This window comes from Cupriavidus sp. P-10 (assembly GCF_003402535.2).
Taxonomy (GTDB): domain Bacteria; phylum Pseudomonadota; class Gammaproteobacteria; order Burkholderiales; family Burkholderiaceae; genus Cupriavidus.
Genome location: NZ_AP025171.1, coordinates 457,129 through 512,331 on the forward strand (window position 1 = coordinate 457,129; position 55,203 = coordinate 512,331).

General features: G+C 68.8%; 55 protein-coding genes (2 of these 55 cut by a window edge). 36 read left to right on the forward strand and 19 right to left on the reverse strand.

The annotated features are described in order from the left end of the window. The 8 genes from bcsB to CTP10_RS19230 all read right to left on the reverse strand — a co-directional run. Window positions 1–270: the start of a cellulose biosynthesis cyclic di-GMP-binding regulatory protein BcsB gene (bcsB, locus tag CTP10_RS19195; protein WP_116318713.1), read on the reverse strand. 2,064 nt of this gene lie to the left of the window's left edge; only the first 270 of its 2,334 coding nucleotides appear in the window; it begins with the start codon at window positions 268–270; its stop codon lies beyond the left edge, outside the window. Between the two features lie 323 nt (window positions 271–593). Then, window positions 594–1,256: a carboxypeptidase-like regulatory domain-containing protein gene (locus tag CTP10_RS19200; protein ID WP_116318712.1), complete on the reverse strand. Its 663-nt coding sequence runs from the start codon at window positions 1,254–1,256 to the stop codon at window positions 594–596. 10 nt (window positions 1,257–1,266) lie between these two features. After that, a complete protein-coding gene (surE, locus tag CTP10_RS19205; protein ID WP_116318711.1) occupies window positions 1,267–2,253 on the reverse strand; it encodes a 5'/3'-nucleotidase SurE in 987 nt (328 codons plus the stop codon). A gap of 80 nt (window positions 2,254–2,333) precedes the next feature. After that, window positions 2,334–3,359 (reverse strand): 4-hydroxy-2-oxovalerate aldolase, encoded by a 1,026-nt coding sequence (gene dmpG, locus CTP10_RS19210; protein ID WP_116318710.1) that lies wholly within the window; start codon window positions 3,357–3,359, stop codon window positions 2,334–2,336. 11 nt (window positions 3,360–3,370) lie between these two features. After that, window positions 3,371–4,303: an acetaldehyde dehydrogenase (acetylating) gene (locus CTP10_RS19215; RefSeq protein ID WP_116318709.1), complete on the reverse strand. Its 933-nt coding sequence runs from the start codon at window positions 4,301–4,303 to the stop codon at window positions 3,371–3,373. Between the two features lie 59 nt (window positions 4,304–4,362). Then, window positions 4,363–5,145: a 2-oxopent-4-enoate hydratase gene (gene dmpE / locus CTP10_RS19220; RefSeq protein WP_116318942.1), complete on the reverse strand. Its 783-nt coding sequence runs from the start codon at window positions 5,143–5,145 to the stop codon at window positions 4,363–4,365. A 72-nt stretch (window positions 5,146–5,217) separates the two neighbouring features. Beyond that, complete coding sequence (locus CTP10_RS19225) at window positions 5,218–6,789, reverse strand: DUF1302 domain-containing protein (RefSeq protein WP_116318708.1); 1,572 nt, start codon at window positions 6,787–6,789, stop codon at window positions 5,218–5,220. A gap of 122 nt (window positions 6,790–6,911) precedes the next feature. Further along, window positions 6,912–7,703: an SDR family oxidoreductase gene (locus CTP10_RS19230; protein ID WP_116318707.1), complete on the reverse strand. Its 792-nt coding sequence runs from the start codon at window positions 7,701–7,703 to the stop codon at window positions 6,912–6,914. A 165-nt stretch (window positions 7,704–7,868) separates the two neighbouring features. Between CTP10_RS19230 and CTP10_RS19235 the strand changes: the two genes are divergently transcribed. The 5 genes from CTP10_RS19235 (at window position 7,869) to CTP10_RS19255 (ending at window position 10,946) form a co-directional block, all read left to right on the forward strand. Next, window positions 7,869–8,741, forward strand: a complete 873-nt coding sequence (locus CTP10_RS19235; protein WP_116318706.1) for an alpha/beta fold hydrolase — start codon at window positions 7,869–7,871, stop codon at window positions 8,739–8,741. Between the two features lie 41 nt (window positions 8,742–8,782). Next, on the forward strand, window positions 8,783–9,568 hold the full coding sequence (locus tag CTP10_RS19240; RefSeq protein ID WP_116318705.1) for an SDR family NAD(P)-dependent oxidoreductase: 786 nt from the start codon (window positions 8,783–8,785) through the stop codon (window positions 9,566–9,568). Window positions 9,569–9,585: 17 nt separating this feature from the next. After that, the gene (locus CTP10_RS19245; protein WP_116318704.1) at window positions 9,586–9,963 is read left to right on the forward strand and encodes a nuclear transport factor 2 family protein; all 378 of its coding nucleotides are present in this window, start codon (window positions 9,586–9,588) and stop codon (window positions 9,961–9,963) included. Between the two features lie 50 nt (window positions 9,964–10,013). Next, the gene (locus CTP10_RS19250; RefSeq protein WP_116318703.1) at window positions 10,014–10,643 is read left to right on the forward strand and encodes a TetR family transcriptional regulator; all 630 of its coding nucleotides are present in this window, start codon (window positions 10,014–10,016) and stop codon (window positions 10,641–10,643) included. A gap of 81 nt (window positions 10,644–10,724) precedes the next feature. Continuing rightward, window positions 10,725–10,946 carry a hypothetical protein gene (locus CTP10_RS19255; protein WP_116318702.1) on the forward strand — a complete coding sequence of 74 codons (222 nt, stop codon included), beginning with the start codon at window positions 10,725–10,727 and terminating at the stop codon, window positions 10,944–10,946. Window positions 10,947–10,976: 30 nt separating this feature from the next. On the opposite strand, the gene CTP10_RS19260 is transcribed toward CTP10_RS19255, so the two are convergent. The 4 genes from CTP10_RS19260 to cysD form a co-directional block, all read right to left on the reverse strand. Further along, complete coding sequence (locus tag CTP10_RS19260) at window positions 10,977–11,447, reverse strand: SRPBCC domain-containing protein (protein ID WP_116318701.1); 471 nt, start codon at window positions 11,445–11,447, stop codon at window positions 10,977–10,979. 708 nt (window positions 11,448–12,155) lie between these two features. Then, the gene (locus tag CTP10_RS19265) at window positions 12,156–13,295 is read right to left on the reverse strand and encodes a helix-turn-helix transcriptional regulator (RefSeq protein ID WP_116318700.1); all 1,140 of its coding nucleotides are present in this window, start codon (window positions 13,293–13,295) and stop codon (window positions 12,156–12,158) included. Between the two features lie 177 nt (window positions 13,296–13,472). Next, complete coding sequence (gene cysN, locus CTP10_RS19270) at window positions 13,473–15,428, reverse strand: sulfate adenylyltransferase subunit CysN (RefSeq protein ID WP_233528073.1); 1,956 nt, start codon at window positions 15,426–15,428, stop codon at window positions 13,473–13,475. After that, complete coding sequence (cysD, locus tag CTP10_RS19275) at window positions 15,428–16,324, reverse strand: sulfate adenylyltransferase subunit CysD (protein WP_116318699.1); 897 nt, start codon at window positions 16,322–16,324, stop codon at window positions 15,428–15,430. Before cysD ends, cysN begins: the two co-directional genes overlap by 1 nt. Before the next feature lie 211 nt (window positions 16,325–16,535). Between cysD and CTP10_RS19280 the strand changes: the two genes are divergently transcribed. From CTP10_RS19280 to CTP10_RS19295, 4 genes are read left to right on the forward strand one after another with little or no spacing between them, the layout of a single operon-like run. After that, entirely contained in the window at window positions 16,536–17,645 is a 1,110-nt protein-coding gene (locus CTP10_RS19280; RefSeq protein WP_116318698.1) for a DUF1214 domain-containing protein, read from the forward strand. Next, the gene (locus tag CTP10_RS19285; RefSeq protein WP_116318697.1) at window positions 17,642–18,820 is read left to right on the forward strand and encodes a sulfotransferase family protein; all 1,179 of its coding nucleotides are present in this window, start codon (window positions 17,642–17,644) and stop codon (window positions 18,818–18,820) included. The genes CTP10_RS19280 and CTP10_RS19285 overlap by 4 nt, the downstream gene beginning before the upstream one ends. 31 nt (window positions 18,821–18,851) lie before the next feature. After that, window positions 18,852–19,643 carry an SDR family oxidoreductase gene (locus tag CTP10_RS19290; protein WP_116318696.1) on the forward strand — a complete coding sequence of 264 codons (792 nt, stop codon included), beginning with the start codon at window positions 18,852–18,854 and terminating at the stop codon, window positions 19,641–19,643. A gap of 33 nt (window positions 19,644–19,676) precedes the next feature. Continuing rightward, window positions 19,677–20,663, forward strand: coding sequence for an acetyltransferase (locus CTP10_RS19295; RefSeq protein WP_116318695.1), 987 nt, complete (start codon window positions 19,677–19,679; stop codon window positions 20,661–20,663). Here CTP10_RS19295 and CTP10_RS19300 read toward each other — a convergent pair. The 3 genes from CTP10_RS19300 to CTP10_RS19310 are packed head-to-tail and all read right to left on the reverse strand — an operon-like array spanning window position 20,638 to window position 23,531. Further along, the gene (locus CTP10_RS19300) at window positions 20,638–21,738 is read right to left on the reverse strand and encodes a 3,4-dihydroxy-2-butanone-4-phosphate synthase (RefSeq protein WP_116318694.1); all 1,101 of its coding nucleotides are present in this window, start codon (window positions 21,736–21,738) and stop codon (window positions 20,638–20,640) included. The two genes, CTP10_RS19295 and CTP10_RS19300, sit on opposite strands and share 26 nt — an antisense overlap. After that, window positions 21,735–22,688 carry an alpha/beta hydrolase gene (locus CTP10_RS19305; RefSeq protein ID WP_116318693.1) on the reverse strand — a complete coding sequence of 318 codons (954 nt, stop codon included), beginning with the start codon at window positions 22,686–22,688 and terminating at the stop codon, window positions 21,735–21,737. Before CTP10_RS19305 ends, CTP10_RS19300 begins: the two co-directional genes overlap by 4 nt. Before the next feature lie 33 nt (window positions 22,689–22,721). After that, window positions 22,722–23,531 carry an SDR family NAD(P)-dependent oxidoreductase gene (locus tag CTP10_RS19310; RefSeq protein WP_116318940.1) on the reverse strand — a complete coding sequence of 270 codons (810 nt, stop codon included), beginning with the start codon at window positions 23,529–23,531 and terminating at the stop codon, window positions 22,722–22,724. Between the two features lie 418 nt (window positions 23,532–23,949). Here CTP10_RS19310 and CTP10_RS19315 point away from each other — a divergent pair, with 418 nt between their 5' ends. Then, window positions 23,950–25,137, forward strand: a complete 1,188-nt coding sequence (locus CTP10_RS19315; protein WP_116318692.1) for a helix-turn-helix transcriptional regulator — start codon at window positions 23,950–23,952, stop codon at window positions 25,135–25,137. Window positions 25,138–25,145: 8 nt separating this feature from the next. Here CTP10_RS19315 and CTP10_RS19320 read toward each other — a convergent pair whose 3' ends face one another. After that, window positions 25,146–25,490 (reverse strand): VOC family protein, encoded by a 345-nt coding sequence (locus CTP10_RS19320; protein ID WP_116318691.1) that lies wholly within the window; start codon window positions 25,488–25,490, stop codon window positions 25,146–25,148. A gap of 216 nt (window positions 25,491–25,706) precedes the next feature. On the opposite strand from CTP10_RS19320, the gene CTP10_RS19325 reads away from it, so the two are divergent. The 9 genes from CTP10_RS19325 (at window position 25,707) to CTP10_RS19365 (ending at window position 36,187) form a co-directional block, all read left to right on the forward strand. Beyond that, window positions 25,707–26,858, forward strand: a complete 1,152-nt coding sequence (locus CTP10_RS19325; protein ID WP_116318690.1) for an LLM class flavin-dependent oxidoreductase — start codon at window positions 25,707–25,709, stop codon at window positions 26,856–26,858. Window positions 26,859–27,046: 188 nt separating this feature from the next. Beyond that, window positions 27,047–28,240 carry a flavin-dependent monooxygenase gene (locus CTP10_RS19330; RefSeq protein ID WP_116318689.1) on the forward strand — a complete coding sequence of 398 codons (1,194 nt, stop codon included), beginning with the start codon at window positions 27,047–27,049 and terminating at the stop codon, window positions 28,238–28,240. A gap of 27 nt (window positions 28,241–28,267) precedes the next feature. Next, the gene (locus CTP10_RS19335; RefSeq protein WP_116318688.1) at window positions 28,268–30,022 is read left to right on the forward strand and encodes an FAD-dependent oxidoreductase; all 1,755 of its coding nucleotides are present in this window, start codon (window positions 28,268–28,270) and stop codon (window positions 30,020–30,022) included. After that, the gene (locus CTP10_RS19340) at window positions 30,019–30,555 is read left to right on the forward strand and encodes a flavin reductase family protein (protein WP_116318687.1); all 537 of its coding nucleotides are present in this window, start codon (window positions 30,019–30,021) and stop codon (window positions 30,553–30,555) included. Before CTP10_RS19335 ends, CTP10_RS19340 begins: the two co-directional genes overlap by 4 nt. 15 nt (window positions 30,556–30,570) lie before the next feature. Beyond that, window positions 30,571–32,271, forward strand: a complete 1,701-nt coding sequence (locus tag CTP10_RS19345; RefSeq protein ID WP_116318686.1) for an FAD-binding protein — start codon at window positions 30,571–30,573, stop codon at window positions 32,269–32,271. Beyond that, window positions 32,255–33,019 (forward strand): SDR family oxidoreductase, encoded by a 765-nt coding sequence (locus tag CTP10_RS19350; RefSeq protein WP_116318685.1) that lies wholly within the window; start codon window positions 32,255–32,257, stop codon window positions 33,017–33,019. The genes CTP10_RS19345 and CTP10_RS19350 overlap by 17 nt, the downstream gene beginning before the upstream one ends. A 27-nt stretch (window positions 33,020–33,046) precedes the next feature. Then, window positions 33,047–34,090 carry a ferredoxin--NADP reductase gene (locus tag CTP10_RS19355; RefSeq protein ID WP_116318684.1) on the forward strand — a complete coding sequence of 348 codons (1,044 nt, stop codon included), beginning with the start codon at window positions 33,047–33,049 and terminating at the stop codon, window positions 34,088–34,090. 1 nt (window position 34,091) lies between these two features. Next, window positions 34,092–35,723: a FadD3 family acyl-CoA ligase gene (locus CTP10_RS19360; RefSeq protein ID WP_116318683.1), complete on the forward strand. Its 1,632-nt coding sequence runs from the start codon at window positions 34,092–34,094 to the stop codon at window positions 35,721–35,723. A 17-nt stretch (window positions 35,724–35,740) separates the two neighbouring features. After that, window positions 35,741–36,187, forward strand: coding sequence for a nuclear transport factor 2 family protein (locus CTP10_RS19365; RefSeq protein ID WP_116318682.1), 447 nt, complete (start codon window positions 35,741–35,743; stop codon window positions 36,185–36,187). A 74-nt stretch (window positions 36,188–36,261) separates the two neighbouring features. On the opposite strand, the gene CTP10_RS19370 is transcribed toward CTP10_RS19365, so the two are convergent. Then, window positions 36,262–37,128: an SDR family NAD(P)-dependent oxidoreductase gene (locus CTP10_RS19370; RefSeq protein WP_116318681.1), complete on the reverse strand. Its 867-nt coding sequence runs from the start codon at window positions 37,126–37,128 to the stop codon at window positions 36,262–36,264. Window positions 37,129–37,359: 231 nt separating this feature from the next. Between CTP10_RS19370 and CTP10_RS19375 the strand changes: the two genes are divergently transcribed. From CTP10_RS19375 to CTP10_RS19385, 3 genes are read left to right on the forward strand one after another with little or no spacing between them, the layout of a single operon-like run. Continuing rightward, the gene (locus CTP10_RS19375; RefSeq protein WP_116318680.1) at window positions 37,360–37,782 is read left to right on the forward strand and encodes a nuclear transport factor 2 family protein; all 423 of its coding nucleotides are present in this window, start codon (window positions 37,360–37,362) and stop codon (window positions 37,780–37,782) included. After that, window positions 37,779–38,633 carry an SDR family NAD(P)-dependent oxidoreductase gene (locus CTP10_RS19380; RefSeq protein WP_116318679.1) on the forward strand — a complete coding sequence of 285 codons (855 nt, stop codon included), beginning with the start codon at window positions 37,779–37,781 and terminating at the stop codon, window positions 38,631–38,633. The genes CTP10_RS19375 and CTP10_RS19380 overlap by 4 nt, the downstream gene beginning before the upstream one ends. Window positions 38,634–38,668: 35 nt before the next feature. Beyond that, window positions 38,669–39,427, forward strand: coding sequence for a glucose 1-dehydrogenase (locus CTP10_RS19385; RefSeq protein WP_116318678.1), 759 nt, complete (start codon window positions 38,669–38,671; stop codon window positions 39,425–39,427). A 45-nt stretch (window positions 39,428–39,472) separates the two neighbouring features. Here the strand turns inward: CTP10_RS19385 and CTP10_RS19390 are convergent, their stop codons facing one another. Both CTP10_RS19390 and CTP10_RS19395 read right to left on the reverse strand, forming a co-directional pair. Beyond that, complete coding sequence (locus CTP10_RS19390) at window positions 39,473–40,372, reverse strand: NAD-dependent epimerase/dehydratase family protein (RefSeq protein WP_116318677.1); 900 nt, start codon at window positions 40,370–40,372, stop codon at window positions 39,473–39,475. Window positions 40,373–40,427: 55 nt separating this feature from the next. Then, complete coding sequence (locus tag CTP10_RS19395) at window positions 40,428–41,258, reverse strand: SDR family NAD(P)-dependent oxidoreductase (protein ID WP_116318676.1); 831 nt, start codon at window positions 41,256–41,258, stop codon at window positions 40,428–40,430. A 211-nt stretch (window positions 41,259–41,469) separates the two neighbouring features. Between CTP10_RS19395 and CTP10_RS19400 the strand changes: the two genes are divergently transcribed. The 14 genes from CTP10_RS19400 to CTP10_RS19465 all read left to right on the forward strand — a co-directional run. After that, window positions 41,470–42,657 carry a helix-turn-helix transcriptional regulator gene (locus tag CTP10_RS19400; RefSeq protein ID WP_116318675.1) on the forward strand — a complete coding sequence of 396 codons (1,188 nt, stop codon included), beginning with the start codon at window positions 41,470–41,472 and terminating at the stop codon, window positions 42,655–42,657. A gap of 218 nt (window positions 42,658–42,875) precedes the next feature. Next, on the forward strand, window positions 42,876–43,592 hold the full coding sequence (locus CTP10_RS19405; protein WP_116318674.1) for an EthD domain-containing protein: 717 nt from the start codon (window positions 42,876–42,878) through the stop codon (window positions 43,590–43,592). A gap of 106 nt (window positions 43,593–43,698) precedes the next feature. Beyond that, window positions 43,699–44,595, forward strand: a complete 897-nt coding sequence (locus tag CTP10_RS19410) for a VOC family protein (RefSeq protein ID WP_116318673.1) — start codon at window positions 43,699–43,701, stop codon at window positions 44,593–44,595. Between the two features lie 5 nt (window positions 44,596–44,600). Next, entirely contained in the window at window positions 44,601–45,491 is an 891-nt protein-coding gene (locus CTP10_RS19415; RefSeq protein ID WP_116318672.1) for a CoA transferase subunit A, read from the forward strand. 35 nt (window positions 45,492–45,526) lie between these two features. Then, a complete protein-coding gene (locus CTP10_RS19420; protein WP_116318671.1) occupies window positions 45,527–46,327 on the forward strand; it encodes a CoA-transferase subunit beta in 801 nt (266 codons plus the stop codon). 18 nt (window positions 46,328–46,345) lie between these two features. After that, window positions 46,346–47,236 (forward strand): enoyl-CoA hydratase, encoded by an 891-nt coding sequence (locus CTP10_RS19425; RefSeq protein WP_116318670.1) that lies wholly within the window; start codon window positions 46,346–46,348, stop codon window positions 47,234–47,236. Continuing rightward, window positions 47,233–48,339 carry a nitronate monooxygenase gene (locus CTP10_RS19430; RefSeq protein ID WP_442875236.1) on the forward strand — a complete coding sequence of 369 codons (1,107 nt, stop codon included), beginning with the start codon at window positions 47,233–47,235 and terminating at the stop codon, window positions 48,337–48,339. The genes CTP10_RS19425 and CTP10_RS19430 overlap by 4 nt, the downstream gene beginning before the upstream one ends. 19 nt (window positions 48,340–48,358) lie before the next feature. Continuing rightward, on the forward strand, window positions 48,359–49,150 hold the full coding sequence (locus CTP10_RS19435) for an enoyl-CoA hydratase family protein (RefSeq protein WP_116318669.1): 792 nt from the start codon (window positions 48,359–48,361) through the stop codon (window positions 49,148–49,150). Further along, window positions 49,140–50,306 (forward strand): acyl-CoA dehydrogenase family protein, encoded by a 1,167-nt coding sequence (locus CTP10_RS19440; RefSeq protein WP_116318668.1) that lies wholly within the window; start codon window positions 49,140–49,142, stop codon window positions 50,304–50,306. The genes CTP10_RS19435 and CTP10_RS19440 overlap by 11 nt, the downstream gene beginning before the upstream one ends. A gap of 20 nt (window positions 50,307–50,326) precedes the next feature. Next, window positions 50,327–51,394 (forward strand): acyl-CoA dehydrogenase family protein, encoded by a 1,068-nt coding sequence (locus CTP10_RS19445; protein ID WP_116318667.1) that lies wholly within the window; start codon window positions 50,327–50,329, stop codon window positions 51,392–51,394. A 20-nt stretch (window positions 51,395–51,414) separates the two neighbouring features. After that, on the forward strand, window positions 51,415–52,566 hold the full coding sequence (locus CTP10_RS19450; RefSeq protein WP_116318938.1) for an acetyl-CoA C-acetyltransferase: 1,152 nt from the start codon (window positions 51,415–51,417) through the stop codon (window positions 52,564–52,566). 10 nt (window positions 52,567–52,576) lie between these two features. Further along, window positions 52,577–53,452 (forward strand): SDR family oxidoreductase, encoded by an 876-nt coding sequence (locus CTP10_RS19455; RefSeq protein ID WP_116318666.1) that lies wholly within the window; start codon window positions 52,577–52,579, stop codon window positions 53,450–53,452. 11 nt (window positions 53,453–53,463) lie between these two features. Then, on the forward strand, window positions 53,464–54,621 hold the full coding sequence (locus CTP10_RS19460; RefSeq protein ID WP_116318665.1) for an acyl-CoA dehydrogenase family protein: 1,158 nt from the start codon (window positions 53,464–53,466) through the stop codon (window positions 54,619–54,621). Further along, a protein-coding gene (locus CTP10_RS19465) for an acyl-CoA dehydrogenase family protein (protein WP_116318664.1) crosses the window boundary here: on the forward strand, window positions 54,618–55,203 show its 5' portion. The gene runs 626 nt beyond the window's last position; the window shows 586 of its 1,212 coding nt (coding positions 1–586); its start codon is at window positions 54,618–54,620; its stop codon lies off the right edge, out of view. Before CTP10_RS19460 ends, CTP10_RS19465 begins: the two co-directional genes overlap by 4 nt.

The window sequence follows — 55,203 nt, forward strand, 5'->3', positions numbered from 1 at the left end:
GTCCACGCCGCGCAGCGCGATCGGGCCGTAGGCGCCCATCTGGCGCAGGGTGAGGACGTGGGTGGCGGTATTGGCTGCGGCGGGCTGTGTCGCGCTGGCGTTCGGGGGCGGGGCTGCCGCCTCGGTGGCGGGCGGGATGGCAGCCTGCCGCGCGGCAGGCGCCTGGGCGCCCGCCGGCCACGACAGGCACGACAGGCACGACAGGACGAGGAGGCTGGCGGCGGCGCGAAGCTGGGGCCGGTGGAAGCGGGGCGGGACGGAGCGGGTCATGGGCAGGATGGCGGTTCCTTTGCATGCTTCCAGGGCGGACGGCGCACGCGGTGCGGAAACTTAATCCCGCCGCGATGGCACGGCGCAATGTTGCGGCAGGCTTACGGCTTACGGCTTGTGGCTGGCTGATGGTCGCGCAAGTGTAGCTGCAAAAGCACTGCGGGCTCCACATCGCGCCAGTGCTCTAAAAAATATTCAACAGCGAACAAAAAAAGCGGAAATGCCACCCTCTTGCCAAAGGGGGCATTTCCGCTCCGGTTTTGTAGGAGAAGCACTGGCACGGACCCACGGCAAGTCGTCCGCGCTCCACCCCGGCGTGCCGCTTATCCGCAGGTGTCGTCTGCCCGGCAAACGCCGTGCACCACCATCTCTCCCATCAGGTCCAGTGTCGGCTGGTCGGCAATCGCCTCGCGCATGGCGTCCAGCACGGCATCGTGCGGGTCGCCGGGATTGCCGGCCGCGAGCGGCGTGTCATGCCAGCGGCGGGGCACGGCGGCGGGATCGATGTCGACACCGGCGCCCTCGGCCAGCGCGTCCAGCACCGCCTGCTCGGCCGCCGCGATGGCGTCGGCGCTCAGGCGAGCCGCGTGCTCCGGGCCGAAGCTGTCGAAGATGCGCGCCGGCGGCCCGTCCAGCAGCTTCCACAGTGCCAGTTCGGTCAGCGGGGTGCAGTTGACGGTTTGCCCTGCCAGCACCAGGCCGTGGAGCTGCTGCCGGTTGGCCTCGCCCTGTGCCAGCCCGCCGTCGCACCGCACCATGGCCGCGCCGTCCGGCACGCCGGCCAGGCGGAAGGCGCCGCTGGCGTCGGTGGTGGCCTGGCGCACCTGGCCTTGCGTGTCGCGCAGCTGCACCGATGCGCCCGCCAGCGCCGCGCCTACCGCGGCCGTGCCGCCGATGTCGCGCGATTCGTCATCCCCGCATGCCGCCAAGGCCGCCACCGCGCACGCGAGCACGAGGTGGCGCCAGTTTCCAGGTTGCTTGCCCATGGCGTCGTCCTCAGGGCGCCAGCGCGGCCAGGTCGCGGTGCGAGCGGTTGAACAGGCCGCGCGCCAGCGGCGTCGGGCGGAAATCCACGTCGAGCGGCGAGATGGTGATGAACCTGGCCAGGAAGGCCGGCGTCTCCGCCGTGCGCGCAAGCGCCTTCGGCTCGGTTTCCGCCGCTCCCACGTCGATAGAGACCGTGTTGTCGGCATTGCGCTTGTACGCGGTGGTGAACGAGTCGACCGAGCCCGGCACCGTGAGCCGCACCCCGGCAGGGGCCTGCCCGCCGGAAGCGATCGGGTAGTTGATGCTGAGCGGGTGCGCCACCGGCAGCAGCGGCTGGCCAGCCGCGCGCGCGGCTTCCAGGCTGGCGAGCACGCGGACCAGGAAGGCGCCGGCCTTGGGGAACGCGGCCAGCGTCGCGGGAAAGCCGCTGCGCGCTTCGGCAAAGTCGACGCCGACGCTCAGCGCGATGCCCGGCACGCCGCGCCGCGCCGCGAACAGGACGTTCATCACGGTGCCCGAATGCGGGATCGAGTCCGACAGGTTCTCGCCGAAGTTGGCGCCGGAGACGACGAGGTCGGGCGTGAAGCCGCTTTCCGGGCCGACGATCTTCAGGCCCATCGCGGTGGCGTCGACGGGCGAGCCGCTGCCGATGTAGTCGGCGTTGGTGGCATTGAGCGCGCCGCCGGCCACGTAGCTGGCCTTGACGCGGTGCACGCAGTACGTGTCGGCGCCGCCGGCCAGCGGTTCCACCACCAGCCGCGTGCGCCCGTCGGGCACGGCATAGGCGGCACCGGAGCCGCTCTGGTTGCTGGCCGGGCCAACCGTGATGACGCGGTGCCCCGCATCCTGCAAGGCCTTGCGCACGGCGGTGATGCCGGGCGCGGAGCAGCCATCGTCATTGGTCAGCAGCACATTGAGCGCATGGGCGGGCCCGGCTACCGCGGCCAGGGCCGCGGCGGCGAGACTCAGCCGCAAGGGGGCGGGAAGTCGAAGCATGGAACCAGTCTCCTCATTCTGATGGTATGGAAAGCGCTGCATGGCCGCGGCGCCAGGTAAAAAGCCAATGCACCGGCGTCCTATGCCGTGAGCAATCCCCGCGCGCGCGCCAGCGTGATCGCCGTGTCCTCGATCATGTCTTCCTGTCCGCCCACCAGCCGCTGCCGTCCCAGCTCGACCAGGATCTCGCGCGCGGGGATGCGGTACTTGGCCTCGGCGCGCTTGGCGAACAGCAGGAAGGACGAATACACGCCGGCATACCCCAGCGTGAGCGCGTCGCGATCGATGCGGATGGGGTGGTCCATGATGGGCACGACCAGGTCTTCGGCCACGTCGGCAATGCGGAACACATCGACGCCGGTCTCGATGCCCATGCGCTCGCACACCGCCACCAGCACCTCCATCGGCGTGTTGCCGGCGCCGGCACCCAGTCCCGCGGCGGCGGCATCGATGCGCGTGGCGCCGGCGGCCATCGCGGCGAGAGAGTTGGCCACGCCCATGGCGAGGTTGTGGTGGCCGTGGAAACCCAGCTCGGTTTCGGGCCGCAGCGCCTGCCGCACGGCGGTCAGCTTCTCGGTGACGTCATGCGGCAGCATGTGGCCGGCCGAATCGGTGATGTACAGGCAGTTGGCGCCATAGCTTTCCATCAGCAGCGCCTGCTGCACCAGCGTCTGCACCGGCGCCATGTGCGCCATCATCAGGAAGCCCACGGTATCCATGCCGAGCCGGCGCGCCATGCCGATATGCTGCTCCGACACGTCGGCCTCGGTGCAATGGGTGGCGACGCGGATGGTCTGCACGCCGATGTCGTGCGCCATGCGCAGGTGGTCGACGGTGCCGATGCCGGGCAGCAGCAGCGCGGACACGCGCGCGTGCTTCAGTTCGCCCAGCACCGCGCGCAGGTACTCCTCGTCGCTGTGGGCGGGAAAGCCGTAGTTGACCGAGGCGCCGCCCAGGCCATCGCCGTGGGTCACTTCGATCAGCGGCACGCCGGCGGCGTCCAGGCCGCGAGCAATGCCCTTCATCTGTTCCAGCGAGATCTGGTGGCGCTTCGGATGCATGCCGTCGCGCAGGGTCATGTCGTGCAGGGTGATGCGTTGGCCCATGGCGTGGCTCCTCAGGCGGTGGTGGTGGCGGGGGTGGCGGGGCTGGCCGGTTTGGCGGCGGCGGAGGACAGCATCGCGGCGGCAATGCACTCGGCGGTGCGGGCGGCGGAGGCGGTCATGATGTCGAGGTTGCCGGCATACCTGGGCAGGTAGTCGCCCAGGCCCTCGACCTCCAGGAAGACCGACACGCGCTTGCCGTCGAACACCGGGCCGTTCTTCAGCGTGTAGCCAGGCACGTACTTGCGCACCTCGGCGATCATGTCGTGCACCGAGGCGGTAATCGCCGCGACGTCCGGGGCCTCGTCGGTCAGGCAGTGGATGGTGTCGCGCATGATCAGCGGCGGCTCGGCCGGGTTGATCACGATGATGGCCTTGCCCTGGCGCGCGCCGCCCACGGCTTCGATCGCGCCCGCCGTGGTGCGCGTGAATTCATCGATATTGCGGCGCGTGCCCGGCCCGACCGAGCGCGACGACACCGTCGCGACGATCTCGCCATACGCTACCGGCTGCACGCGCGACACCGCATACACCATCGGGATGGTGGCCTGCCCGCCGCAAGTGACCATGTTCACGTTCATCTCGTTGCTGCCGATGTGGGCCTCCAGGTTGACCGGCGGCACGCAGAACGGCCCGATCGCCGCCGGCGTCAGGTCGATCACGCGCACGCCGCGCGCGGTCAGCTTTGCCGAGTGTTCGGCGTGGACGTAGGCGGACGTGGCATCGAAGGCGATGCGGATATCGTCGGCCTCCAGGTGCGGCAGCAGGCCGTCGATGCCGTCGCTGGTGGTCTTCAGGCCGAGCTCGCGCGCGCGGGCCAGGCCCTCGGACGCGGGCTCCACGCCGACCATCCAGACCGGTTCCAGGATGTCGCTGCGGCGCAGCTTGTAGAGCAGGTCGGTGCCGATATTGCCGGGCCCGATCAGGGCGCATCGGATCTTGTTCATGGTGTCTCGCGTGGCAAGTGGAAAGAATCAGGAAGTCAGCAAGGAAGTCAGCAAGGAAGTCAGCAGAACGCGGCGCTGCAGCCGCCGATGCCGGTGATGTGCATGGACAGCCGGTCGCCGGCCTGGACCGGGATCAGCGCCGCAAGCGAGCCCGACAGGATGGCCTCGCCGGCCAGCAGCGGGATGCCGAAGCTGCCCAGCGTGTTCGCCAGCCACGCCACCGCGTCGGCGGGATGGCCGAGCGCGGCGCTGCCCAGCCCCGTGGCCACGCATTCGCCGTTCTTCTCCAGCGTCATCGCGCACGCGGCAAGATCAAGCGCGTGCGGGCTGACACGCTCGTCGCCGAGCACGTAGACGCCGCAGGAAGCGTTGTCGGCGACTGTGTCCTCGATGCGGATGCGCCAGTCGCGGATGCGCGAGTCGACGATCTCGAAGCACGCCGCCACCGATTCGGTCGCGTCGAGCACATCGTCGCGGGTCACGCCCGGACCACGCAGGTCGCGTCGCAGGAAGAAGGCGATTTCGCCCTCGGCGCGAGGCTGGATCAACGTGCTCGCCGGAACAGGCGTGCCCGCCGCGTAGTGCATGCTCTGCAGCAGGATGCCGAAGTCAGGCTGGTGCACGTCCAGCATCTGCTGCACGGGCTTGCTGGTCACGCCGATCTTCTTGCCGGTGATGCGGTCGCCCGCGGCGAGCCGGTGCGCGATAAAGCCCTGCTGGATGCGATAGGCATCGCTGACGTCGAGCTTGAGCCCGCGGCCGCTGAGCGGCGGCACCGGCGAGCGCGTGACGAGCGCGTGGTGAAGTTCTTGGCTGAGCGTGGCGATCTGGTCGTCGTGCATGGCGGGAATCGGGTTGCGCCGCCGCGGCGCCTGCCGCGGCAGCATGGGACAAAGCGGGCGTCAGAACGAGCGTCAGAACGAATACTTGGCGTTGAAGGCCACGTAGTCGCGGTCTGCCAGCGGGCGGTTGGTAATGCTCGGTCCGCCGATAAACGCCGCGTAAGTCAGGTTGAGCTCCAGGTTGTTCAGGTACTTGAAGGTCACCCCCACACTGGCGCGCCGGTCGCCATAGCCCATCAGCGTGCCGAAGGCGCCGGCCACGGCCGAGCGGCCGCTGAACTGGTGCGCGTAGGTGAGTGGCACGGTCAGGTCCCAGCCATCGAACACGTTGTTATAGGTCAGCGACCAGCCGAGCTGGAACGCCGCCGAGTTGCGCGTGTTGGTCAGCTGGCTGAAGCCCATCACCGGATCGACGCTCAGCACATGCAGGTAGGCGACTTCACCGAGCAGCGACTGCGAGTTGGCGAGGAAGGTCGGCCCCACCGAATAGATCGCGGAAAGCTGCCCCTGCAGTGCCTTGCCGCGCGAGGCGGTGGGCGAGCCGGCCACGTCCACCAGCATCGGTATGCCGTCCTTGTAGCTGACCTCGCCGGCGATGTTGGCGCCGAGCACCTGGGTGGAGAAGCTGGCGCCGGTCAGGTTGATGCCGCCGAAGAACTTCTCCTGGTATTGCAGCGTGGGGAACATCGAGGTCACCACGCTCGGGTTCTTGTCGTGGTAGCGCAGCTGGTAGAGCCCGATCTCGGTGCCTTCGAACACGCGCCAGCGCGCGCCCACGCCCCACTGTCCCCAGTCGGACGGGCGGACGTCCGGCCCGCGCGGGATGCGGAAGCCGGGCCCGATGATGAATTCCGCGCCCGGACCGACCAGGTCGCTGGTGCTGAAGTAGCTGCCCGGCGCCGACAGCTGGTTCGGCTTGAAGGTGAACTGGTAATAGCCCATCAGGCTGAACGATGGCGTGACCTGCAGCTGCAGCGATGCCTGGGGTACCGGCAGCAGGATGTCCTTGACCTCGGCGCCCGGCACGAAGGCCTTGGTGGCATCCGCGGGCCCCTGCGCGCCCGCGATATTGGCGAAGAACAGGCTCTCGCCCCATGCCACCACCTGGTTGCCCAGCTTGAAGCTCAGCTGGGTGCCGCCGATCGGCGTGGTGCCATAGACATAGGCATCGAGCAGCTGGGCGCGATGCTCGTGGTAGTCCTGCGCCGATTCGGTGAACTGGTTGAACGGCCCGCTGTGGTTGACCGTGAACGGCGCATTGTTCGAGTTGGTGCCGCTGTAGGCCCAGTCGTAGAACACGCTGCCGCGCAACAGCGCGCCGAAGGCGCCGTGGCGCAGGTGGGCTTCGCCCAGCAGCGACACGCGGTTGGCGATCATGTCGCCGGGCTTGAAGTTGCGGTCGCCGTCGTCGCCGTTGATATTGGCCGGGCTCAGCAGCGTGTCGCTGCGGTGGCCAGTGCGCACCGCCGCGCCGTAGGACGCGGTGACGCTGTAGTCGAGCGTGGTGTCGCGGCCGAAGTCGATGGTGTCGCCGGCTTGTGCGGCAGGCGCCAGCATCGTAGCCAGCGCCGCCAGCATGGCCGCTGCGGCGATCGGCCGCAGCCGGCTGCGGCGCTTCGCTGGGCCGCGTGGTGGTTGGTGCATGGTGGTCTCCCCTTGGTTTCGGTGGTGGTTCATGGCCTGGCACTTCGAATGGCGCGCATCTGGCCGCAAGCGTAGAGAGGGGGAGACCTGCACAAATCGGCAGAACGGACTAGGCGGTTTCCCTACATGGCGTGGTTGAGCGATGCCGCGTCGAGAAAGGCCGGGCGCTCGCCACCGCCATCGATCACGAGGTTGGCACCGGACACGTACGACGCCTGCGGCGAGGCCAGGAACAGGCACGCGCTGGCAATGTCGTCCGGTTGCGCGAGGCGGCCCAGCGGCACCGTTGCCGCCATCGCGCGCAGTGCCCCGGGATCGCCATAGTGCTGGTCGCGCGAGGTGTCGGTCAGCACCACGCCCGGGCTGACCGCGGCAACGCGCACGCGCGGCGCCCATTCCACCGCGAGGGTGCGCACCGCGTTGAGGATGCCGGCCTTGGCGGCGCCATAGGCCGCGGTGCCGGGCGATGGCCGCAGCGCGCTGACGCTGCCGACGAACAACTGCGTGCCGCCGCCGGGCTGCTGCTGCATCCGGGCATTGACCCGTTGCGCCAGTTGCAGCGGCGCCACCAGGTTGAGCCGGATCACCGATTCCAGCAGCCGTGGCGAGGCATCGGCGACCAGCGCGTACGGCGCGCCGCCGGCGTTGTGGATCACGACGTCGAGCGCGGGGCTGGCCTGTGCAATCTCCGCCAGCATGGCATCGGCCTGTCCGAGGTCGCGGATATCCGCGGCGATGAAGCGGGCGCTGCGCCCGCTTGCGCATGGCAGCTCGCCGTCATTTGCGGGCGCGGTGCGCCCGCACACGAAGACCTGCGCGCCGGCGCGCAGGAAAGCCTCGCTGATGGCGCGGCCGATGCCGCGCATGCCGCCGGTCACCAGCACGGCCTGGCCGGTGTAGTCGAATCCTGTCATTGGGGTCCCCTGATGCGTGGAGGGCCCATCGTAGGAGAAGTGGCCGGATCGCTCGTAGTCCGAATGAACGATGCCCGGCAGGCCGGTGCTGCGCAAACTCGCTGGAAAATATCGCTCGCAACTTCGCTGGAAACCTTGCTGGCAAATCACACGGGAGACGCCCTCATGTCCGCTACGCCGCAGCAAATGCCTTCATCCCTGCATCCGAACCTGCCCGTGGGGCGCTTCATCACCACCTCCGGGGGCCTGCGGCTGCACTGCCTGGATGCCGGCAGCGGCGAACCCGTGGTCTTTATCCATGGCAGCGGGCCGGGCGCGAGCGGGCACAGCAACTTCCGCTTCAACGTGCCGGCCTTCGCCGCGGCGGGTTTCCGTACGGTGGTGGTGGACCTGCCCGGGTACGGGTTGTCGTCGAAGCCGGACGACGTCGAATACACGCTGGATTTCTTCGTCGCCGCGCTGCGCGAGCAGTTGCTGGCACTGGAACTGCCGCGCTGCGTGCTGGTCGGCAATTCGCTCGGGGGCGCGATCGCGCTGCAGTACGCGCTGGATTATCCCGACCATGTGAGCCGGCTGGTGATGATGGCCCCGGGCGGCGTGGAAGAGCGCGAGACCTACTTCCAGATGGAAGGCATCCAGCGCATGGTGTCGCTGTTCACCGGCGGGCATATGAACCCGGAAACCATGCGCCAGCTGCTGCAGTTGCTGGTGCATGACGCAAGCCTCGTCACCGACGCGCTGGTGGATGAGCGCATGGCGGTGTGCCGCGAGCAGCCGCGCGAGGTGCTGGCCACCATGAAGGTGCCCAACCTGACCGCGCGGCTGGGCGAGATCCGCTGCCCGGTGTTGGGCTTCTGGGGCACCGAAGACCAGTTCAATCCCGCCGCCGGCGCGATGAAGTTCCTCGGCGGCTGCGCCGATGCGCGCTTTGTCATGATCAACCGTTGCGGCCACTGGGTGATGGTCGAGCACGCCGCGTATTTCAATCGCGAATGCCTCGGCTTCCTGGCCGATACCGCACAGGCCGGCGCGGCATAATTGATCGCGCATGCCCCTACAACGACAATTCAGGAGACATCATGGAATACCCGTATAGCCTGTTCGACCTGCGCGGCAAGGTGGCCGCCATCACCGGCGCCGCGCGCGGCATCGGCGCGGAAACCGCCCGTGTGCTGGCCGCCGCGGGCGCGAAGGTCGCCGTGCTCGATGTGCTTGAAGCGGACGGCAAGGCCACCGCCGAGGCCATCTGTGGCGCGGGCGGCGAGGCCGCGTTCTGGAAGTTCGACGTCACCAGCGAAAGCGAGGTGGCGCGCGTGTTCGACGAAATTGCTGCCCGCTTTGGCGGCCTCGGCATCCTGGTGAACAACGCCGGCATCGAAGGCACGAACGAGCCCACCCACCAGGTGACGCTGGAGCAATGGCAGCAGGTGATGGCGGTCAACGTGACGGGCACGTTCCTGTGCACCAAGCATGCCATCGCGCACCTGGAGCGCGCCGGTGGGGGTGCCATTGTCAACGTATCGTCGATGTACGGCATTGCCGCGGGGCCGGACGTGCCGCCCTACCATGCATCCAAGGCCGCGGTGCGAATGATGGCCAAGACCGACGCCATGCTTTATGCGGCCAAGGGCATCCGCGCCAACTCTATCCATCCGGGCTATATCCGCACGCCGATGCTTGAACACGTGGCGCAGGCCTCGGGGCAGGGCGAGGCGCTGTTCGACTACCTTGGCGGGCTGACGCCGGTCGGCAAGGTGGGGCAGCCGCGCGATATCGCGGCGGGCATCCTTTTCCTGGTATCCGACGCCGCGCGCTACATGACCGGCGCCGAACTGGTGATCGATGGCGGCTACACCGCGCGCTGACGGACAAGGAGAGCACCATGCCCGATAGCGCCGCGATGAAAGCCACGCTGCTTGCCTATGTCGAACGCTTCAATGCCGGCGATGCCGAGGGCGTCGCCGCGCTCTACGCGGACGATGCCACGGTGGAGGATCCGGTCGGGGCGCAGCCGCTTGCCGGCAAGCCGGCCATCCTCGCCTTCTACCAGCACGCCACCTCGCGCGGCGCGCGCCTGGAGGTGGTAACGCCGCCGCGCGGTTCGCACGGCAACGCCGCCGCGCTGACCTTTGCGGTGCATGCGCGGCTGGAAGGTCGGCCGGCACGGATCGACGTGACCGACATCATGACGTTCGGCGCTGACGGGCGCATCCAGGGCATGCGCGCCCACTGGGGGCCGGACGACGTTCATTTCCTGTAAGGCAACCGCCCTCAACCGCATCAACCGCATCAACCGCACCGGTCCCGGCCATGGTCAGGCGTAGCCGCGACGATGCCGTCGCCACGCGCGAGCGCATCCTGGCCAGCGCGCAGCAGCTGATGCACCAGCGTGGCGTGCATTGCGTCACGCTGGAGGATGTGGCCCGCGCCATCGGCATGACGCGCGGGGCGGTGTATGCGCATTTCCGCTCACGCGCGGCGCTGCTCGGTGCGCTGCTGTCGTGCGCGGAGGCGGATCTTGCCGAGCGGCTTGCACCGATGGGCCCGATTGGCGCCGGCGAGGCGCCGGCGGCGCTGGAGCCGGGGCTGGCCGCGCTGCTCGATGGTGACGGCATCGCGCGCCATGTCAGCCTGCTGGCGTTCCTGCTGCAACACAAGTGCGGCGCTGACTGTGAGCTGTGCCCGTTGCGGGCGCGCGTGCTGCGGGACATCGATGCGCTGCGCGACACGCTGGCGGCCCGGATGCCGACGCCCGCGCTGGCTGGGCTGCTGGTTGCGCATCTGTGGGGCTTGCTGAGCGCCCATGCGCTGCAGCTGGCGCCGTCGGGATTATCCGGATGCGCGGCCTCGCTCGCGCGGCTGTATGCGGCGCCGGGTATGCAACGCGGTGCATCGCCGGATGGCGCGGCTGGCCCGGCCTTTCCCCGGGATACCACCTAGTCTGCTCGGACGAAGAGCCGGCGGCCGGCGCCGCCTACGATGCTGTCAAAGGACCCGGAAAGGGTGCGGAGGAGACAGCGAATGAAGCGGCTCGGATTGCGTTGGGCGGCTGGGCTGGCCGCGGTGGGGGCTGGCTTTGGCGTGGCCTGGGTGCTTGCCGGCGGCAACGGCGTTGCCGTGGCGTACGGCGGTCACGATGATGTCCGTGCCGCCGACACGGCTCCGGATGGGTGTGATGCTGCCTGCGTGCGTAGCCGCGGTGTCGCGGCCATGGTGGTACTTAGCCAGCGCCCGCCGCAATGATGGCGGCGGGGTTGCCTGCCACGCTATCGGTCAGCGCTGGCGCTGCGCGTGCAGCGCTTCGGCACGCGCCTTGACATCTCTTGCTACCTGGTCGAAGCCCTGTTTCACCCAGGCGCCGTGTTCGCGCATGATGGTTTCGGCGTTCAGACCCAGGAACAGGTCGGTGGTGAAGTAGCGGGTGCGGGCGGGGGCGATCGCTTCGATGTACTGGTCGCGGCGGGCGGCGTCCTTGTTTTCGTCCGTGGGACGTTGCTCCCATGACAGCAGGCGTTCTGGCTCCCACGCCACGAGGTACTCATTGACCGGGATGATCTGGTCGGTGCCGGGGATGCGGACTTGCATGTGGACCATGTCGCCTAGCGTGGCTGTCGTTTCCAGGCCGGGGCAGAAGGTGTTCCATTCGGCGTAGCGCGGGAAGTCGGTCAGGACTTCCCATACCAGGGAGGCGGGGGCATCGATTTCCACGGTGATCGAGGTGACGAGGTTTTCGGGCTTGGCCATGTTGTTGTCTCCTTTCATTCCTTGATTGGAAGTACAACACTAGGGCGGGGCTGTGGGGGGCGCATACCCTGAATGGACGAGTCCGGGCGGACGATGATGGGTTGGCGTTGCTGCGGGATACTGCGGGTATGCTCCGCGAGTCTCCAGATGCTGTGAGCTTGGTGCCGGCCTGGGGGTGATGGTCGGCATTTTTTTTGTTGGTTAGGGCTGCGGCTGGGCATCTGGTGGATATTTGATATTCCCGGTTCCGCCCTGAAGGGCGGGTAACTCTTTGTCCGAGCGACAAAGAGTCACCAGAAAGCGCGTTTACTGTCCTGGGCGGACGGCCACTCTTATCGTAGTGTGCAAGAGCTTTCGTACGGGGTTTGGCTTCCTCACAAAGCAAGACTGCCTGCCGCAGTGGTGCACCACTGTGGCAGGGATAGACATGCTGGTTGAACGAGCCCAGAGGGTTAGTGGTCCCTGCTATGGGGGTCAACGCAGGGACGCCTATGGCTGCGCTGCGCGCCGGCAGCATCTCAAGTCGGGCAACCGGGCACGGAGCGTCGCTGCGCTCGCTTGGCGCTATCGCCGGCTAGCCAGCAATCCTTTCCGTGCCCGCTTGCTTGCTCCCCTCTCCCGCTTGCGGGAGAGGGGCGGGGGAGAGGGCTGGCGCTGCCACGGAGTGCCGCGCGGCACCCCGCGAAGCGGGTCTTCCCGGGCGCCGCCTCACCCCATCCCCGCAACACTGGACAGCAGCATCTTCACCAACACCGCCTGCCGCGTCGCTCCGGTCTTGGCAAAGATCCCCCGCAGGTGTGCGCGGACCGTGTTCTTCTTTACCCCAAGCCTGACGGCCGCTTCATCGAGCGTCAGGCCATCGACCATCAGCAAGGCCAGCTCGATTTCCGTCGGCGTCAGGTGGAACAGCTTGCGCAGGCTGGCATGCGTGTTGCGCGGAGAGCCGGCCGGGTCGCGGATGAATACCGCGACCGCTGGGCGGCGGGCCTTGTCTTCGGTGCGGTAGCTGAGCGGAATCGGCCGCACCAGCACGCTCAGCGGCGTGGCCGTTGCGGGGCGGCTAAGCAGCGTGACTTCGCTGCGCGATGCGGCCAGCGCGTGGGCCTGCGCGGTGTCTTCAAGGATCCTGCGGAAGCGGCGGCTTTCGACCGGGCAGTGTGCGTGCAGCGAGCCGTCTGACAGATAGAGGCCGTCGCGCGCCTGCAGCAGGCGCCTGGCGACGTCGTTGCTGCGGATGGTCTTGCCGTGCTCGTCGAGGATGATGGTGCCGACCAGCAGCCGGTCTACGGCTTCCGCGTACAGGGCACGCTCGGATTGCAGCACGTCGAGCGCGGCATGCAGGTCGACCGCGCGCTTGAGGTGCGGCAACAGGCTCTGCAGCAGTGCCTTCTCGGATTCGCCGAAGTCCTGGCCTGTCTGGGCGCGGCTGATGAACAGGGCGCATTCCACGCCGTCGGCGGTGACCAGGTTGGCGGCGAGGATATAGCGCAGGTGCAGCGGCGCCAGGTACTGGGTATAGAACGGGTGGGCCAGCCATCCGGCTTCGCCGAACAGCTCATCGGCGCTGAAGAGGCGGTCGGGATGGAGGTCGAGGAAGGGGCACAGCGCGTAGTACTGCTCGCTGTACGAGGGCTCGCCCGGCAGGTGCGGGCCGTAGGCGGAGGCGTTGACGATCAGGCCAGGGCGGTCCGTGGCGGGGTGGCGCAGCACCAGCGTGACGAAGACGGCGTCGAGGCGCTGGCGCACGGTTTCGAGGAAGCCGGCCCAGGGCACGGCTTCCGTGGGGCCCTGGTAGAGCTGGGCGAGCAGGGCGCTGAGTTCGGCGGCCTGCAACGAATATGGCAGCATGGTCGAGGCGTTTCGGTTGATTGCCGGTGTGCTCCCCTCTCCCGCTTGCGGGAGAGGGGAGCATGCAGTGGGCCATGCAAGCGCATTGGATCCACGCGGGCGCGGTCAGCATTCCCAGCTGAAATTCGGTTTCGCCCATCGTACCCAACGCCACCACCGCCTCATCGTCCGTTCAGCCTAAGGCTTATCCCGCAGCCACGCTACGACCCGCTCCGCCGCTTGTTCCGCCGTGTCGGCCGTGGTGTCGATGCGCAGTTCGGGCCGTTCAGGCGCCTCGTACGGCGAATCGATGCCGGTGAAGTTCTTCAGCTCGCCACGCCGCGCCTTGCGGTACAGCCCCTTGGGATCGCGCTCCTCTGCCACCGCCAGCGGCGTATCGATGAAGACTTCGACAAATTCCCCGTCGCCTGCCAGCGCGCGCGCCATCTCGCGCTCGGAGCGGAACGGCGAGATAAACGAGACCAGCACGATCAGCCCGGCATCGAGCATCAGCCTTGCCACTTCCGCCACGCGCCGGATGTTCTCGACGCGGTCGGCCTCGGAGAAGCCCAGGTCCTTGTTCAGCCCATGGCGCACGTTGTCGCCGTCGAGCAGGTAGGTGTGGTGGCCCAGCGCATGCAGGCGCTTTTCCACCAGGTTGGCGATGGTGGACTTGCCCGCGCCGGAGAGCCCGGTGAACCAGACGATGCGCGGCGACTGGTGCTTGAGCGCGGCGTGGGCGTGCCGGTCCACGTCGATGGCCTGCCAGTGGACGTTTTGCGCCCGGCGCAGCGCGAAGTGCAGCATGCCGGCGCCGACGGTGTTGTTGGTCAGCCGGTCGATGATGATGAAGCCGCCCAGCTCGCGGCTGCGTGCATAGGGGTCGAACGCCACCGGCCGGTCCAGGTGCAGGTTGCAGACGCCGATTTCATTGAGTTCCAGCGTGCGCGCGGCCAGCTGTTCGAGGGTATTGACGTTGACCTTGTATTTGGGCTGCGCGACGGTCACGCCCACGGTGCGCGTGCCAAGCTTGAGCAGGTAGGGACGGCCGGGCAGCATCGCGTCCTCGTTCATCCACACCAGCGTGGCTTCGAACTGGTCGGCCACCGCGGGCGGGTCTTCCGCGCACGCCAGCACGTCGCCGCGGCTGATGTCGATCTCGTCGGCCAGCGTCAGCGTCACCGCCTGGCCGCGTACGGCATGCTCGCATTCGCCATCGGCACCAACGATGCTGGCGACGCGGGACTCCCGGCCGGAGGGAAGGGCGCGAACGCGGTCGCCGCGGCGGATCTCGCCGGCGCTGACGGTGCCGGCGAAGCCGCGGAAGTCCAGGTTGGGGCGGTTGACCCACTGCACCGGCAGCCGGAACGTTTCGTCCTGCACGGGGGCGCTGTCGATCGGCACGGTCTCCAGGTGTTGCATCAGCGTCGGGCCCTGGTACCACGGCGTGTTGGCACTGGGCGCGGTGATGTTGTCGCCGCGCAGCGCGGACATCGGGATGCAGGTGATATCGGTCAGGCCGATCTGGCGTGCGAATTCGCGGTACCCGGCTTCGATGCGCGTGTAAACCTCGCGCGAATAGTCCACCATGTCGAGCTTGTTGACCGCCAGCACCACGCGCCGGATGCCCAGCGTGGATACCAGGTAGCTGTGACGGCGCGTCTGCGTCTGCACGCCGCGGCGCGCATCCACCAGCAGGATGGCGAGGTCGGCGGTCGATGCGCCGGTGACCATGTTGCGCGTGTATTGCTCATGCCCCGGCGTGTCGGCGACGATGAACTTGCGTTTGTCGGTGGCAAAGAAGCGGTAGGCGACATCGATGGTGATGCCCTGCTCGCGCTCGGCGGCCAGGCCGTCCACCAGCAGCGCGAAATCGAGGTTGTCGCCCTGCGTGCCCATCTTCTTCGAGTCGGCTTCGAGCTGCGCGAGCTGGTCCTCGAACAGCATCTTCGATTCGTACAGCAGCCGGCCGATCAGCGTGCTCTTGCCGTCGTCGACGCTGCCGCAGGTGATAAAGCGCAGCAGGCTCTTGCCTTGCTGCGCACGCAGGTAGTCGGCGATATCGTGCTGTGCCGCATTTTTCGCCGCGTTTTTCGCCGCGTTTGCCGCCGCTTGTGACGCCGATTCCGGCGCGTTGTCGATCAAGGTTTCCATCAGAAGTACCCCTCCTGCTTTTTCTTCTCCATCGAACCGGCCGAATCGCTGTCGATCAGCCGTCCCTGGCGCTCCGACGTGGTCGCCAGCAGCATTTCCTGGATGATGCCGCCGAGCGTGTCGGCCTCGCTCTCGATTGCGCCGGTGAGCGGATAGCAGCCCAGCGTGCGGAAGCGGACCTTGCGCATCTGAGGCTTCTCGCCGGGGCGCAGCGGCAGGCGTTCGTCGTCGACCATGATCAGCGTGCCGTCGCGCTCGACCACCGGCCGTTCCCTGGCGTAGTAAAGCGGCACGATCGGGATGTCGTTCAGGTAGATGTATTGCCAGATGTCCAGCTCGGTCCAGTTCGACAGCGGGAATACGCGCAGGCTTTCGCCCTTGCGCTTGCGGGTGTTGTACTGGCGCCAGAGTTCGGGGCGCTGCATCTTCGGGTCCCAGCGGTGCTGTGCGGTGCGCACCGAGAACACCCGCTCCTTGGCGCGTGACTTCTCCTCGTCGCGGCGCGCGCCGCCGAAGGCGGCGTCAAAGCCGTAGTGATCCAGTGCCTGCTTCAGGCCCTGCGTCTTCCACACATCGGTGTGGACGGCCGAACCGTGCTCATGCGGGCTGATATTGCGTTCCAGCCCTTCAGGGTTGATATGGACGCGCAGGTCCAGGCCGAGCCGGTCGACGGTCTGGTCGCGGAACGCGATCATCTCGCGGAATTTCCACGTGGTATCGACATGCAGCAGCGGGAACGGCGGCCGCGCGGGATAGAAGGCCTTCATCGCAAGGTGCAGCATCACGGCGCTGTCCTTGCCGATGGAATAGAGCATGACGGGGTTTTCGCATTCCGCCACCACCTCCCGCATGATGTGGATGCTCTCCGCCTCCAGTTGCTCCAGGTGGGTCAACATCGCGTTCTCCTCTTGATCCTCTTGGTTGTGCCAGCCCCCGGACAGGGATTGGCATGGCCACAAGGTAGCGAGCCGGGGCCCCGCGCCACTTCGTCCGGGCGGACTAAGAAATCGCGGGCCGCCGCACGCATTTCCTAGTCCGCCCGGACGAGGAGGCGCTTGCCCTGCGCTGGGTATCGTTGCTACGCCGACGAACCACGGGAGCAGGCAGATGGCGACCACCGCCGAAGACCAATTGCTGAGCGGCCACACCTGGGCCGAGTTTTGCGAAGTGCTCAAGCGCAGCGGGCAGCAGATCCTGCGCCCGGAAGCGCCGACCGACGCGCTCACGCGCGCCGAGGGCTTCCGCTACCTGAGCCGATTGCTGCGCATTGCGCTGGAGATGCACGTGGAATTTGCCGATCCGGCGTTTCCTGGTTTCTTCTCGCCGTCGCATGAAACCGCCAAGATCGGCGCGGACAATCCGGACAACCTGTACCGCTACGCGCGCCTGGACGGCAATGCGGCATACCGCATTCGCGGCCGGCGCGGCACGGTGGCGTATCTCAGCTTCGGCACGCAAAAGGGAGGCTACGAAACGGACGGGCGCATGGTGCAGACCGGCTTTATCGACAGCAACAGGCTGGCGGTGGCGGCGGACGGCAGCTTCGAGATCGTCCTCAGCGCGCAGCCGCGCGACGGCAACTGGGTGCGCATGGAGCCGGCCACCAATGCGCTGGTAGTGCGCCAGACGTTCCTGGACCGCAAGGCGGAGACGCCGGCCGAACTGCACATCGAGCGGCTCGATGGCAATGGCAAGCCGCCCGCGCTCAGCGCGGAGCGCCTGCACGGCGGCCTGCTGCGCGCCGCGGATTTTGTCGAGGGCACCGCGCGCATCTTCGCCGACTGGGCACAGGGCTACGGCGGGCATGTCAACGCCTTGCCACCCGCGGACCAGGGGGTGTGCCAGGCAGCTGGTGGCGATCCCAACATCTTCTACTACCACTCCGGTTGGCAACTGGCCGACGACGAGGCACTGGTGGTCGAGGTCGACCAGGTGCCGGCGTGCGACTTCTGGAACTTCCAGATCAACAACTACTGGATGGAGTCGCTCGACTACCGCTACCACGACATCTGCATCAACAAACACGGCGCCCGGCTCGACGCCAGCGGCGGCGTCACGGTCATCCTCAGCGCGCGCGATCCGGGCCTGCCCAACTGGCTGGAGACCGCCGGCCACCGCAACGGCACCATGTGCTGGCGCTGGGTGGGGGCGGCGCAGCCGGTGCATCCGCGCACGCGCGTGGTCAAGCTTGCATCGCTCAGGGGGAACAACGCATGAATGGAATCAACGTGGAGCGCCTGCTTGCGCAGGCGAGCGAGCAGGCCGGCGGACTGGCCGACTTCGGCCCGGGCAACTACCGCGAGGCCCTGGAGGTGCTGTCCGGCTCGCTCGCACGCGAGGCCAACCTGTCGCCGCAGGGCGCGCAACTGCTGGAGGGCAAGCTGCTGGCGCAGCTGGTGAACCGGCTGGTGATCCAGGACTACTGCCGGCGCCATCCGGAGATCCTGCAGGAACGCGTGGAAGACCCGCTGGTCATCGTCGGCCTGCCGCGCACCGGCACCACGCTGCTGCAGCGCATGCTGGCCACCGACGCGCGTTTCTGTTCGGCAGCGTGGTGGGAAACCCGCTACCCGGCGCCGCTGCCCGGCGAGGACGTGCGCGACGCCAGCCGGCGCATCGCGCTGGCACGCGAGGAAGTCGCGCAGATGATCCGCTTCATCCCGGACATCCTCGCCATCCACCCGCTCGACGCGATGGCCGCCGACGAGGAATTCATGCTGATGGAGCATGCCTTCCTGTGTGCGATGGATTCCTACGCCAACGTTCCCGCCTATACCGACTGGCTGGCGCGCCAGGACCGCACGGAAGTCTATGCCTGGCTGAAGACCATGCTGCAGTTCCTGCAGTGGCAGAAGCGCCAGCGCGCAGGGACTCAGGCGGCGCCGGCGCGGCGCTGGGTGCTGAAGACACCGCAGCACCTGCATACGCTGGAGGTCCTGTTCCGGGTCTTCCCGGGCGCGCAGGTGGTGCTGACCCATCGCGATCCCGCGCAGACCATCCCGTCCATGGCCAGCATGGCGCATACGCTGTGGAAGCTGTACGCCGATGCGCCCGATCCCGTCACGGCGGGCCGGCAATGGAGCGAACAGATGCGGCGCGGCACCGATCACGCCATGGCCGTGCGCGACGCCATGCCTGCCGAGCGCTTTCTCGACGTGCGTTTCGAGGACACCGTGCGTGATCCCTTCGGCGTGGCGCAGGCGGTCTACCGCTTTGCCGGCATGCCGCTGACCGAGGCCGCGCGCGCCGGCATGTGGGCATGGATGGAAAGCAATCCGCGCAACCAGCGCGCGGCGCACGCCTATACGCCCGAGCAGTTCGGGCTGAGCCAGGCACAGCTGGAGCGCGACTTTGCCGGCTATCGCGCGCGGCACATCGTAGCCCGCAGCTAACTGATACCGAAAACATCAAGGAGACAACAACATGCTGCTGAAAGACAAGATCGTCATCGTGTCCGGCATCGGCCCGGGACTGGGCATCAAGCTCGCGGTGGAAGCCGCGCGCGAGGGCGCCCGCGCCGTGGCCATTGCCGCGCGCACCGCCGCCAGGCTGGACGAAGCGCAGGCCCGCATCGACGCACTGGGCGCCGACTGCGAAGTGCTCAAGGTGGTGACCGACATTACCGACCGCGCCCAGTCCCGCCATCTGGCCAGCGAGGCCATGCGCCGCTTCGGCCGCATCGACGCGCTCGTCAACAGCGCCTTCCAGCACGGCAACTTCCCCGAGCCGGTGGAATCCGCCGACCTGGACGTGTGGCGCCAGGTGTTCGACACCAATGTCTTCGGCACCATGACGCTGACGCAGGAGGTGGCCGCGCTGATGAAGCCGCAGGGCGGCGGCGCCATCGTGATGATCAATACCCAGGCCACGCGCAAGCCGATGCCCGGGGAATCGGGCTACGCGGCGTCCAAGGGCGCGCTGGCGGTGGCGGTCAAGTACCTGGCGCGCGAGCTGGGGCCGCATGGCATCCGCGCCAACAGCATCTTCATGGGCTGGATGTGGGGCGCGCCGGTGCAAGGTTATGTGCGCCACGCCGCGGCCGAGCAGGGGGTCGCCGAGGACGCTATCATCGCACCGGTGGCTTCCCAGATCGCGCTGGGCCGCATGCCGACGGACGACGACTGCGCGCGCGCGGCGCTGTTCCTGGTGTCGGACTACGCCCGGGCGATCACCGGGGCCTCGCTGGATGCCAATGGTGGCGACTTCATGCCCTGACCCGCCGGACTGACTGCTCAACTGCCAACTGGCATGACCCGCTACTTTGCCTTCAACGGCGACGCCGACGGCCTGTGCGCCTTGCAGCAGCTGCGCCTGGCGCATCCTGGCGATGCGACCCTGGTCACCGGCGTCAAGCGCGATATCCGCCTGCTCGAGCGGATCGACGCTTGCGCCGGCGATACCGTGACCGCGCTGGACATCTCGCTCGAACAGAACCGGGACGGGCTGCTGCGGCTGCTCGCCGCCGGCGCGCAGGTGGACTACTTCGACCACCATCACGCCGGCGAACTGCCGTCGCATGCCGGGCTGCGCGCGCATATCGACGAAGCCGCGGCGGTCTGCACCAGCACCCTGGTCGACCGCCACCTGGCCGGGCGCCACCAGCGCTGGGCCATCACCGCTGCCTTTGGCGACAACCTGGGCGACGTGGCGCGCACCATGGCGGCGCAGGCACGGCTGGACGCGCGCGAGACCGTGCTGCTGGAACGGCTCGGCACCTGCCTGAACTACAACGCGTATGGCGAGTGCGTGGCGGACCTGCATTGCGATCCCGCCGAACTGGCCCGGCACATGTTGCCGTTCGCGGACCCGCTGGATTTCGCCGGGCAATGCGACGCCTACGCGCTGCTGTGCGACGGCTACGAGGACGACATGGCGCAGGCGCGCCGGCTGGCGCCTGTGCATGAAGTCCCTGGCGCGGCGCTGCTGGTGCTGCCCGACGCGCCATGGGCGCGGCGTGCGATCGGGGTGCTGGCCAATGAGCTGGTGCGCGGGCGTCCCGGCGATGCGATCGGCCTGCTGTCGCCCAGGTCCGGCGGCGGCTTTGCGGTCAGCGTGCGGGTGCCTGCGCACAGCGCCACCGGCGCGGCCGACTTCTGCCGAGGCTTCGAGACCGGCGGTGGCCGGCGCCTGGCCGGCGGCATCAACCACCTGCCCGACGCCGAGGTAGAGCGCTTTACGCGCAGCTTTGCCGACTGCTACGGCGCGCCGCTCAGCCCGGCGGGACAAACTCCGTAACCTCCAGCTCGAAACCGGTGACCGCGCGGTAAGGCACCGGGTGGCTGAGCAGGCGCAGCTTGTGCGCGCCCACATCGCGCAGGATCTGCGCCCCGACGCCCAGCGCGCGCTGGGCGAAGGCCGGCGCCGGCGCGGCGGCAGGCGGCGCGGCCAGTCGCTCCAGCCGCTGCTGCGGCGATTCGCGCTCGTCCAGCAGCACCAGCACGCCGCAGCCTTCAGCACCGATGCGGGCGAGCGAGCGTTCCAGGTTCCAGGCCGGTTGCAGCGGCGTGCCGAAGGCGAGCACGTCGCGCTGCATCTCCACGGCCTGCACGCGCGTCAGCACCGGCTGGCCCGGATCGGGCTCGCCCAGCACCAGCGCCAGATGGAGCGCGTCGGCCGGCGCGTCGTGGTAGGCGTGCACGGTGAAGCGCCCGAACGGCGTGTCCAGCCGGGTCGAGTGCGTGCGGCGCAGCGCGCCTTCGGTCAGCAGCCGGTGGTGGATGAGCCCGCTGATCGAGACCGCCGCCAGCCCGTGGTGCTGCGCAAAGGCAAGCAGGGCGGGGCCGCGCAGCAGGTCGCCGTCGTCATCGAGCAGCATCGCATAGGCGCCGGCGGCGACGCGCCCGGCCAGCCGGGGCAGGTCGGAGCAGGCCTCGGCAAAGCCGGCGCGGCGCAGCACGCCGTCGGCCTGCGCGACCACCGGAAAGATGTGCCCGGGCTGGACCAGGTCCGCCGGCTGCGCACGCGCAGCCGCCGCCACGCGCAGCGTCAGCGCCCGGTCCGCGGCGGAAATGCCGGTGCTGACGCCGGTGGCTGCTTCGATCGACACCGTGTAGCGCTCGCGCTGGCGCTGGTTGGCGGCCATCGGCGGCAACTGCAGCCGATCCCGGCGCGCCTCGGTGATGGCCATGCAGACCAGGCCGCGCGCCTCCGCGGCCATGAAGTTGACGTCGGCCTCCGTGGTGCGTTCGGCGGCCACCAGCACGCAGCCAGTGGCCTCCGCGGTCTCGTCTTCGATCACCACCACGCGCTGGCCGGCGGCCAGCGCGGCAAGCACGTTGGCCATCGGCGGCAGGACGTTGGCCGTGTTCATGCTGCCTCCTGCCGGCTGTTGCCGAATGCCCGGACCAGCGCCGCCGCGGCCACATCCAGCGCATCGCTGGCCGCGTCGATCACGCCCTGCATGCTGATAAAGCCGTGGAACTGCCCCGGCCAGCGCCGCACGGTGGCGCTGTGGCCCGCGCGTTGCAGCGCCTCGCCGTAGGCTTCGCCCTGGTCGCGCAGCGGGTCGAACTCGGCGGTGATGATGGTCGCAGGCGGCAGGGCATGCAGATCGCGCTGCTGCAGCGGGCTCGCGCGCACGTCGGCGGCGTCGGCGCGATCGGCAAGGTACTGGGTGCGATACCAGTCCAGTTCCGCCGCGCCGAGGAAGTAGCCGGCCGCGCAATCGCGATAGCTCGCGCTGGCCGTCGCGCCATCGGTGCAGTCCAGGTAGGGATAGAGCAGCAGCTGATGCCGCAGGGCGATGCCGCTGCCGCGCAACTGCTGGCAAGCCACGGCGGCGAGGTTGCCGCCGGCGCTGTCGCCCGCCACGGCGATCCGTGACGGGTCCGCACCCAGTTGCGCCGCATGCGCGGCCGCCCATCGCACCGCCGCGACCGCATCATCCGCGGCGGCCGGGAAGCGCGCTTCCGGCGCGAGCCGGTAGTCGACCGACAGCACCAGCGCGCCGCTGCGGCGCGCCAGGCTGCGGCAGATGTTGTCGTGCGAATCCAGGCCGCACAGCACAAAGCCGCCGCCGTGGAAATAGATGACAAGCGGCAGCGCGGCGCTGTCGTCCGGCCGGTACAGACGGGCCTTCAGCGGGCCGGCCGCACCGTCCAGGGTCAGGTCTTGCTGCGCGGCGATGGCGTCGCCGGGCGCGAACCCCGGCATGGCCGCCAGCGCGGCACGATAGTCGGCGGCGCGCAGCGTGGAGAAGTCTGGGCTGGGCATGGCGGCCATGGCATCAAGCATGGCGCGGGCCTGGGGGTCGAGCGGCATGGTGTCTCCCGGTTGCCGTTGAGGATTCAAAGTTCAGAGCGCGAACACCGGCTGGCTGCCGGCGGCAATGCCTTGCGCGCGCGCCAGCGCGGCCTGCGCGGCCTGCTCGTGCGGCAGGATCCAGAAGCGGCCGGCCGCCACGCCATCGAGGATCACGTGCGCGACCTCGTCCGGCGTCATGCCGGCGGCAATGCCGCTGCGCAGCGCGCCGTTCATCTGGTTCACCTCCTGCGAGCCGGCGCCATCCAGGTCCGCCGCGATGCCGGTGGCGACCGGGCCGGGGCAGACCACCGACACCTGGATCGGCAGGCCGGCCGCCTGCAGCTCCAGCGCGAGGCCTTCGCTGAGCGCTACCACGCCCTGCTTGGACAGCGTGTAGGGCGCCAGCCAGGGGCCGACCGCGAGGCCCGCCATCGACGCCACGTTGACGATATGGCCCGAGCCCTGCGCCGCCATGCGCGGCACGAAGCAGCGCAGCGCGTGCAGCACGCTCCACAGGTTGATGCGCAGCACGCGCTCGAATACTTCCGGCGCCAGCTCCCAGCAGCGCCCGGTGGCCAGCACGCCGGCGTTGTTGACCAGCAGGTCGACGCGGCCCAGGCGCAGGAAGGCTTCCGCGCACAAGTGCTCCATCTGGCGCGCGTCGGCGACGTCGGTCGGGATGGCAATTGCGATGGCCCCCTGGCCGGCAAGCGCCGCGCGCGTCGCTTCCAGTGCATCGGCGTCGATATCGGCGAGCGCCAGCGCGTAGCCTTGCGCCGCCAACGCGTGTGCCAGCGCGCGGCCGATGCCGCTGCCCGCACCGGTGATCACTGCGGCCTGCTGCCGCGGGTTTGCCGCCATGGTCATGGTTCTCCGTGGAAAAAATCGGGAATGACGGGCAGCGGGGATCGCCGCCCATGGCTGACTTGTAGCGGCGGCGCGGCGGCGCGGCATCGTCTGTTTGGGTAGGGCGGCGTCACATGGCGCCATCTGGCGCATAGGTGTTTGCCCGCGCCTGGCCGGCCATGGGTCTGCCCTTAGTCTGTTTGGAGTATGTGTTTGCGACGCCGGCGCGTGAGGATTGGCCTGTCCCGCGGGACTAGTCCGGCGTGCCTGTCATGCCGGCATGGACTAGGGCAAACCATGAAGGCAGGGGGCAAGCCGCGACCCCTTCGCCGTCCCTATAATCGGGGCACAAAAAAGGGCCGCAGAGCTCGCAGGAAGGCCAGCCGCCCGGCACGTCCGGGGCGCTGCGCACGCCACAATGGAGACAGAGGAAATGCTGATGGAGGCGAGCCACAACCAGGCAGCCGCGCACCTGTTCGCGCAGACGACGGTGTCGCTGTCTGACTTCAGCGCGTTGCTGGGCAATATCTACCAGGGACCGATGGAACAGGTGCCGTGGGGCAAGGCGCTGGAGCAGATCCGCAGGCAGCTCGACGCCAACTACGTCACGCTGATCCTACGCTCGCCTGCCACGGACCGGCGCGGGCTCATGATCAATGCCTCGGAGCACGGTGGTTCGACGCTACCGGGCGAGACTTCCTACAACAACTACTACTACGCGCTCGATCCTTTCATCGGCCTGCCGTCGGACCGCGTGGTGACCATCGACGAGCATCTCGGGCCGGGCGTCTGGTGCCAGAGCGAAATCTACCTGCAGTTCCTCAAGGACATCGGCATCCGCTACATCCTGGGCGCGGACCTGCGTACCGACGATGGCGTGGAATGCCGCTTCCGTGTCTGCCGCAAGCATGACGGCCGCGACTTCTCGGCCGCCGACAAGGCGCTGTGCACCGCGCTGCTGCCGCACCTGAAGCGCGCGGTGGACCTGCACTCGCGCCTCGACGTGGTGGAGTCGGAGCGCACTGTCTATGCCAGCGCCATCGACCGCATGCTGGTCGGCATGGTGATCCTCGACGAGTCCGGCGCCATCATCAAGACCAACGCCGCCGCCGACGAGATCCTGGGCGCCAAGGACGGCATGCGGATCGCCAAGGGCGGGCTGGACGTGGAATACGGCCAGGAGAACCGCAAGTTCCAGCGGTCGCTGCGCCAGGCGATGATGGGGCACCTGGGCACCGCGCCGGCGCTGATGGAAGCGATGTCGATCACGCGTCCGTCCGGCAGCGCCAGGCTGGGCGTGCTGATCCGCACCATCCCGCTCAGCGAGTGGTCGGAGGACAACCGCAAGCGCCCGGCCTGTGTGGTCTTCATCCGCGATCCCGAACGGCGCTCGCAGGCCTCGCACGATGTGGTGCGCCAGCTGTTCGACCTCACGCCCGCGGAGACGCAGCTGGCGCTGCAACTCGCCAACGGCCTCACGCTCGATGAAGCCGCGGACGAACTGGGCATCAGCAAGAACACGGCACGCGCGCACCTGCGCGCGATCTTCTCCAAGACCGGCGTGACCCGGCAGGCCACGCTGGTGCGCATGCTGCTGAGCAGCGTGATTTCTCTGGGCTAAGGCAAACGTCAGGGCTTTGCGCTGAGCACCAGCGCAAAGCCCTGCGGAGTCTGCAGTACCGCGCGGGTTTCATGCGGGCCCTGCGCCGCGGGCAGCGTCACGGCGGCACCCGCATCCACCAGCCGCGCGATCGCCGCGGCAATCTCCTCACCCTCATCCACCTTGAACGCGAGCACGGGCTGGTCCACCAGCCGTTCTTCGCCGGCCACCAGCGCCAGCGTGAGTGCGCCCGCATCCAGCGCGCAATAGCGGTCGCCATCGCGAAACTTCACGGCCAGTCCGAGTCCTTCCGTGAAGAACGGCAGCGCGGCGTCGAGGTTTGCAACGGGGTAAAGCAGCAGTCTGGCTTGCATGGTGTCCTGGTCCTTTCGAAGTTCAAGAACGGGCATCGGTGCCCGCGAACCATGATAGGGATGCGCCAGGCACTGCTCATAATCCAATCAGACGATGTTGCAACGCCTTGCGCCGCCCACACTGCAAGCACACAGGCCGCTTCCGGCCCGAGGCGCGGCAACCGGCGGCGTCCCGGCGGCGGTCCTGAACCACCACTGCCAGGGAAGGGGACTGCAATGCGTTTTTCGCTGATCTATGAAGCACAGACCGTCGATGCCTCGCGCGCCGGTGACCACAAGGTGTTCGATGAAATCATGGAACAGGTGGTGCTGGCCGAGGACATGGGCTTCGACGTGGTCTGGGCGGTCGAGCACACCGCGCTGACCAACTACGCGCACATGAGCGCGCCGGAGACGTTCCTCGCTTTCGTTGCCGGGCGCACGCAGCGCATCGGCATCGGCCACGGCGTGGTGTGCCTGCCGCCGGCGATGAACCACCCGGTCAAGGTGGCCGAGCGCATCGCCACGCTCGACATCCTGTCCGGCGGCCGCGTTCACTTCGGCGTGGGCAAGGGCGGCACGCAGCAGGAAGCGGGCACCTTTGGCTACGACCTGAACAGCCTGCACCCGATGATCGACGAGTCGATGTACCTGATCCCCAAGATCATGACGCAGGACGAGATCGAGCACGATGGCGAGTTCATCAAGATCCCGCGCCGCCCGATCCACCCCAAGCCGCGCCAGGATCCGCATCCGCTGATGTACCTGGCCTGCACCAATGCCGACACGCTGCAACGCGCCGGCGCGCGCGGCATGGGTGCGCTGGTGCTCGGCTTCGGCGGCCCGGAGGATGTGGCCAGGAAGAACGAGATCTATCGCACCGCGTGGGAGTGCCGCAAGCCGGAGGACCAGGTCGGCTTCCGCCCGCACCAGCACCTCGCCGCGCTGTGCCCGACCATCGTGCTGGAGGATGGACTGGCAGCGCGCAAGATCGGCATCAAGGGCCAGCGCTATTTCATGGAGTCGCTGTCGTACTGGTATGCCGGCGGCGAGCGCCCGGATCCGGCTGCCTGGGACGACGAGCATGTCACCGCGACGGACGCGCAGGGCAAGGCTGTCATCAACACGAAGTTTGCTTCCGAGAAGGTCTCGGTGGACTTCAGCGACCCGTCGATGATGATGCTGAACCCCAATCACGCCTACGGCACGGTGGAGGACTGCATCGGCTACGTGCAGCGCCTGATCGATACCGGCGCCGATGAAATCCTGTTCATCTGCCAGATGGGCACGGTGCCGCAGTGGGCGCAGCTCGAGACCATCCGCAATATCGGCGAGCACGTGATCCCGCATTTCCGCCAGCAGGGCCGCAAGCTGCGCGCGCTGGCGTGAACATTTGCTGACCGATGGCTTGCGCCTCTCTCCCGCAAGCGGGAGAGAGGCCGGGGGAGAGGGCCGGCGCATCCACGAAGTGCCGCGCACCGGATCGCGAAACAGCTAGTCCCATCAGACGATGGCGCCCCGCCCACCCGATGCAAACATCAACGCCAGCCACAAGACAAAGCACAAAGGAGACCGCGGTGCATCACGACAACAACCCCAAGGAACTGGCCGCGCGCCTGATCGCGCGCGCCGAGCAGATGATCCCCGCGCTGGCGGAACGCGCCACCCGTGCCGAAGCCGAAGCGCGCATCCCCGCCGAAACCATCGCCGAGATGCAGGCCGCGGGCTTCTTCAAGGTGCTGCAGCCGCGCCGCCACGGTGGCTACGAGCTCGACCCGCAGACCTTCTTCCGCATCCAGATGGCGCTGGCCAGGGGCTGCATGTCCACCGCCTGGGTCTACGGCGTGGTGGGCGTGCACAACTGGCAGCTCGCCCTGTTCGACGAGCGCGCGCAGCAGGAGGTCTGGGGCAACGATCCCGCCACGCTGATCGCCTCGACCTACATGCCGGTCGGCAAGGTCACCCCGGTCGAAGGCGGCTATCGCTTCTCCGGCCACTGGAAGTTCTCCAGCGGCAGCGAACTGTGCGACTGGATCTTCCTTGGCGGCCTGGTGCCGCCGTCCGAACCGGGCGGCGCCTATGACTACCGCACCTTCCTGCTGCCGCGCTCCGACTACAGGATCGTGCGCAACTGGGACGTGCTGGGCCTGCGCGCCACCGGCAGCCACGACATCGTCGTCGATGATGTGTTCGTCCCCGACTACCGCACGCACCGCGCCGTCGATGGCGCCATGGGCACCAGCCCGGGCCTGGCGGTGAACGACGTGCCGCTGTACCGCCTGCCATTCGCGCAGATATTCGTGCGTGCCGTGTGCACCGCGTGCATCGGCGCGCTGGAGGGCACCCTCGACGATTTCGTCGCCTACGCCGACGGCCGCGTCAGCAGCAATGGGGGCAGCAAGACCGCGGAGGACGGCGGTGCGCAACTGGCCTGCGCCAATGCCCAGGTGGCCGTCGACGAAATGCGCACCGTCCTCGAACGCAACTTCGACGAGCTGCTGGCGGTTGCGCGCGAAGGTGGCCAGGTGCAGACGCCGCGCCGCCTGCATTTCCGCTACCAGTCGTCCCAGGTGGCCGAGCGCTGCGCGCAGCTGGCCAACAGCCTGCTTCGGTATGCCGGTGGCAACGGCATCTACCGCACCAACCCGATGGTGCGCCGCTTCCTCGACCTGCACGCGGCGCGCGCCCACTACGCCAACAACCTGGACCGCTTCGGCCAGAACCTGGGCGGCGTGATGATGGGCCGCGCCAACACCGACTTCTTCATCTGAAGCCGCGCACCGGCAAGGGAATCCATCATGACCCAGAGCACAGCGCGCATGCAGGCGAAAGTATTTGACGTGGTGGTGATCGGCTCAGGCGCCGGCGGCATGCTGGCCGCGTGCCGCGCCGCCGACCGGGGCCTGTCGGTGGTGGTGCTGGAGAAGAGCAGCCAGTACGGCGGCACCTCGGCGGTGTCCGGCGGCGGCATCTGGATTCCGCAGAACCACCATATCGCGCCGGCGGGCGGACAGGACAACCATGCCAGGGCGCTGGAATACGTGCTCGCCTGCACCGGCGAAGACGGCGACCCGCAGCGCATCCTTGCCTACCTGGAGCAGGCGCCGCGCATGCTGCAGTACCTGGAGCAGCAGGCTGGCGTGCATTACTACACGCTGCCGCGCTACGCCGACTACTTCCAGAAGCTGCCCGGCGCGATGCCCGGCTACCGAGCGCTCGACCCGATGCCGTTCGACGGCGCGCGCCTGCGCGAAGAATTCGACCGGCTGCGTCCACCGTCGCCGGGCACGCTGGTGGGCGGCCGCGTGGCCGTGACCTCCGGCGAGGCGCACGCGCTGCTGAGTCGCTCGCCCGGCTGGTTCGGGCTGGCGGTGCGCCAGTTCGCCCGCTACTGGCTGGACTTCGGCTGGCGCCGCAAGACCCCGCGCGACCGGCGGCTCACGCTCGGCAACAGCCTGGTCGGTGGCTTGCGGCGGGCGATGATGGACCGCGCCATTCCGCTGTGGCTGGACACCGCACTGCAGGACCTGATCCTCGAAGACGGCACGGTGCGCGGCGTGCGCGCCTTGCAAGCCGGGCAGCCGGTGGAAATCCGCGCCTTGCACGGCGTGATCCTGGCCGCCGGCGGCTTCGAGCGCAACCAGGCCATGCGCGAGCAATACCTGCCGCAGCCGACGCAGGCCGGCTGGAGCGCGACGCCGCCCAACAACACCGGCGACGCGATCCTCGCCGGGCAGGCCGCCGGCGCCGGCGTAGCGCTGATGTCGCACGTATGGGGCGCGCCTACCCTGCACGTGCAGGGCGAGGAAAAGCAGCGCGCGCTCTTTATCGAGCGCGCCATGCCGGGCTGCCTGGTGGTGAACGGGCAGGGCCGGCGCTTCGCCAACGAGGCCGCGCCGTATTCCGAGTTCGTGCCGGCCATGTACCGCGACCACGAGAAGACCGGCTGCAGCGTGCCGGCGTGGATGGTGTTCGACGCAACCTTCCGCCACAAATACCCGTGCGGGCCGATCCTGCCGGGCTCGGTAATGCCGGACCGCAGCATTCCGGCGGGCATGTCCGGCATCCTGGTGCGCGCCGACACGCTGGCGCAGCTGGCGCAGCGGATCGGGGTGGACGCCGACGGGCTGGCCGGCAGTGTCGCCCGCATGAACCGCTACGCCGCCACCGGCGTCGACGAGGAATTCGGCAAGGGCGACAACCTGTTCGATACCTACTACAGCGATCCGGCGGTGCGGCCCAACCCGTGCCTGGCACCGATCGGCAAGGCACCGTTCTACGCCGTGCGGCTCGATGCCGGCGATATCGGCACCAAGGGCGGGCTGGTGACCGACGCCAGCGCGCGCGTGCTGCGCGAGGACGGCAGCGCCATCGCCGGCCTGTTCGCCATCGGCAATACCAGTGCCTCGATGATGGGCAGCAGTTATCCCGGCGCGGGCTCCACCCTGGGCCCGGCCATGACCTTCGGCTATATCGCTGCGGACGTGATCGCGCAGCAAGCGCGGCGGCCCGCCGCCGCGCCCCACGCTCAAACCGTACAGGAGGCCCTATGAGCGCCAGTTCAGACACCAGCGCCGAAACCAGCACCGCGCTGCGCGACGACATGCTGAAGGCGATGCGCCGCATGGCGCGTTCGGTGGCGGTCATCAGCTGCCGCCAGGGCGAGCGCCGCTATTCGATGTCGGTGACGGCGGTCGATTCGCTGTCGGCCGATCCGCCGTCGCTGCTGATCTGCATCAACCGCGGTTCGTCGATCTACCCGCCGCTCGACGCCGGCACGGACTTCTGCATCAACCTGCTGGCTGCCGACCACCAGGACATCGCGGTCGACTGCAGCGGCCGCCTCAAGGGCGAGGAACGCTTTACCAGCGGCGAGTGGGAGGACGACCTGCTTGGCGTGCCGTGCCTGCGCGACGCCCAAGCCAACCTCGTCTGCCAGCAGGACGGACGCTTCGACTACGGCACGCACGCGGTCTTCATCGGGCGGCTGCGCGAGGTGCGGCTGGCGGGCGAGGTGTCGCCGCTGGTCTATGTCGACGGCGCCTATACGACTTCCGCGCCGCTGCGCGCGCTGTGTTCGGCCTGAGCAAGGGGCACAAGCATGCATCCCGATTCCGTTACGCCGGTCTACGCACCGTTGCGGCTCGATGACCCCGACGCGCACCGGTGGCAGGCAGTCTGCGACGCGGTGGTGGTGGGTTTCGGCGCAGCGGGCGCTTGCGCCGCACTGGAAGCAGCGCACGGTGGCGCGCGCGTGATCGTCGCGGAGCGCTTCGAAGGCGGTGGCGCCAGCGCGACGAGCGGTGGGGTGGTTTATGCCGGAGGGGGCACGTCATACCAGGCCGCCGCGGGCTATGCCGATACGCCGCAGGCGATGGCGGACTACCTGCGCCAGGAGGCCGGCGAAGTCGTCAGCGAGGCCTCGCTGCAGGCATTCTGCGAGCATAGCCGCGACATGATCGGCTGGCTGGAAGGTGTTGGCGTGCGCTTTGCCGCCACCGTACCGCCGCGCAAGACGTCATACCCGGCGCAGCCGTATTACCTCTACTACTCCGGCAACGAAGCCGTGGCCGCATATGCGCAGCACGCCGCGCCGGCGCCACGCGGGCACCGCGTGAAAGGCCCCGGCATGTCTGGCCGCACGCTGTACGACGCGCTGCGCGGGGCCGTGGAAGCCCGGGCGGACATCACAGTGATGCGCCGGGCGGCGGCACGACGGCTGATCGTGGACAAGGACGGCGCAGTCATCGGGGTCGAATTGTGGCAGGTGCCACCGGGACGCCACCAGAAGCGCCACGCCCGCCTGTCGCGGCTTGCCGAGCGCCTGCACAACGGCATGCCGGGCGTCGCCGACCTGCTGCGCCAGCGCGTGCTGCAGCTCGAGCTGCGCCATGCACGGCCCGTGGCTGTGCGCGCCCGCGCCGTCGTGCTGGCCACGGGTGGCTTTATCTTCAACCGCGCCATGGTGGCGCGCCACGCAGGCAAGTATCTGCAGAACTGGCGCCTCGGAGCCAGCGGTTGCGACGGCAGCGGCATCAGGCTCGGCGAATCAGCGGGTGCGGCCGTGCGGCACATGGAGCGCGTGTCTGCCTGGCGCTTTATCAATCCGCCGTTCGACTGGGCGCGCGGATGCGTGGTCGACGGCCGGGGCGCGCGCATCGGCAACGAGGAAACCTATGGCGCCACGCTGGGCCACGCCATCTGCGAACGGCATGGCGGGCGCGCGTGGCTGATCCTGAACCGCGCGCTGGCGCGCGCCGCCCTGCGTGAATGCGCTGGCGGGCGGCTCTGGGCCTTCCAGGCTTTGCCCGCCGCGCTGCTGATGCTGACCGGCGCGCGCCGTGCCGCCAGCCTGGAGGCCCTTGCCGACAAGCTGGGCATGCCCGGCGCGGCGCTGCGGGCAACGATCGATGCCTGCAACGCCGCTGCCCGCGGCGAGATTGCCGATCCGGCCGGCAAGTCGGCGCAGATGTGCGCCTCGCTTGAAACCGGGCCATGGCTCGCCATCGACATCTCGGCAAACAGCCGCGTCTTCCCTTGTCCTGCGATCACGCTTGGCGGCTTGTCCGTGGAAGAGTCCAGCGGCCGGGTGCTGGCCATCGCAGGCGGCGCCCCCATTCCGGGCCTCTACGCCGCAGGCCGGACCGCGGTGGGCATCGCATCCAACCATTACGTAAGCGGCCTCTCGCTTGCCGACTGCATCTGGTCGGGGCGCAATGCCGGCCGCCACCTGACACAACAGCCTGCCGCAGACCGGCAGGCACACACCAACGAGGAGATTTCCCATGAGCCGACGTACTGAAGGCAAGATCGCGATCGTCACCGGGGCCGCCAGCGGCGTCGGCAAGGAAGACGCACTGCTGCTGGCGCGCGAAGGCGCGCGCGTGGTGCTGACCGACCTCAACGAGGAAGCGGGCCATGCGCTGGCGCGCGAGATCGGCGAGACCGCGCTGTTCGTGCCGCACGACATCGCCAGTGAAGCCGGCTGGCAGCAGGTGATGGCGCGCACCGAACAGCGCTTCGGCGCGCCGAACGTGCTGGTCAACAACGCCGCGATCCTGGTGCTGGGTTCGGTCGAGGACGCCACGCTGGAGCAATGGCAGCGCGTGATGCGCATCAACGCCGACGGCTACTTCCTCGGCTGCAAGTACGGCGTGGCCGCGATGAAGGCGGGCGGCGGCAGCATTGTGAACATGTCATCGGTGGCGGCTCTGGGCGGCATGGGCGCGTTCTGTGCCTACAGTGCCAGCAAAGGCGCGGTGGCGGCCCTGACGCGCGCCGTGGCGGGCCACTGCAAGCAGAGCGGCTACAAGGTGCGCTGCAACTCGATCCATCCGGACGGCATCCTCACGCCGATGACCGCGGCCTTCCTGCCCGGCGGCGCCACAGCGCTGCCGGAGGAAGTCGGCGGCGCCGAGCCGATGCAGCGCATGTGCCATCCGCGCGACGTGGCCAACCTGGTGCTGTTCCTGGCCTCCGACGAATCGCGCTTTATCAATGGCGCGGAACTGCGCATCGACAACGCGCAGACCATCATGGGCGTGGCCTGACGCCACCCAGAGCGAAAGAAGGACATCATGGCGCCAGTGCAATTCCATCGGCTGCAGATCGCCGAAGTCGTCACGGAAACGGAGCATGCGCGTTCGCTGGTGTTCGCGCTGCCGGACGGCCTGCGCGACACCTTTGCCTACCGTCCCGGGCAGTTCCTGACCCTGCGCGTGCCCGTCGACGGCGTGCCGCTGCAGCGCTGCTACTCGCTGTCGAGCACGCCCGAAGTGGACAACGCCTTGCGCGTGACGATCAAGCGGGTGCAGAGCGGGCGCGTGTCCAACTGGATCTGCGACCACCTTGGCGCGGGCGATACGGTCGAGGTGATGCCGCCTGCCGGCGTCTTCACCCCGCCCACGCTGTACGGCGATTTCCTGCTGCTGGCCGGTGGCAGCGGCATCACGCCGGTGCTGTCGATCGCCAGGGCGGCGCTGCGCCACGGGCGCGGCGCGGTGACGCTGGTGTATGCCAACCGCGACGAGCACTCCATCATCTTCCGCGAGGCGCTCGGCGAACTGGCGAACAACCACCCCGGCCGGCTGCGCGTGATCCATTGGCTGGACAGCGTGCAGGGGCCGCCGACGCAGCGCCAGATAGAGGAGCTGGTGCGGCCCTGGAGCCTGGCCGAGTGCTTTGTCTGCGGCCCGGGCCCGTTCATGGACGCGGCGCAGGCGGCGCTGCAGCAGCTTGGCGTGCCGCGCGGCAAGCTGCATGTCGAGCGCTTCGTTTCCCTGCCGGATGCACCGGCGGCAAGGCCCCCGGCGGGGCCTGCCTCGATCGAGCCGGCCGCCATGCGCGGCGCGGCGCTGACGGTGCAGCTCGACGCAGACACACACCAGCTCAACGTAGCGCCCGACGAGACCTTGCTCGACGCGCTGCAGCGCGCCGGCGTGGCCGCCCCCAGCTCCTGCCGGGCAGGCCTGTGCGGCGCCTGCATGTGCCAGGTGACGCAGGGCGACGTGACGCTCGGCGAAAACCATGTGCTCGACCGTGCCGACCTGGACGCGGGCTGGACGCTGGCCTGCCAGGCGCGTCCGGCGAGCGATGAAATCCACCTGAAGTTCCCGGATTGACATGACCCCATCTGACACCATCGACGCCATTGCGGAGCCGGCGACCCTCGACGCCGCTGCCCATGAGGACATTGCCGCCACCATTCCCGAACTGGTGCGGCGCGCGGCGCTACGCCATGGCGAGCGCATCGCCATCCAGGAAGACGGGTTGCGCCTGAGCTATGCCGCGCTGGATGCCTGCCGGATCCAGGCGGGCCGCGCGCTGATGGCGCTCGGCGTACAGGCTGGCGACCGGGTTGCCGTGTGGGCGCCGAACTTCTCCGAATGGATCATCGCGGCGCTGGCTACGCACAGCGTCGGCGCGGCGCTGGTGCCGCTGAATACGCGCATGAAAGGTGCCGAAGCCGGCGCCGTGCTGGCAGACAGCGGCGCGCGGCTGCTGTTCTGTGTCGACGACTTCCTCGGCGAAAGCTATCCGCAGATGCTGGCGCCGCATCGTCCCGCCACGCTGGAGCGGCTGGTGATCCTGCGGCCCGGGCAGGGCAGGGCGCTGGCCGACGGCGAGCTGGCGTGGGATGGCTTCCTTGAACTGGCGCAGCAGTCAGACATGGCGGCTTTCGCGCAGCGCGAGGCCGGCGTGCGCGGCGACACGATGATGGACATCATGTTCACGTCGGGCACCACCGGGCGCCCCAAGGGCGTGATGACCGCCCACGCGCAGAACCTGCGCGCCGTCGACGGCTGGGCTGCGATCACGGGCGTGCGCGCCGGGGACCGCTACCTGATCGTCAATCCTTTCTTCCATACCTTCGGCTACAAGGCGGGATGGCTTGCCGCGCTGTCGCGCGGGGCCACGGTGCTGCCGCACCTGGTGTTCGATGCCGACGCCGTGATGACCCGCGTGGAGAACGAACGCATCACGGTGCTGCCGGGGCCGCCGACGCTCTACCAGACGCTGCTCAACGCGCCACGGCTGCGCGAGTTCGACCTGTCATCGCTGCGGGTTGCGGTGACCGGCGCCTCGGCGATCGCGCCCGTGCTGATCGAACGCATGCGCGATGAACTGGGCTTCGACACAGTGATTACCGGCTACGGCCTGACCGAGTCTTGCGGCTTTGCCACGCTGACCCGCGCCGGCGACGATGCCGAGACGGTTGCCGGCACCTCCGGGCGCGCCATGCCGGGGATCGAACTGCGCTGTATCGATGCGCAGGGGCAGCCGGTCGCCACCGGCGAGCCGGGCGAGGTGCTGGTGCGCGGCTACAACGTGATGCAAGGCTACTTCGGCGTGGCCGGCGCGACGGCAGAAGCCATCGACGCTGACGGCTGGCTGCATACGGGCGATGTCGGCACGCTCGATGCACGTGGCTACCTGCGCATTACCGACCGCATCAAGGACATGTTCATCGTCGGCGGTTTCAACTGCTACCCGGCGGAGGTCGAGAAGCTGCTGACAGCCCACCCGGCGGTAGCCCAGGTCGCCGTGGTGGGCATGCCGCACGAGCGCCTGGGGGAGGTCGGACGCGCCTACGTCGTCCTGCGCCACGGCGCACGCCTGGATGCCGAAACCCTGATCGTCTGGGCGCGCAGGCAGATGGCCAACTACAAGGTGCCGCGCGAGGTGCAGTTCGTGGCGTCTCTGCCGGTCAGCGCGGCGGGGAAGGTGCTGAAGTACCAACTGCGCGAAGGCTGATCAACGGGGGACTGAATATGACCGACATTGCCAGCATTGCCGACCGCCTTGCGCGGCTGGAAGCCTCGGATGCGATCCGGGCGCTCAAGTTGCGCTACCTGCGCGCCTGCGATGACAAGGATACCGAAGCCATGCGGGCCTGCTTCGTGCCGGACAACGCGCATATCCACTATGACCGCATTGGCAGCTTTCCCGGGCGTGATGCGCTCGTGCAGTGTTTTGCGGAGCTGGCTTGCCGGCCTACGCTGCGCGAGATGCATTTTGCCGGGCAGTCGGATATCCGGCTGCTGGATGAGGCGTCGGCGCAGGGTAGCTGGGATCTTGCGTACCTGGCGCTGGATGATGCCAGTGGTTCGCGTACGTTCCTGACCGGGCGTTATGCGGACGAGTATGTGCGGGTCGATGGGGAGTGGTTGATCCGGTCGACGGTGTTTACGACGGGGTTGTTGTCGCACGGCAGCTAAAGCCGCGCTTGTTCCTCCCCGCTCCCGCTTGCGGGAGAGGGGAGCGATGCGCGGGGCGTTGGCTAGTCCAATCCCTATTCAACGATCGCCGGATGCACCGCCGGCGGGCCACCCAGCACCTCCCGGTACGAAGGCGGCTGCACCCCCTCGGCATCGACAATCCCATACTCCAGCGCCGCCTCCGCCGCGATCAGCACCTGGCCCGATTTCTCCATCAGCGCGGGATCGCGATACAGCGCTTCAATGACTTTCCCGGTGAATTCAGGGGTCTCCGCCACCGGTGCGAATGACGCGTACTTGTCGGGATGCTGCTCCCACACGCGCTGCGTGCGCGCGGTGCGCAGCGGCCCCATCCATACCGATACCGCGGCGACGCCATGCGCGCGCAAGTCAACCGCCATGTCATGCGCGAACTTGTCGATGCCGGCCTTCTGGGCCCCGTAAGCCGGCCCATGCATATAGCAATTGGCGCCGAAGGATGATGTAAACACGATCAGCCCCCGCCCGCGCGCCGCCATCATTGGCGCCGCATGCCAACTGGCCACGTAGCCGGAGCGCAGGCCCACGTCGAGAATACCGGTCATCTCCAGCGGCTTTTGCCAGAACGGACCGGGCATGATCAGTTCGTCATGCAGGAAGGTGGCGTTGTTGACCAGGATATCGATCCGCCCCGATTCCTCGCGCACCTGTGCAAACAACCGCGCAACCTGCGCATCGTCACGATGGTCGCACGCGACCGCGATGCCGCGCCCGCCCAGCGCATCGATCTCGCGCGCCGTGGCATGGATGGTGCCTGGCAGCGGCGCGCTGCCTTCCTGTTCCGTGCGCCCGGTCACGTACACCGTGGCGCCGGCAGCGCCGAGCGCCAGCGCGATGCCCTTGCCGGCACCGCGCGAGCCACCGGTGACAACCGCGACGATGGCCTGTTCCGCCTGCTTCATGTCTGTCTCCTGTATCAGTGATGGGCGGGCGCCGTTGCGGCTGCCCGCGCTCGTCGAAGCTTGGGGCGGGCGAGGCCCCGGTACATCCTTCGTTCGGACTAAGCGGCCTGCCCACCGGCTACTCCACGCGGACGATGGCCCGCTGCGCGGCAGGGCTGACGATAGTCACCATCCCAACGACCGGCCGCGCATCTTGCACCGGGCGGTCACAACCAAGGAGTGAGCCTGGCCATGTCCGAACTGGAGCACAAGCAAGCCATTCACGCGCTGACCTGCCGCTACGCGCAGGCAGTGGACCGGCGCGATTTTCCAAGCCTGGCGGAGCTGTTCACCCCGGATGCGCGGCTGAGCGGGCCGGGCTTCCGCATGGACGGACCGCAAGCGATCGCCGACGGCATGACGGCGCTCGGCCAGTACCACGCCACGCAGCATCACGTGCACCAGCAACTGGTGGAAATCGACGGCGATACCGCGGCCGGCGAAACCTATTGCGTGGCCAACCACCTGTACGAGCAGGGCGGCGTGCCGCGCAAGCTGGACTGGGGTATCCGTTACCAGGACCGCTTCGAGCGATCCCAGGGCCAGTGGCGCATCGCGGCGCGCGAGCTGGTGGTCGAGTGGACGCAGGACCTGCCGCTGCAGGGGGCACGATGACCACGGACCGTGTACTGGAAGGCAAGACGGCCCTCGTCACCGGCGGTGCCGGTGGCATCGGCGCGGCCAGCGCGCTGGCGCTGCTGCGCGACGGCGCGGCGGTAGTGCTGATGGGCCGGCGCCGCGAAGCGCTGGAAGCGGCACGGCGCGACCTGCTTGCGCAAGTGGCCGGCGCCACGGTTGCCATCAACGTCGGCGACGCTTGCCGCGAGGCTGACGTGCAGGCCGCGCTGCAGCAGGCCTGGGAACTGGAGGGCCGCCTCGATATCGTGGTGGCGACGGTCGGCGGCGGGGGCTTCCGTCCCATGCTGATGCATGACACCGCGTCACTGATGGCGGAGCTGGAGCTGAATATCGCCAGCGCCTTCCTGGCGGTACGCCACGCATCGCCGCTGATGGCGCCTCATGGCGGCGCGATCGTCTGCATTTCTTCGAACGCGGCACGCATGACCTGCCGCTGGCTGTCGGCATACTGCGCCGCCAAGGCGGGCCTGGAAGCATTCGTGCGCGCGGCGGCCGAGGAACTGGCCGGATGCGGTATCCGCGTCAATGCGGTGCGGCCGGGCCTGACACGCTCCGGCGCGACCGGGCCGATGTTCGACAACCCGGCCATGCTCGACAAGTTCGTTGCGCAGATGCCGCTGGGCCGCGCCGGCGAGCCGGACGACATTGCCAGCGCGGTGCGCTACCTGGCAGGGCCGGAATCGGGCTGGGTCACCGGCCAGAGCATCGCCGTCGATGGTGGCAGCGAGCTGCGCGGCAATCCCATCCTCGATGAAACCGTGGCGGCGGTGTATGGCGAAGCCGCGCTGCGCGCGGTGCTGGCCGGCAAGATTCCCGACGCGGCCTGAAGCGGCCTGAAGCGGACCACTCAAGGAGAGAAACGATGAATCAGGTCAAGGGCAAGGTCGCGCTGGTCACCGGCGCGGCCAGTGGGGTAGGGCGCGCCGATGCGTTGCTGCTGGCTGCGGAAGGCGCGCGCGTGGTGCTCACCGATGTCAATGAGGAGGCCGGGCGCGCGCTGGCCCGCGAGATCGGCGATGCGGCGCAGTTCGTACGCCACGACATCGCCAGTGAAGAGGACTGGCGCAAGGCCATGGCCGCCGCGCTGGACCGCTTTGGCCGCGTCGACGTGCTGGTCAACAACGCGGCCATCTGTCCGGTGGGATCGATCGAAGAGACCTCGCTCGACTGCTGGCGGCAGGTCATGCGCGTCAATGCCGACGGCTATTTCCTCGGTTGCAGGTTCGGCGTGCAGGCAATGAAAGGCAACCCGGCCGGTGGGTCCATCGTGGTGATGTCGTCGGTGGCTGCACTGGGCGGGCTGCCGATGATGTGCGCGTACAGCGGTGCGAAAGGTGCCGTGACCGCGCTGACGCGCAGCGTAGCCGTGCACTGCAAGCGCAACGGCTACCGCATCCGCTGCAATTCGATCCACCCCGACGGCATCTGGACACCGATGACGCAGGCGCTGGTGCCGGACCTGGATCCGGTGGCGCTGGGCATCGGCACGGACCCGATGGCACGCATGTGCCAGCCGGAGGATGTGGCCAACCTGGTGCTGTTCCTGGCGTCGGACGCGTCGCGCTTTATCAATGGCGCGGAACTGCGCGTCGATAACGCGCAACTGATCTCAGGACTGTAGGGCCGGGTGCGGCGGCCTGCTTGCGCGGGCCGCCGCCATGCCTGCTTACCGATACTGCGCCACGATCTCGCTCACCGTGCGCAGGATGTCACGGCGGCGATAGCCGAGCAGCGCGGTCTCGGCCGCATCCGGCTCGTAGTAGAGCGTGTTGCCCCGGCCGAAGCAGATCGCCGAGTCAGGCAGCAACGGATGTTCCTGGTCGATGACCGGCGGCACCGGGCGGCCGGCATCGCGGAAGAACGCGCCGAAGTAGTCCTGGAACGTCAGGTTCTCGTCGCCCACGAGGTAGGCCCTGCCATTCTCGCCGCGCAACAGCGCACCTTCGATCGCCTCCGACAGCGACATGGCCGAGATGAAATTGACGCCGCCCGGCGGCGCGAAGTCCGGCATCGGCGCAAAACCGCCCCTGGCGTAGTCGGTATAGGCCTTGAACATCGGGACCATCAGGCCCGGCACCGTGCCCACCACGAACGGGGCATTCACGCTGCTGACGCGGAAGGCATCCGTCGCCAGTGCGCGCACGCCTTCGTCGGCCAGCTTGCGCGAGCGGATATATGCGTTGTCCTCTGCCAGCCGCGGTGCCGCCTGCGGATAGAAGCTGCCGACATGCACCGCGACCCGGATGCCCGCATCGCGCGCCGCGCGGAAAAAGCGCGGCACCCCTTCGACGTTGGCGCGTTCCCAGTGTGCCGCTTCATCGCCGCCGGGCGGGACGTGGCGCACATCGTTGCCCGCGGCGAATACCAGCGCCTCGAAGGCGCCGAGCTGCGCCGCGGGCAGGTCGTTGGCGATGTAGTCGCAGCGCAGGAAGTCCAGCCCGCCCAGCGGCGTGCCGGAGGCTGGGCGGTTGCGGCCCGCGATGGTGACATCGTGCCCGCGGCTGCGCAGGTGCAGGGCCGCGTGGCCCCCGATCATGCCGTTGCCGCCGACGATCAGTATCTTCATGCTTGTCTCCTTGGTTGGGTGATGTGGCCGGGTGATGTGCCGCGTGGCGCGGCCATCAGAGGTTCATGCCATTGCCGCCGATGACCGGCATGTTGGTCCACGCCCCATTGGGGTCGCGGTACCAGCCGGCGGCGGCCAGGGCGCCGCCGTTGACATGCAGGGCCGTGCCGGTGATCCAGGCAGCGCGCGCGCTGGCCAGGAACAGGATGCCGTCGGCGATGTCCTGTGGGGTGCCGAAGCGGCCCAGCGGGATCCAGCGCGGGATATGGTGCTGGTGCTCCGCGGCGACCATCTGCGACACCGGGACCTGCGGGGTTTCGGTGGTTTCGGGTGCGATCAGGTTCACGCGGATGCCCGCCGGCGCCAGCTCCAGCGCCAGGCTTTGGGTGAAGCCGGTGATGGCGGCCTTGAAGGCGCCGTAGACGCTGCAGTAGGGAATGCCGCGGAAGCCCTCGATCGACGACACGCTGACGATGCTGCCGGCCCCGCTGCGCCGCAGCAGCGGCAGCATGGCGCGCGTCACGGTGAAGACGTGGCCGAGGTTGGCGGCGTAGAGGCTGGCAATCTCGTCGTCGGCGTAGTGCTCGAACGGCTTGGCGATGCGCAGGAAATCGCCGACGTTGTTGACCAGCACGTCGAGGCGCCCAAATCGTTGTTCGATCTGCGCGGCCAGTTCGCGTACGGCGCCGGCATCGGCGGCATCTCCCTGCACCACCAGCACGTCGGCGCCGGCCTTGCCCAGCAGCGTGTGGGCATGGTCGGCGCGCTGCGCGTCGATCTCGATGATCGCGACGCGCGCACCCTGCTCCAGAAAGGCTTGCGCGGTAGCGAGCCCGATGCCGGCGCCGCCGCCGGTGACCAGCACGGTCTTGTCGGTGAAATCCATCTCAGTTGCTCTCCTTCGGTTGCACTGCGGGGATGCGTGCATTGGATCCGCGGCGGGCGGGGCGAACATCGTCCGATTGCAGGTCAGGGAAAACACCGAGAGCCGCGCATTGGCGGGCAGCGGGCGGACAGCGTCCCTATAATCTGCGCTGCCCCCAGGTGCCGCAGAGCGCCGGTCAGCACACACGTGGTGTGGATTCAGGAGACAAGGAATGTTGATGGCGACCGTTGAGGCGCAGGAAATGGCGTCGCCTTTGCTTGCGCAGTCAGGCTTGAGCGTCACGCAGTTCAGCGCGCTGCTGGCCGCGGTCTATGAAGGGCCGATGGAACCCGTGCCCTGGGGCCACGCGCTTGAAATGCTGCGCAAGCAACTCGATGCCAGCTATGTGAGCTTTATCCTGCGCTCGCCCGCCAGCGACCGCAGCGGGCTGGCGGTGCATGCTTCGGCGCACGGCACTTCGCTGGAGGCAGAGGCCTCATACAACAGCTACTACTACGCGATCGATCCCTTTATCAACCTGCCCACCGACCGCGCGGTGACGGTCGATGAAGCGCTGGGCGCCGGCAACTGGTGCCACAGCGAGATCTACCGCCAGTTCCTGCAGCCGCTCGGCATCCGCTACCTGTTGGGCGCGGACATCCGTACCGAGGATGGTGTCGAGTGCCGCCTGCGCATCTGCCGCCAGGACGACACGCGGGATTTCTCCGAAGTGGACAAGGCGACCTGCGGCGTGATCCTGCCGCACCTGAAGCGCGCGATCCGGCTGCATTCCCGGCTGGACGTGGTCGAATCCGAGCGCTCTCTCTATGCGGGCGCGATCGACCGCATGCTGGTGGGCATGGTGATCCTCGACGCCTCCGGCAAGATCCTCAAGAAGAATCCCGAGGCTGACGAAATCCTGGCGGAGAACGACGGCATCCGCCTTAACGGGAACACTTTCGAGATTGCCTACGCCCAGGAGAGCCGCAAGTTCCAGTACCTGCTGCGCCGCGCGCAGTTGGGACATCACGGCAGCGAGCCGGCGCTGGCCGAAGCCATGTCGATCACCCGTCCGTCGGGGCGCGGCAAGCTCGGCGTGTTGATCCGCACCATCCCGCTCAGCGAGTGGTCGGAGGAAAACCGGCACCGGCCCGCCTGCGCGGTCTTTATCCGCGATCCCGAGCGCAAGTCGCGCGCCTCGCACGAGGTGGTGCGCAAGCTGTTCGACCTGACCCCCGCTGAAACCGCGCTGGCGCTGGTGCTTGCCGACGGCATGACGCTCGACGAAGCCGCCGAGGCCTTGGGCACCAGCAAGAACACGGCACGCGCCCACCTGCGCTCGATCTTCTCCAAGACGGGCGTCACGCGGCAGGCCACGCTGGTGCGCATGCTGCTGAGCAGTGTCGTGACGCTCGGCTGAGCGCCATCGGGTAGTACGACACCCTCCACCCTGCTAGTCCGATTGGAGGATGAGCGCCGCCATCCACGCGCCTAGCATGCACAGGACCAGCGGGCGCGGCACACGGATGGCACGTCAGGCGGACGCAGCAAGGGCATGCGGTCCGCGCCCGTTCCTGTTCCGCGCACGCTTCAACCTGTCCGGCCAATGGCCGGCACCTGTACCAGGGAGCGTGGAGCATGGAAAAAGTCATCTATATCGTCTGGCGCGATGCGCGCACCGAGCCGGCGGAATTCGCGCGCCGGCTGCGCACGACGCTTGCGGACAAGCTGCTGGCGCTGGGCGCGCGCGGACTGCAGGTCAACGTGGCGGATGACGCCGTGCTGCCTGCCGCGGGCCTGCGCCAGACCAACACCCGCCCGCAGATGGAAGGGCTGGTCTCGGTCTGGATCGACAGCGCCGTCGACCGCCTGCGCCTGCCGTTCGACCAGGCGGTCGAGGCCGCGGCCGGCCGCATGGCCGGCTACCTCGTCACGGAGTCCCAGCCGATCCGCAATACGCGTTTCCCGGCCGCGCCGGGCGAGCGCACGCCCGGGTTCGCGCAACTGGCCTTCCTCACGCGCCCGCCCCGGCTTACGCCGCAGGCGTGGCTGGACACCTGGCACAACCACCACACGCAGGTGGCGGTCGAGACCCAGGGCAACTTCCTCTATGTGCAGAACGTGGTGGTGCGCCCGCTCACCTATGCCGCGCCGCCTTATGACGCCATCGTCGAAGAATGCTTCCCCGACGCGGCGATGACCGACCCGCAGGCGTTCTTCGACGCCGTCGGCGATGAAGAGAAGTTCCAGCGCAACCTGCAGGCCATGATGGCAAGCTGCCAGCGCTTCATCGACTTCGACAAGATCGACGTGGTTCCCACCAGCCAGTACCTCGTCCGCCCCGCCACCGCCTGAATCTGGCACCGGATCGGCTAGTCCCACTGGACGATGTGCCGGGTGGCAGCGCACGGAAGAATAGGTCTCATCAGCCAGCAATGGCAACGAACCAGAGGAGACCCGAATGCTGGATATCCGTGCGCTTGGCTACATCGTGGTCGAGTCCACCGACCTGGGGCAATGGCGGCAGTATGCCGAGCAGGTGCTCGGCATGACCTGCGCAGGCGCCCCCGGCGGTGCCCTGTACGTGAAGATGGATGAGCGCGATTACCGCTACCTGGTGGTGCCGGGCACGCGCGACCGCTACCTGGCATCCGGGTGGGAACTGGCCGACGAAATGGCCTACCGGCATGCGCTCGGCACGCTGCGCCAGGCGAACGTGGAAGTCGTGCTTGCCAGCGCCGCGGAAGTGGCCCAGCGCCGCGTGCAGGCGATGGCCTGGTTCATCGATCCGTCGGGCAACCGCCACGAGGTCTCATGGGGCATGCGCTCGGACTTCCTGCGCTTTGTCTCGCCGGTCGGCGTGCCGCGCTTCATCACCGACCCGATGGGCGCCGGCCATACCGTGCTGCCCGCGCCGGCCTTCGACGAGACCTACGCCTTCCTGCGCGACGTGATGGGCTTCGGCCTGTCCGACATCTTCCGCGTGCGCTTTACCAGCGATCCCGACGAGCCGGAGAAGCGCATCCACTTCCTGCACTGCGCCAACGGCCGCCACCATAGCCTGGCGATCTTCGAGATGCCGTCGGAAGCCGGCTGCATCCACGTGATGGCCGAGGTGCCCGACATGGCCGAGGTGGGCCGCGCGCTCGACCGCGTGCAGCAGCACGGCGTGAAACTGTCCGCCACGCTGGGCCAGCACTGCAACGACCGCATGACTTCCTTCTACATGAAGACCCCCGGCGGCTTCGACCTCGAATACGGCCATGGCGGCCTGGTGTTGGACTGGGGCCAGCACGCCGCCTACGAAGCCACGCGCGTCAGCCTGTGGGGACACGACTTCAGCATCGGATACCGCTAAACACCATGACCAAGACAATCGACAAGACCCTGAGCGCGGCCGACGTGGTCGGCCAGCTCGCCGATGGCATGACCATCGGCATCGGTGGCTGGGGCCCGCGCCGCAAGCCGATGGCGCTGGTGCGCGAAATCCTGCGCTCGCCGCTGAAAGACCTGACCGTGGTCGCGTATGGCGGCCCCGAGGTGGGCATGCTGTGCGCGGCCGGCAAGGTACGCCGGCTGGTGTTCGGCTTTGTCTCGCTCGACGTGATCCCGCTCGAACCCTACTTCCGCCAGGCGCGCGAGCGCGGCCTGCTGGAGGTGACCGAGCTGGACGAGGGCATGCTGCAGCTTGGCCTGCGCGCGGCGGCGGCGCGGCTGCCGTTCCTGCCGACGCGCTCGTCGCTGGGCACCGACGTGCTGGCAAAGAACCCGCAGCTGAAGACGGTGCGCTCGCCCTACGCCGATGGCGAGGTCCTGCTGGCGATGCCGGCGCTCGAACTCGACGCGGCGCTGCTGCATGTGAACGAGAGCGATGTGCTGGGCAACACCCGCATCGACGGCCCCGATCCGTTCTTCGATGCGTGGTTCGCGCGCGCCGCACGCCGCTGCTATGTGAGTTGCGAAACGCTGCACCCGCGCCTTGAGGAAGAGAACCTGGCGCATGCCCGCAACAACCCGTTCGAGCGCTCGCTGGTGACGGGCGTGGTGCACGCGCCCGCCGGTGCCCATCCCACTTCCTGTGCCCCTGCGTATGGCTGGGACCTGCCCGCGCTGAAGGCGTACTGCGCCAGCGCCGAGGCCGGCGACGGCTTCCGCGCGTACCGCGACGAGGTGGTGGGCGCCAGCGAGGCGGCCTACCTGGAGCGCATCGGCGGTCTCGGCCACGTGCGTGATCTGCCGCTGCCGGTACTTTGATTTCGCCAACCCACCCGCCAACCCAAGGAGCGACCGTGAGCGCCACTTATGAATTCACCCGCGCCGAGCTGATGATCGCCGCCGCCGCCCGCGCCTGGAGCGACGACGGCGAGGTGCTGGCCACCGGCATCGGCACCGGCCCGCGCATCGCCGCCGGCCTGGCGCGGCTTGCGCACAACCCCGGGCTGCTGATGACCGACGGCGAGGCCTACCTGGTGGAGACGCCGGTGCCGCTGGGGCCGCGCGAGCCCGGCTACAAGGTGCGCGCCAGCGGCTGGATGGGCTATTCGCGCGTGTTCGACTGCCTGTGGGGCGGGCGCCGGCACGCGCTGGTGATGCCGACGCAGATTGACCGCTTCGGGCAGGCCAATATCTCCTGCCTGGGCGGCACGCATGCGCAGCCCAAGACCCAGCTGCTGGGCGCGCGCGGCTTCCCGGGCAACAGCATCAACCACGCCAATTCCTTCTTCGTGCCGGGACACAGCACGCGCGCCTTTGTCGGCGCCGAGGTCGACATGGTCTGCAGCGCCGGCTACAACCCGGCGCGCCAGATCGAAGGCATGCGCAGCTTCGTGGACCTGCGCGTGATCGTCACCGACCTGTGCGTGATGGATTTCGGCGGGCCGGACCATGCCATCCGCGTGCGCTCTCTGCACCCGGGCGTGAGCTTCGATCAGGTCCAGGCGGCCACCGGCTTTGCGCTGGCGAACGCCGCCGGAGAAGCCTTGCCGGAGACGGCACCGCCGACGCCGGACGAACTGCGCCTGATCGCCCAGCTCGATCCGCACAACCTGCGCGCCACCATCGTGCGCGGCAATCCTTCCGGACGCGCTTGAGACAGGAAACACGCCGACATGACAACGCCAGCCATCGAACCCATCAGCCTGGGCCCGAACGCCGAGGTGCTCTACCAGGTCGCGGACGGCATTGCCACCGTGACCATGAACCGGCCGGATTACCACAACGCGCAGAACTCCAAGATGACGTATGCGCTGGACGAGGCCTACCGGCGCGCGGCCGCCGACGACGCAGTCAAGGTGATCGTGCTGCGCGGCGCCGGCAAGCATTTCTCCGCCGGGCACGACATCGGCACGCCGGGGCGCGACATCAACGAGTCGTTCGAGCGCGCCTCGCTCTGGTATGACCACGTCAACAAGCCGGGCGGCGAATTCCTCTATGCGCGCGAGCAGGAGGTCTACCTCGGGATGTGCCGCCGCTGGCGGGAATTGCCCAAGCCGACCATCGCCATGGTGCACGGCGCATGCATTGCCGGCGGGTTGATGCTGGCGTGGGTGTGCGACCTGATCGTGGCCTCGGACGACGCGTTCTTCGCCGATCCGGTGGTGCGCATGGGCATTCCGGGCGTTGAGTATTTTGCGCATGCCTACGAGCTGCACCCGCGTATTGCCAAGGAATTCCTGTTCCTCGGCGAACGCATGGGCGCCGGGCGCGCCGAGCGCATGGGCATGGTCAATCGCGTGGTGCCGCGCGAGGCGCTGGAGGACACCGTCTACGGCATGGCGGCCAAGGTCGCGCAGATGCCGCGGCTCGGCCTGACGCTGACCAAGCAGGCGGTCAACCATGTGGAAGACCTGCAGGGAAAGCGCACGGCGATGGATGCGGTCTTTGCCTGGCACCACTTCGCCCATGCGCACAACGAACTGGTCAGCGGCGACAAGCTCGGCGGCTATGACGCACGCGCGATGGCGGCCTCGCAACGTACCGGCGGCGAGGGGGCGGCATGAACACCGGCATGAACCCCGGCACGAGCAACGCGAGCCTGCACACGGTCTTGTGCGACCTGCTGGGCTGCCGCTACCCCATCGTCCAGACGGCGATGGGCTGGGTGGCGGACGCGAAGCTGGTCGCCGCCAGCGGCAATGCCGGGGCCTTTGGCTTCCTGGCCGGCGCCACCATTCTGCCCGGCGAAGTCGAGCAGGAGATCCTGCGCGTCAAGGCGCTCAGCGACCGGCCCTTCGGCATCAACTTCCACATGTTCCAGCCCAACGCGGAGGAAGTCATCGAGATGGCAATCCGCCACCGGCTGCGCGCGGTCAGCTACGGGCGCGGCCCGGACGCCAGGATGGTCGGGCGGCTCAAGGCGGCTGGCGTTGTCTGCATGCCGACGGTGGGCGCAGCCAGGCACGCGGCCAAGGCCGTGGAGCTGGGCGCGGATGTGGTCACCGTGCAGGGCGGCGAGGGCGGCGGCCATACTGGCGGCACGCCGACCACGCTGCTGCTGCCGCAGGTGCTGGACAGCGTCAGCGTGCCGGTGGTGGCTGCGGGCGGCTTCTTCGACGGGCGCGGACTGGCTGCGGCACTGGCCTACGGCGCGGCCGGCGTGGCCATGGGCACGCGCTTCCTGATGTCGGCCGAATCGCCGGTGCCGGCGCAGACGCTGGAGCGCTACGTCAGGGTGCGCGACCCGGGCCAGATCCGCGTGTCGCTGGCCATAGACGGGCTGCCGCAGCGGATGATCGACAACTCGCTGCTGCTGGAGCTGGAGCAGGCCGGCCCGTGGCGGCGCACTTGGCTGGCGCTGGCGGCCGCGCGCAAATGGCAGGCGCGCACCGGCATGGGCAGCGCACAGATGCTGGCGACCGCCTGGCGCGCGATGCGCGAGCAGGACTACAGCGCCGCCCAGACCCTGATGGCCGCCAACGCGCCGGTGCTGATCCAGCGCGCGATGGTGGAGGGATGCCCGGACGAGGGCGTGCTGCCCAGCGGCCAGGCTGCCGCCGCGATTGGCGCCATCGAATCCTGCGAGCAGATCGTGTCCGGCATTGCCGTACAGGCGCAATCGCGGCTGGCGGCGCTGGCCGGGAACGCGCTGGCTGCGGCGGCCTGATCCAGAGACAGAGGAAATCATGCAAACGAACCCCAAGACCGGGCCGTTCCGTATCGAAATCGCCGACGGCATCGCCGAACTGGTGATCGACCATCCGCCCGTCAACGCGCTCGACAACGCCGGCTGGCACGCGCTGGCCGCCGCCATCGACCGCCTCGGCGCCGATCCCGACGTCCGCGTGATCGTGCTGCGCGGCGAAGGCCGCGGCTTCTGCGCGGGCGTGGATATCAAGGAGCTGTCGGCGCACCCGGAGCGCATCATTGACGTCAATGCCGGCAACTATTCGACCTTCCGCGCCGTGCACCGCAATCCCAAGCCGGTCATCGTGGCCGTGCACGGCTTCGTGCTCGGCGGCGGCATCGGCATCTGCGGCGCCGCCGACATCCTCATCGCTTCGGAATGCGCGCGCTTTGGCGTGCCGGAAATCGACCGCGGCGCCATGGGCGGCGGCGCGCACCTGCAGCGCATGTTCGGCGTGCAGAAGGTCAGGGCGATGTACTTCACCGGCGAGATGATCGATGCTGCCGAGGCGTATCGCCTTGGCGCCGTGGAGCGCGTGGTCCCGCGCGCTGAACTGCGCGACACCGCGATGACCCTTGGCCGCCAGATCGCGGCCAAGAGCCCGGCCATGCTGCAGCTCGCCAAGGAAGCGCTCAACGGCGTGGAAGACGGCAACCTGGAAGACAAGTACCGTTGGGAGCAGGGCTTCACGCTGCAGGCCTATATGAGCGCGGATTCCGGCGAAGCGCGCGCCGCGTTTGTCGAACGGCGCGAAGCCAGCTTCTCACAAGGGGCGCGCGATGCAGCTTGAATACACCGACGCCCAGCGCGCCTTCCGCGCCGAGGTGCGCGACTGGATGGCCGCGCACGTGCCGCGCACGCCGCTGGCCAGCTTCGACACCGAGGAGGGCTTTGCCCAGCACCGAGCCTGGGAAGCCACGCTCAACCAGGGCCGCTGGAGCATGGTCACGTGGCCGGCCGAGCTGGGCGGGCGCGGCTGCGACCTGATCGAGTGGCTGATCTTCGAGGAAGAGTACTGGCGTGCCGGCGCGCCGATGCGCGTCAACCAGAACGGCATCTTCCTGCTCGGGCCCACGCTGATGGAATTCGGCACCGCGGCGCAGAAGGCGCGCTTCCTGCCGCGCATGGCCTCGGGCGAGCATATCTGGGCGCAGGGCTGGTCGGAGCCGAACGCCGGCTCCGACATGGCCGCGATCCGCTGCAGCGCGATCCGCGACGGCGATGACTATGTGATCAACGGCCAGAAGATCTGGTCGACGCGGGCGGTGTGGGCGGACTGGCTGTTCGGGCTGTTCCGCACCGATCCGGCCTCGACACGGCATCACGGGCTGACCTTCGTGCTGGTGCCGCTGGATACGCCGGGCATCACCGTGCGCCCGATCCGCCAGCTCAACGGCCAGACCGGTTTTGCCGAAATTTTCTTCGACGACGTGCGCGTGCCGGTGGAAAACCGGCTGGCGGCAGAAGGTGCCGGCTGGCAGGTGGCGATGGCGACCGCCGGCTTCGAACGCGGCCTGATGCTGCGCTCGCCAGCACGCTTCCAGGAGACTGCCCGCGCGCTGGTCGGGCTGTACCAGGCCAACCGCGAGGCGGCGGACCGCGATCCCGCGCTGCGCGACGCGGTGCTGCGCGCGTGGATGGACGCCGAGGCCTACACGCTGTCCACCTATGCCACCGCGAGCCGGCTGGTGCGCGGCGGCCATATCGGCGCGGAGTCGAGCACGAACAAGGTGTTCTGGTCCGAGCTGGACATCCATATGCACGATACCGCGCTGGCCATCCTGGGGCAGGCGGCGGAAGTCGCCCCCGCCGGCCAGCCGCCGGGTTCGCTCGGCCACTGGCTGGATGGCTTCCTGTTCTCGCAGGCCGGGCCGATCTATGCCGGCACCAACGAGATCCAGCGCAATATCGTCGCCGAGCGCCTGCTCGGCATGCCGCGCGCATGACGGCACCCGGGGGAAACACCATGGATTTCGCATTGACGGAAGAGCAGGAACAGTTTGCCGAGGCGATCCGGCGCTTCCTGATGACCGAGATGACGCCCGAGCTGACGCGCGAGCTGTGGAGCACCGGGACCGGCCGCTCCGACGCGCTGTGGCGCCAGCTTGCCGACCAGGGGCTAGCCGCGCTGATGGTGCCGCAGGAGCAGGGCGGGCTGGGGCTGGGCGAGGTGGAATGGGCGCCGCTGGCGCAGGCATGCGGCTACTTCGCGCTGCCTGAGCCGCTGCTCGACACCGCGCTGGTGGCAACCGGCCTGCTCCGCGATGCACTAGCCACTGCCCCGTATGCGTCGGCGCGCGAGCGCTGCGCCGCGCTGCTGGAGCGCATCGCCGCCGGCGAGGCCCGCGTGGCGGTGGCGCATCCGCAGGAGCGACTGGTGGCCGACGCCCATGTCGCCGACGCCATCCTCTGTGCGCACGAAGGCGCGGTCCACCTGCTGCGCCCAGACCAGGCCACGCTCACGCCGCGCACCGGCCTCGATCCGTCGCGCCGGTTGTTCGAGCTGGCGTGGCAGCCCGACGCGAGCACCGAACTGATCCCCGTCGGCACCGGCCTGTGGGACATGGCGCTGAACCGTGGCGCGCTCGGCGTGGCCGCGCAGCAGTTGGGATTGACGCAGCGCATGCTCGACCTGGCGATCGACTACAGCGCCCAGCGCAAGCAGTTCGGCAAGGCCATCGGCGCCTACCAGGCGGTCAAGCACCTGCTGGCCGACGTGGCGATCCAGCTTGAATTCGCCAAGCCGGTGCTGCTGCGCGCCGCCGCCGCGCTGGCGCATGGCCTGCCGGATGCGGGCCTGCATGTCTCGCACGCCCGCATCGCAGCCGCCCGCTGCGCGTGGGCCGCGGCACGCCAGGCGATCCAGGTGCATGGCGCGATGGGCTACACCTGGGAGCTGGACCTGCAGATCTTCACCAAGCGGGCCTGGGCACTGGCGGGCAGCTGGGGCGACCGGGCTTTCCACAAGGCGCGCCTGGGCGCGCACATCCTGGACGGCGAGCATGACATCGGCGCCGGAGCGACCTTCGCCTGAATCCAAAGAGAGCAATGACCATGAAAGACGCCTATATCGTTGATGCCCTGCGCACGCCCACCGGGCGCCGCAAGGGCGGACTGTCGCACGTGCACGGCGCCGACCTGGGCGGCTTTGTGCTGGCCGAGCTGGTGCGCCGCAACGGCATTCCCGCAGAAGACCATGACGACGTGGTGTTCGGCTGCGTCGACACCATCGGCCCGCTGGCCGGCAATATCGCCCGCAGCGCGTGGCTGGCCGCCGGCCTGCCGCTGACGGTGCCGGGCGTGACCGTGGACCGCCAGTGCGGCTCGTCGCAGCAGGCCGTGCACTTTGCCGCGCAGGCAGTGATGAGCGGCACGCAGGACGTGGTGATCGCCGGCGGCGTGCAGACCATGACGCAGATCCCGATCTCGTCGGCCATGCTGGCCGGGCAGTCGCTGGGCTTTGCCGATCCGTTCTCGGGCAGCAAGGGCTGGCAGGCGCGCTTCGGCGATGCGCCGGTGTCGCAGTTCCATGCCGCGCAGCGCATTGCCGAGCACTGGAAGCTGTCGCGCGAGGCCATGGAAGCGTATGCGCTGCAAAGCCACCAGCGCGCCGCGGCCGCGATCGAGGGCGGCCGTTTCGCCCGCGAGATCGTGCCGTGCGAAGGCGTGATGCAGGACGAGACGCCGCGCCCTGATACCACGCTGGCGAAGATGGCCGCGCTGGAACCGCTGATGCCGGGCAGCGCGCTGACCGCGGCAGTGTCGAGCCAGACCGCCGATGCCGCCGCCGCGCTGCTGATCGTCTCCGAGGACGCGCTCAAGCGCTACCAGCTCAAGCCGCGCGCGCGCATCGCGCATATGAGCGTGATGGGCGACGACCCGCTGTGGATGCTGACCGCGCCGATTCCGGCAACGAAGCGCGCGCTGGAACGCAGCGGCCTGCGTCTGTCGGATATCGACGTAGTCGAGATCAACGAGGCCTTTGCCTCGGTGGCGATGGCGTGGCTGGCCGAGACCGGCTACGCGCCCGAGCGCACCAACCCCAACGGCGGCGCGATCGCGCTGGGCCACCCGCTGGGGGCCACCGGCGCGCGCCTGATGACCACGCTGCTGCATGAACTGGAACGCACCGGCGGCCGCTACGGCCTGCAGACCATGTGCGAAGGCGGCGGCCTGGCCAACGTCACCATCATCGAACGGTTGTAAGGAGACCGCCATGGGTATTTGCGACGGACGCACCGTCATCATCACCGGCGCCGGCGGCGGGCTGGGCCGTGCCTATGCGCTGGCCTTCGGCGCCGAGGGCGCCAACGTGGTCGTCAACGACATCCGGCGCGAGGCGGCCGAAGCGGTCTGCGCGGAAATCCGCGGCGCTGGCGGCAGTGCAAAGGCCAGCGATGACGACATCACGCAGCTCGCCACCGCGCAGCGCATCGTCGATGCCGCGGTCGAGGCGTTTGGCGAAGTGCACGTGCTGGTCAACAACGCAGGCATCTGCCGCGACCGCATGTTCGTCAGCCTGACCGAGGCGGACTGGGACGATGTCATGCGCGTGCACCTGCGCGGCCACTTCTGCCTGGCCAACTTGCTGGCCAGGCGGTGGCGCGATGCGGCCAAGGCTGGCCGCGCCGTGGACGCACGCATCATCAACACCAGTTCCGGCGCGGGCCTGCAGGGTTCGGTCGGGCAATCCAACTACGCCGCCGCCAAGGCCGGCATTGCCGCGCTGACGCTGGTGCAGGCGGCCGAACTGGGCCGCTACGGCATCACCGCCAACGCACTGGCGCCGGCCGCGCGCACCGGCATGACCGAGCAGGTCTTCGCCGACATGATGAAAGCGCCAGAAGGCGGCTTCGACTACTACGACCCGGCCAACGTCGCGCCGCTGGTGGTGTGGCTGGGCAGCGCTGACTCTGCACAGGTCAACGGCCGCATGTTCGAGGCGGCGGGCGGCATGGTGTCCGTGGCCGACGGCTGGCGCACCGGCCCGAAGGCCGACAAGGGCGGGCGCTGGCAGCCGGCGGAAGTGGGCGTGGCGGTGGCCGGACTGCTGGCGCAGGCCCTGCCGCCCCAGGCGGTCTACGGCAGCTGAGCACGACGGCCATGGACTTCTCCATTTCTGTCGAACACCAGATGGTCCGCGACAGCGCGCGCGACTACCTTGCCACGCACAGCGATTCGGCGGCGGTGCGGCGCGTGACCGAGGCGGGTCCGGCGCACGATGACGCGCTGTGGCGCGCGATCGCCGGCGACCTTGGCTGGTGCGGCATCGCGTTGCCCGAAGCCGTGGGCGGTGCCGGCCTCGGCGCGCCGGGGCTGGTGCTGCTGCAGGAGCAACTGGGGCAGCGCCTGGCCTGCGTGCCGTTCTGGTCCACCGCCTGCGTGGCGGCGCCGTGGCTGCAGGGCAGCCTTGCCCGCAGCGCGCAGTGGCTGGAACGGCTGGCCGCTGGCGAGTCCCGTGCCGCGGCGGTGCTGCCGGACGATGCCGGCTGGCACTACGACGGTGTCGCGATCCGTGCGCTGGCAAGCGCGCACGGCTTCGTACTGCACGGAAGCGCCGCCCAGGTGGCCGATGCCGCCGGCGCCGACTGGCTGCTGGTGCCGGCGCGGTTCGAGGACGGCACACCCGCGCTGTTCCTGCTGGAGCCCGCTGCGCTGGCACAGGATGCGCGATTCACGCTGGCACCGCTCGACACGCTCGACCGTACGCGCCCGCTGGCCTCGCTGCGGCTGGACGGCCTGGCCGTTCCGGCAAGTGCCTGCCTGGCACGCGGGGACGACGCGGTGCGGGGTCTGGCGCAAGCCTGGTGGCACGGCAAGCTGATGCTGGCGGCCGAGCAGCTCGGCGCGGCCCAGCAATGCCTGGATCTCACCGTCGCCTATGTGTCGGAGCGCATCCAGTTCGGCCGCGCCATCGCCTCATTCCAGGCGGTCAAGCACCGCTGCGCGCGGATGATGGTGCTGGTCGAGGCCGCGCGCTCGGCGGTGTATGGCGCGGCGCAGGCATGGGAATCCGCCGACCTGGCCGAGGCCCGTCAGGAAATCGCCGCCGCTTCCGTTGCCGCCGACGAAGCCCTGCGCTTCAACGCGCAGGAGGCCATCCAGCTGCATGGCGGGGTCGGTTTTACCTGGGAATACGACCCCCAGCTTTATTTCAAGCGCGCACAGGCCGCCAGCCACTGGCTGGGCGGCGCCGGTGCCGCGCTCGCATACCTCGCCCAATTCGTCGATAGCGGCCCGCACGCCTGGAGGACAGCATGACTGCGCACGAAGAGTCGGCATTCCGCGCCGAGGTGGCGCAATGGATGGCCGCCCACCTGGCCGGCGAATTCGCCTGCCTGAAACACCGCGGCGGCCCCGGCGACGAAGACGCTTTCCCCGAGTTGCGCAAGGCCTGGGAACGGCGGCTTGCCGAAGGCGGCTGGACCGGCCTGGGTTGGCCGCGCGCGCATGGCGGGCGCGAGCTGCCGGTGATGCAGCAGGTGATCTTCCATGAGGAATATGCGCGCGCCGGCGGCCCGGGCCGCATGGGCCATATCGGCGAAGGGCTGATCGGGCCGACGCTGATCGCCTTCGGCACCGGGGACCAGAAGGCGCGCCTGCTGCCCGGCATCCGCAATGGCACCACGTTCTGGTGCCAGGGCTATTCGGAGCCCGGCGCGGGCTCGGACCTGGCCAATGTGCGCACGCGCGCGGTACGCGATCCCGCCAGCGGCGACTGGCTGGTCAGCGGCCAGAAGGTATGGACCTCGCTCGCGCACGATTCCGACTGGATTTTCGTGCTGGCGCGCTGCGAGCCCGGCTCGCGCGGCAGCAAGGGCCTGATCTTCCTGATGCTGCCGC

Excerpts from the sequence above, each read along its gene's own strand:
- CTP10_RS19200 (WP_116318712.1), bottom strand. The coding sequence starts at position 1,256 with ATGGGCAAGCAACCTGGAAACTGGCGCCACCTCGTGCTCGCGTGCGCG.
- surE (WP_116318711.1), bottom strand. The coding sequence starts at position 2,253 with ATGCTTCGACTTCCCGCCCCCTTGCGGCTGAGTCTCGCCGCCGCGGCC.
- dmpG (WP_116318710.1), bottom strand. The coding sequence starts at position 3,359 with ATGGGCCAACGCATCACCCTGCACGACATGACCCTGCGCGACGGCATG.
- CTP10_RS19215 (WP_116318709.1), bottom strand. The coding sequence starts at position 4,303 with ATGAACAAGATCCGATGCGCCCTGATCGGGCCCGGCAATATCGGCACC.
- dmpE (WP_116318942.1), bottom strand. The coding sequence starts at position 5,145 with ATGCACGACGACCAGATCGCCACGCTCAGCCAAGAACTTCACCACGCG.
- CTP10_RS19225 (WP_116318708.1), bottom strand. The coding sequence starts at position 6,789 with ATGCACCAACCACCACGCGGCCCAGCGAAGCGCCGCAGCCGGCTGCGG.
- CTP10_RS19230 (WP_116318707.1), bottom strand. The coding sequence starts at position 7,703 with ATGACAGGATTCGACTACACCGGCCAGGCCGTGCTGGTGACCGGCGGC.
- CTP10_RS19235 (WP_116318706.1), top strand. The coding sequence starts at position 7,869 with ATGTCCGCTACGCCGCAGCAAATGCCTTCATCCCTGCATCCGAACCTG.
- CTP10_RS19240 (WP_116318705.1), top strand. The coding sequence starts at position 8,783 with ATGGAATACCCGTATAGCCTGTTCGACCTGCGCGGCAAGGTGGCCGCC.
- CTP10_RS19245 (WP_116318704.1), top strand. The coding sequence starts at position 9,586 with ATGCCCGATAGCGCCGCGATGAAAGCCACGCTGCTTGCCTATGTCGAA.
- CTP10_RS19250 (WP_116318703.1), top strand. The coding sequence starts at position 10,014 with ATGGTCAGGCGTAGCCGCGACGATGCCGTCGCCACGCGCGAGCGCATC.
- CTP10_RS19255 (WP_116318702.1), top strand. The coding sequence starts at position 10,725 with ATGAAGCGGCTCGGATTGCGTTGGGCGGCTGGGCTGGCCGCGGTGGGG.
- CTP10_RS19260 (WP_116318701.1), bottom strand. The coding sequence starts at position 11,447 with ATGGCCAAGCCCGAAAACCTCGTCACCTCGATCACCGTGGAAATCGAT.
- CTP10_RS19265 (WP_116318700.1), bottom strand. The coding sequence starts at position 13,295 with ATGCTGCCATATTCGTTGCAGGCCGCCGAACTCAGCGCCCTGCTCGCC.
- cysN (WP_233528073.1), bottom strand. The coding sequence starts at position 15,428 with ATGGAAACCTTGATCGACAACGCGCCGGAATCGGCGTCACAAGCGGCG.
- cysD (WP_116318699.1), bottom strand. The coding sequence starts at position 16,324 with ATGTTGACCCACCTGGAGCAACTGGAGGCGGAGAGCATCCACATCATG.
- CTP10_RS19280 (WP_116318698.1), top strand. The coding sequence starts at position 16,536 with ATGGCGACCACCGCCGAAGACCAATTGCTGAGCGGCCACACCTGGGCC.
- CTP10_RS19285 (WP_116318697.1), top strand. The coding sequence starts at position 17,642 with ATGAATGGAATCAACGTGGAGCGCCTGCTTGCGCAGGCGAGCGAGCAG.
- CTP10_RS19290 (WP_116318696.1), top strand. The coding sequence starts at position 18,852 with ATGCTGCTGAAAGACAAGATCGTCATCGTGTCCGGCATCGGCCCGGGA.
- CTP10_RS19295 (WP_116318695.1), top strand. The coding sequence starts at position 19,677 with ATGACCCGCTACTTTGCCTTCAACGGCGACGCCGACGGCCTGTGCGCC.
- CTP10_RS19300 (WP_116318694.1), bottom strand. The coding sequence starts at position 21,738 with ATGAACACGGCCAACGTCCTGCCGCCGATGGCCAACGTGCTTGCCGCG.
- CTP10_RS19305 (WP_116318693.1), bottom strand. The coding sequence starts at position 22,688 with ATGCCGCTCGACCCCCAGGCCCGCGCCATGCTTGATGCCATGGCCGCC.
- CTP10_RS19310 (WP_116318940.1), bottom strand. The coding sequence starts at position 23,531 with ATGGCGGCAAACCCGCGGCAGCAGGCCGCAGTGATCACCGGTGCGGGC.
- CTP10_RS19315 (WP_116318692.1), top strand. The coding sequence starts at position 23,950 with ATGCTGATGGAGGCGAGCCACAACCAGGCAGCCGCGCACCTGTTCGCG.
- CTP10_RS19320 (WP_116318691.1), bottom strand. The coding sequence starts at position 25,490 with ATGCAAGCCAGACTGCTGCTTTACCCCGTTGCAAACCTCGACGCCGCG.
- CTP10_RS19325 (WP_116318690.1), top strand. The coding sequence starts at position 25,707 with ATGCGTTTTTCGCTGATCTATGAAGCACAGACCGTCGATGCCTCGCGC.
- CTP10_RS19335 (WP_116318688.1), top strand. The coding sequence starts at position 28,268 with ATGACCCAGAGCACAGCGCGCATGCAGGCGAAAGTATTTGACGTGGTG.
- CTP10_RS19340 (WP_116318687.1), top strand. The coding sequence starts at position 30,019 with ATGAGCGCCAGTTCAGACACCAGCGCCGAAACCAGCACCGCGCTGCGC.
- CTP10_RS19345 (WP_116318686.1), top strand. The coding sequence starts at position 30,571 with ATGCATCCCGATTCCGTTACGCCGGTCTACGCACCGTTGCGGCTCGAT.
- CTP10_RS19350 (WP_116318685.1), top strand. The coding sequence starts at position 32,255 with ATGAGCCGACGTACTGAAGGCAAGATCGCGATCGTCACCGGGGCCGCC.
- CTP10_RS19355 (WP_116318684.1), top strand. The coding sequence starts at position 33,047 with ATGGCGCCAGTGCAATTCCATCGGCTGCAGATCGCCGAAGTCGTCACG.
- CTP10_RS19360 (WP_116318683.1), top strand. The coding sequence starts at position 34,092 with ATGACCCCATCTGACACCATCGACGCCATTGCGGAGCCGGCGACCCTC.
- CTP10_RS19365 (WP_116318682.1), top strand. The coding sequence starts at position 35,741 with ATGACCGACATTGCCAGCATTGCCGACCGCCTTGCGCGGCTGGAAGCC.
- CTP10_RS19370 (WP_116318681.1), bottom strand. The coding sequence starts at position 37,128 with ATGAAGCAGGCGGAACAGGCCATCGTCGCGGTTGTCACCGGTGGCTCG.
- CTP10_RS19375 (WP_116318680.1), top strand. The coding sequence starts at position 37,360 with ATGTCCGAACTGGAGCACAAGCAAGCCATTCACGCGCTGACCTGCCGC.
- CTP10_RS19380 (WP_116318679.1), top strand. The coding sequence starts at position 37,779 with ATGACCACGGACCGTGTACTGGAAGGCAAGACGGCCCTCGTCACCGGC.
- CTP10_RS19385 (WP_116318678.1), top strand. The coding sequence starts at position 38,669 with ATGAATCAGGTCAAGGGCAAGGTCGCGCTGGTCACCGGCGCGGCCAGT.
- CTP10_RS19390 (WP_116318677.1), bottom strand. The coding sequence starts at position 40,372 with ATGAAGATACTGATCGTCGGCGGCAACGGCATGATCGGGGGCCACGCG.
- CTP10_RS19395 (WP_116318676.1), bottom strand. The coding sequence starts at position 41,258 with ATGGATTTCACCGACAAGACCGTGCTGGTCACCGGCGGCGGCGCCGGC.
- CTP10_RS19400 (WP_116318675.1), top strand. The coding sequence starts at position 41,470 with ATGTTGATGGCGACCGTTGAGGCGCAGGAAATGGCGTCGCCTTTGCTT.
- CTP10_RS19405 (WP_116318674.1), top strand. The coding sequence starts at position 42,876 with ATGGAAAAAGTCATCTATATCGTCTGGCGCGATGCGCGCACCGAGCCG.
- CTP10_RS19410 (WP_116318673.1), top strand. The coding sequence starts at position 43,699 with ATGCTGGATATCCGTGCGCTTGGCTACATCGTGGTCGAGTCCACCGAC.
- CTP10_RS19415 (WP_116318672.1), top strand. The coding sequence starts at position 44,601 with ATGACCAAGACAATCGACAAGACCCTGAGCGCGGCCGACGTGGTCGGC.
- CTP10_RS19425 (WP_116318670.1), top strand. The coding sequence starts at position 46,346 with ATGACAACGCCAGCCATCGAACCCATCAGCCTGGGCCCGAACGCCGAG.
- CTP10_RS19430 (WP_442875236.1), top strand. The coding sequence starts at position 47,233 with ATGAACACCGGCATGAACCCCGGCACGAGCAACGCGAGCCTGCACACG.
- CTP10_RS19435 (WP_116318669.1), top strand. The coding sequence starts at position 48,359 with ATGCAAACGAACCCCAAGACCGGGCCGTTCCGTATCGAAATCGCCGAC.
- CTP10_RS19440 (WP_116318668.1), top strand. The coding sequence starts at position 49,140 with ATGCAGCTTGAATACACCGACGCCCAGCGCGCCTTCCGCGCCGAGGTG.
- CTP10_RS19445 (WP_116318667.1), top strand. The coding sequence starts at position 50,327 with ATGGATTTCGCATTGACGGAAGAGCAGGAACAGTTTGCCGAGGCGATC.
- CTP10_RS19450 (WP_116318938.1), top strand. The coding sequence starts at position 51,415 with ATGAAAGACGCCTATATCGTTGATGCCCTGCGCACGCCCACCGGGCGC.
- CTP10_RS19455 (WP_116318666.1), top strand. The coding sequence starts at position 52,577 with ATGGGTATTTGCGACGGACGCACCGTCATCATCACCGGCGCCGGCGGC.
- CTP10_RS19460 (WP_116318665.1), top strand. The coding sequence starts at position 53,464 with ATGGACTTCTCCATTTCTGTCGAACACCAGATGGTCCGCGACAGCGCG.